Annotated in this window: 52 protein-coding genes, 4 tRNA genes and 2 pseudogenes (2 of these 58 running past the window's edge); 14 read left to right on the forward strand and 44 right to left on the reverse strand. The window is 69.3% G+C overall.

Features of this window, described 5'->3' with window-relative positions; translation table 11 throughout:
- From fusA to AC068Z_RS03720, 14 genes are all read right to left on the reverse strand, one after another.
- Positions 1-2,106, reverse strand: partial view of an elongation factor G gene (fusA, locus tag AC068Z_RS03655; protein ID WP_478551888.1) — the 5' portion only. Its footprint begins 21 nt before the window's first position; only the first 2,106 of its 2,127 coding nucleotides appear in the window; its start codon is at positions 2,104-2,106; its stop codon lies off the left edge, out of view.
- Positions 2,107-2,145: 39 nt separating this feature from the next.
- The gene (gene rpsG / locus AC068Z_RS03660; RefSeq protein ID WP_009330725.1) at positions 2,146-2,616 is read right to left on the reverse strand and encodes a 30S ribosomal protein S7; all 471 of its coding nucleotides are present in this window, start codon (positions 2,614-2,616) and stop codon (positions 2,146-2,148) included.
- A gap of 2 nt (positions 2,617-2,618) precedes the next feature.
- Positions 2,619-2,990 (reverse strand): 30S ribosomal protein S12, encoded by a 372-nt coding sequence (gene rpsL / locus AC068Z_RS03665; protein WP_003948652.1) that lies wholly within the window; start codon positions 2,988-2,990, stop codon positions 2,619-2,621.
- A gap of 349 nt (positions 2,991-3,339) precedes the next feature.
- Entirely contained in the window at positions 3,340-3,834 is a 495-nt protein-coding gene (locus AC068Z_RS03670) for a DUF1707 and DUF4190 domain-containing protein (RefSeq protein WP_478551890.1), read from the reverse strand.
- Between the two features lie 503 nt (positions 3,835-4,337).
- Entirely contained in the window at positions 4,338-8,237 is a 3,900-nt protein-coding gene (locus tag AC068Z_RS03675; protein ID WP_478551892.1) for a DNA-directed RNA polymerase subunit beta', read from the reverse strand.
- 93 nt (positions 8,238-8,330) lie between these two features.
- Positions 8,331-11,816 (reverse strand): DNA-directed RNA polymerase subunit beta, encoded by a 3,486-nt coding sequence (gene rpoB, locus AC068Z_RS03680; protein WP_478551894.1) that lies wholly within the window; start codon positions 11,814-11,816, stop codon positions 8,331-8,333.
- Between the two features lie 569 nt (positions 11,817-12,385).
- On the reverse strand, positions 12,386-12,772 hold the full coding sequence (gene rplL / locus AC068Z_RS03685; protein WP_451725285.1) for a 50S ribosomal protein L7/L12: 387 nt from the start codon (positions 12,770-12,772) through the stop codon (positions 12,386-12,388).
- Positions 12,773-12,879: 107 nt separating this feature from the next.
- Complete coding sequence (rplJ, locus tag AC068Z_RS03690; RefSeq protein WP_451725261.1) at positions 12,880-13,410, reverse strand: 50S ribosomal protein L10; 531 nt, start codon at positions 13,408-13,410, stop codon at positions 12,880-12,882.
- Positions 13,411-13,703: 293 nt separating this feature from the next.
- Complete coding sequence (locus tag AC068Z_RS03695) at positions 13,704-14,588, reverse strand: SCO4651 family lipoprotein (protein WP_478551896.1); 885 nt, start codon at positions 14,586-14,588, stop codon at positions 13,704-13,706.
- A gap of 221 nt (positions 14,589-14,809) precedes the next feature.
- Complete coding sequence (gene rplA, locus AC068Z_RS03700; protein WP_186281125.1) at positions 14,810-15,535, reverse strand: 50S ribosomal protein L1; 726 nt, start codon at positions 15,533-15,535, stop codon at positions 14,810-14,812.
- 75 nt (positions 15,536-15,610) lie between these two features.
- Positions 15,611-16,045: a 50S ribosomal protein L11 gene (rplK, locus tag AC068Z_RS03705; RefSeq protein WP_016645192.1), complete on the reverse strand. Its 435-nt coding sequence runs from the start codon at positions 16,043-16,045 to the stop codon at positions 15,611-15,613.
- A 168-nt stretch (positions 16,046-16,213) separates the two neighbouring features.
- On the reverse strand, positions 16,214-17,071 hold the full coding sequence (nusG, locus tag AC068Z_RS03710) for a transcription termination/antitermination protein NusG (protein ID WP_478551898.1): 858 nt from the start codon (positions 17,069-17,071) through the stop codon (positions 16,214-16,216).
- Positions 17,072-17,152: 81 nt separating this feature from the next.
- Positions 17,153-17,437: a preprotein translocase subunit SecE gene (secE, locus tag AC068Z_RS03715; RefSeq protein ID WP_478551900.1), complete on the reverse strand. Its 285-nt coding sequence runs from the start codon at positions 17,435-17,437 to the stop codon at positions 17,153-17,155.
- A gap of 108 nt (positions 17,438-17,545) precedes the next feature.
- Positions 17,546-17,618 (reverse strand) — tRNA-Trp (locus AC068Z_RS03720).
- 249 nt (positions 17,619-17,867) lie between these two features.
- Here AC068Z_RS03720 and AC068Z_RS03725 point away from each other — a divergent pair.
- Positions 17,868-19,091, forward strand: a complete 1,224-nt coding sequence (locus AC068Z_RS03725) for a pyridoxal phosphate-dependent aminotransferase (RefSeq protein ID WP_478551901.1) — start codon at positions 17,868-17,870, stop codon at positions 19,089-19,091.
- A gap of 120 nt (positions 19,092-19,211) precedes the next feature.
- Positions 19,212-20,252 (forward strand): adenosine deaminase, encoded by a 1,041-nt coding sequence (locus AC068Z_RS03730; RefSeq protein ID WP_478551903.1) that lies wholly within the window; start codon positions 19,212-19,214, stop codon positions 20,250-20,252.
- Here AC068Z_RS03730 and AC068Z_RS03735 read toward each other — a convergent pair.
- From AC068Z_RS03735 to AC068Z_RS03780, 10 genes are all read right to left on the reverse strand, one after another.
- Entirely contained in the window at positions 20,197-20,904 is a 708-nt protein-coding gene (locus AC068Z_RS03735) for a hypothetical protein (protein WP_478551905.1), read from the reverse strand. The genes AC068Z_RS03730 and AC068Z_RS03735 overlap by 56 nt on opposite strands.
- Positions 20,905-20,978: 74 nt before the next feature.
- On the reverse strand, positions 20,979-22,034 hold the full coding sequence (locus tag AC068Z_RS03740; RefSeq protein WP_478551907.1) for a UDP-N-acetylmuramate dehydrogenase: 1,056 nt from the start codon (positions 22,032-22,034) through the stop codon (positions 20,979-20,981).
- A 69-nt stretch (positions 22,035-22,103) separates the two neighbouring features.
- Positions 22,104-22,484 (reverse strand): DUF3291 domain-containing protein, encoded by a 381-nt coding sequence (locus tag AC068Z_RS03745; RefSeq protein ID WP_478551909.1) that lies wholly within the window; start codon positions 22,482-22,484, stop codon positions 22,104-22,106.
- 41 nt (positions 22,485-22,525) lie between these two features.
- Positions 22,526-23,962 (reverse strand): DHA2 family efflux MFS transporter permease subunit, encoded by a 1,437-nt coding sequence (locus AC068Z_RS03750; RefSeq protein ID WP_478551911.1) that lies wholly within the window; start codon positions 23,960-23,962, stop codon positions 22,526-22,528.
- Positions 23,963-24,063: 101 nt separating this feature from the next.
- Positions 24,064-24,633 (reverse strand): TetR/AcrR family transcriptional regulator, encoded by a 570-nt coding sequence (locus AC068Z_RS03755; RefSeq protein ID WP_478551913.1) that lies wholly within the window; start codon positions 24,631-24,633, stop codon positions 24,064-24,066.
- A gap of 328 nt (positions 24,634-24,961) precedes the next feature.
- A complete protein-coding gene (locus tag AC068Z_RS03760) occupies positions 24,962-25,390 on the reverse strand; it encodes a MaoC family dehydratase (protein ID WP_478551914.1) in 429 nt (142 codons plus the stop codon).
- Positions 25,391-25,398: 8 nt separating this feature from the next.
- Complete coding sequence (locus AC068Z_RS03765; protein WP_478551916.1) at positions 25,399-25,851, reverse strand: FAS1-like dehydratase domain-containing protein; 453 nt, start codon at positions 25,849-25,851, stop codon at positions 25,399-25,401.
- A gap of 167 nt (positions 25,852-26,018) precedes the next feature.
- Complete coding sequence (gene rpmG, locus AC068Z_RS03770; protein ID WP_003948671.1) at positions 26,019-26,183, reverse strand: 50S ribosomal protein L33; 165 nt, start codon at positions 26,181-26,183, stop codon at positions 26,019-26,021.
- Positions 26,184-26,271: 88 nt separating this feature from the next.
- Positions 26,272-26,344: transfer RNA gene (locus tag AC068Z_RS03775), tRNA-Met, on the reverse strand.
- A gap of 46 nt (positions 26,345-26,390) precedes the next feature.
- Positions 26,391-26,463, reverse strand: a tRNA-Thr gene (locus tag AC068Z_RS03780).
- 303 nt (positions 26,464-26,766) lie between these two features.
- Here AC068Z_RS03780 and AC068Z_RS03785 point away from each other — a divergent pair.
- Positions 26,767-28,035 carry an amidohydrolase family protein gene (locus AC068Z_RS03785; protein ID WP_478551918.1) on the forward strand — a complete coding sequence of 423 codons (1,269 nt, stop codon included), beginning with the start codon at positions 26,767-26,769 and terminating at the stop codon, positions 28,033-28,035.
- A 270-nt stretch (positions 28,036-28,305) separates the two neighbouring features.
- The gene (locus AC068Z_RS03790; protein WP_478551920.1) at positions 28,306-28,962 is read left to right on the forward strand and encodes an SDR family oxidoreductase; all 657 of its coding nucleotides are present in this window, start codon (positions 28,306-28,308) and stop codon (positions 28,960-28,962) included.
- Between the two features lie 9 nt (positions 28,963-28,971).
- Here the strand turns inward: AC068Z_RS03790 and AC068Z_RS03795 are convergent, their stop codons facing one another.
- Entirely contained in the window at positions 28,972-29,184 is a 213-nt protein-coding gene (locus AC068Z_RS03795; RefSeq protein WP_478551922.1) for a hypothetical protein, read from the reverse strand.
- A 103-nt stretch (positions 29,185-29,287) separates the two neighbouring features.
- Positions 29,288-29,369, reverse strand: a tRNA-Tyr gene (locus AC068Z_RS03800).
- 226 nt (positions 29,370-29,595) lie between these two features.
- Between AC068Z_RS03800 and AC068Z_RS03805 the strand changes: the two genes are divergently transcribed.
- Positions 29,596-30,084: a YajQ family cyclic di-GMP-binding protein gene (locus AC068Z_RS03805; protein ID WP_478551924.1), complete on the forward strand. Its 489-nt coding sequence runs from the start codon at positions 29,596-29,598 to the stop codon at positions 30,082-30,084.
- 94 nt (positions 30,085-30,178) lie between these two features.
- On the opposite strand, the gene AC068Z_RS03810 is transcribed toward AC068Z_RS03805, so the two are convergent.
- Positions 30,179-30,445 carry a GlsB/YeaQ/YmgE family stress response membrane protein gene (locus AC068Z_RS03810; protein ID WP_478551926.1) on the reverse strand — a complete coding sequence of 89 codons (267 nt, stop codon included), beginning with the start codon at positions 30,443-30,445 and terminating at the stop codon, positions 30,179-30,181.
- Between the two features lie 197 nt (positions 30,446-30,642).
- Between AC068Z_RS03810 and AC068Z_RS03815 the strand changes: the two genes are divergently transcribed.
- Positions 30,643-31,887 (forward strand): APC family permease, encoded by a 1,245-nt coding sequence (locus AC068Z_RS03815; RefSeq protein WP_478551927.1) that lies wholly within the window; start codon positions 30,643-30,645, stop codon positions 31,885-31,887.
- 31 nt (positions 31,888-31,918) lie between these two features.
- Here AC068Z_RS03815 and AC068Z_RS03820 read toward each other — a convergent pair whose 3' ends face one another.
- The 13 genes and pseudogenes from AC068Z_RS03820 to AC068Z_RS03880 form a co-directional block, all read right to left on the reverse strand.
- Positions 31,919-32,479: an SMI1/KNR4 family protein gene (locus AC068Z_RS03820; RefSeq protein ID WP_478551929.1), complete on the reverse strand. Its 561-nt coding sequence runs from the start codon at positions 32,477-32,479 to the stop codon at positions 31,919-31,921.
- Positions 32,480-32,603: 124 nt separating this feature from the next.
- Entirely contained in the window at positions 32,604-33,002 is a 399-nt protein-coding gene (locus AC068Z_RS03825) for a YccF domain-containing protein (protein ID WP_478551930.1), read from the reverse strand.
- The gene (htpX, locus tag AC068Z_RS03830; protein WP_478551932.1) at positions 32,999-33,862 is read right to left on the reverse strand and encodes a zinc metalloprotease HtpX; all 864 of its coding nucleotides are present in this window, start codon (positions 33,860-33,862) and stop codon (positions 32,999-33,001) included. The genes AC068Z_RS03825 and htpX overlap by 4 nt, the downstream gene beginning before the upstream one ends.
- A 198-nt stretch (positions 33,863-34,060) precedes the next feature.
- A complete protein-coding gene (locus tag AC068Z_RS03835) occupies positions 34,061-35,584 on the reverse strand; it encodes an NADH-quinone oxidoreductase subunit N (RefSeq protein WP_478551934.1) in 1,524 nt (507 codons plus the stop codon).
- Positions 35,581-37,155, reverse strand: coding sequence for a complex I subunit 4 family protein (locus AC068Z_RS03840; RefSeq protein WP_478551936.1), 1,575 nt, complete (start codon positions 37,153-37,155; stop codon positions 35,581-35,583). Before AC068Z_RS03840 ends, AC068Z_RS03835 begins: the two co-directional genes overlap by 4 nt.
- A 6-nt stretch (positions 37,156-37,161) precedes the next feature.
- The gene (locus AC068Z_RS03845) at positions 37,162-39,156 is read right to left on the reverse strand and encodes an NADH-quinone oxidoreductase subunit 5 family protein (RefSeq protein WP_478551937.1); all 1,995 of its coding nucleotides are present in this window, start codon (positions 39,154-39,156) and stop codon (positions 37,162-37,164) included.
- Complete coding sequence (gene nuoK, locus AC068Z_RS03850; RefSeq protein WP_478551939.1) at positions 39,153-39,533, reverse strand: NADH-quinone oxidoreductase subunit NuoK; 381 nt, start codon at positions 39,531-39,533, stop codon at positions 39,153-39,155. Before nuoK ends, AC068Z_RS03845 begins: the two co-directional genes overlap by 4 nt.
- Complete coding sequence (locus tag AC068Z_RS03855; RefSeq protein ID WP_478551941.1) at positions 39,533-40,177, reverse strand: NADH-quinone oxidoreductase subunit J family protein; 645 nt, start codon at positions 40,175-40,177, stop codon at positions 39,533-39,535. Before AC068Z_RS03855 ends, nuoK begins: the two co-directional genes overlap by 1 nt.
- Positions 40,174-40,725 (reverse strand): NuoI/complex I 23 kDa subunit family protein, encoded by a 552-nt coding sequence (locus AC068Z_RS03860; RefSeq protein ID WP_478551943.1) that lies wholly within the window; start codon positions 40,723-40,725, stop codon positions 40,174-40,176. The genes AC068Z_RS03855 and AC068Z_RS03860 overlap by 4 nt, the downstream gene beginning before the upstream one ends.
- Positions 40,725-41,693 carry a complex I subunit 1/NuoH family protein gene (locus tag AC068Z_RS03865; RefSeq protein WP_315886121.1) on the reverse strand — a complete coding sequence of 323 codons (969 nt, stop codon included), beginning with the start codon at positions 41,691-41,693 and terminating at the stop codon, positions 40,725-40,727. Before AC068Z_RS03865 ends, AC068Z_RS03860 begins: the two co-directional genes overlap by 1 nt.
- On the reverse strand, positions 41,690-43,096 hold the full coding sequence (locus tag AC068Z_RS03870) for an NADH-quinone oxidoreductase subunit C (protein WP_478551946.1): 1,407 nt from the start codon (positions 43,094-43,096) through the stop codon (positions 41,690-41,692). The genes AC068Z_RS03865 and AC068Z_RS03870 overlap by 4 nt, the downstream gene beginning before the upstream one ends.
- Positions 43,097-43,431: 335 nt before the next feature.
- Positions 43,432-44,031 (reverse strand): annotated as a pseudogene (locus AC068Z_RS03875) (NADH-quinone oxidoreductase subunit B); the annotation flags it as partial.
- Complete coding sequence (locus tag AC068Z_RS03880; protein ID WP_451725209.1) at positions 44,022-44,441, reverse strand: NADH-quinone oxidoreductase subunit A; 420 nt, start codon at positions 44,439-44,441, stop codon at positions 44,022-44,024. The pseudogene AC068Z_RS03875 and the gene AC068Z_RS03880, both read right to left, overlap by 10 nt.
- A gap of 227 nt (positions 44,442-44,668) precedes the next feature.
- On the opposite strand from AC068Z_RS03880, the gene AC068Z_RS03885 reads away from it, so the two are divergent.
- The 5 genes from AC068Z_RS03885 to AC068Z_RS03905 all read left to right on the forward strand — a co-directional run bounded on the left by AC068Z_RS03885 (position 44,669) and on the right by AC068Z_RS03905 (position 51,525).
- Complete coding sequence (locus AC068Z_RS03885; RefSeq protein WP_478551949.1) at positions 44,669-45,907, forward strand: sensor histidine kinase; 1,239 nt, start codon at positions 44,669-44,671, stop codon at positions 45,905-45,907.
- Between the two features lie 112 nt (positions 45,908-46,019).
- Complete coding sequence (locus tag AC068Z_RS03890; RefSeq protein ID WP_478551950.1) at positions 46,020-47,348, forward strand: sensor histidine kinase; 1,329 nt, start codon at positions 46,020-46,022, stop codon at positions 47,346-47,348.
- A gap of 238 nt (positions 47,349-47,586) precedes the next feature.
- Positions 47,587-48,246, forward strand: a complete 660-nt coding sequence (locus AC068Z_RS03895; RefSeq protein WP_478552286.1) for a LuxR C-terminal-related transcriptional regulator — start codon at positions 47,587-47,589, stop codon at positions 48,244-48,246.
- Between the two features lie 278 nt (positions 48,247-48,524).
- Positions 48,525-50,453 carry a 2-oxoacid:acceptor oxidoreductase subunit alpha gene (locus tag AC068Z_RS03900; protein WP_478551952.1) on the forward strand — a complete coding sequence of 643 codons (1,929 nt, stop codon included), beginning with the start codon at positions 48,525-48,527 and terminating at the stop codon, positions 50,451-50,453.
- Positions 50,446-51,525 (forward strand): 2-oxoacid:ferredoxin oxidoreductase subunit beta, encoded by a 1,080-nt coding sequence (locus AC068Z_RS03905; RefSeq protein ID WP_478551954.1) that lies wholly within the window; start codon positions 50,446-50,448, stop codon positions 51,523-51,525. Before AC068Z_RS03900 ends, AC068Z_RS03905 begins: the two co-directional genes overlap by 8 nt.
- A 92-nt stretch (positions 51,526-51,617) precedes the next feature.
- On the opposite strand, the gene AC068Z_RS03910 is transcribed toward AC068Z_RS03905, so the two are convergent.
- The 3 genes from AC068Z_RS03910 to AC068Z_RS03920 all read right to left on the reverse strand — a co-directional run bounded on the left by AC068Z_RS03910 (position 51,618) and on the right by AC068Z_RS03920 (position 53,176).
- Positions 51,618-51,875, reverse strand: coding sequence for a hypothetical protein (locus AC068Z_RS03910; protein ID WP_478551956.1), 258 nt, complete (start codon positions 51,873-51,875; stop codon positions 51,618-51,620).
- Positions 51,876-51,917: 42 nt separating this feature from the next.
- Complete coding sequence (locus AC068Z_RS03915; protein ID WP_478551958.1) at positions 51,918-52,397, reverse strand: DUF6082 family protein; 480 nt, start codon at positions 52,395-52,397, stop codon at positions 51,918-51,920.
- A gap of 371 nt (positions 52,398-52,768) precedes the next feature.
- Positions 52,769-53,176: a winged helix-turn-helix transcriptional regulator gene (locus AC068Z_RS03920; RefSeq protein WP_478551960.1), complete on the reverse strand. Its 408-nt coding sequence runs from the start codon at positions 53,174-53,176 to the stop codon at positions 52,769-52,771.
- 90 nt (positions 53,177-53,266) lie between these two features.
- Between AC068Z_RS03920 and AC068Z_RS03925 the strand changes: the two genes are divergently transcribed.
- On the forward strand, positions 53,267-54,121 hold the full coding sequence (locus AC068Z_RS03925; RefSeq protein ID WP_478551962.1) for an SDR family oxidoreductase: 855 nt from the start codon (positions 53,267-53,269) through the stop codon (positions 54,119-54,121).
- 166 nt (positions 54,122-54,287) lie between these two features.
- A complete protein-coding gene (gene rarD / locus AC068Z_RS03930; RefSeq protein WP_478552288.1) occupies positions 54,288-55,238 on the forward strand; it encodes an EamA family transporter RarD in 951 nt (316 codons plus the stop codon).
- 80 nt (positions 55,239-55,318) lie between these two features.
- On the opposite strand, the pseudogene AC068Z_RS03935 reads toward rarD, so the two are convergent.
- Positions 55,319-56,473 (reverse strand): annotated as a pseudogene (locus AC068Z_RS03935) (MFS transporter); the annotation flags it as partial.
- 111 nt (positions 56,474-56,584) lie between these two features.
- On the opposite strand from AC068Z_RS03935, the gene AC068Z_RS03940 reads away from it, so the two are divergent.
- A protein-coding gene (locus AC068Z_RS03940; protein WP_478551964.1) for a winged helix-turn-helix transcriptional regulator crosses the window boundary here: on the forward strand, positions 56,585-56,887 show its 5' portion. The gene runs 135 nt beyond the window's last position; the window shows 303 of its 438 coding nt (coding positions 1-303); it begins with the start codon at positions 56,585-56,587; the stop codon falls past the right edge of the window.

A 56,887-nucleotide genomic window follows, 5' to 3' on the forward strand; every position in this document is an offset into this window, starting at 1 on the left:
GATGATCTCCTCGGCGACGTTCCGCGGAACCTCGGCGTAGGAGTCGAACTGCATGGAGTAGCTGGCCCGGCCGGACGTCTTGCTGCGCAGGTCGCCGACGTAACCGAACATCTCCGAGAGGGGCACGAGGCCCTTCACGACGCGGGCACCGGCCCGCTCCTCCATGGCCTGGATCTGGCCACGGCGGGAGTTGATGTCGCCGATGACCTCACCCATGTAGTCCTCGGGCGTGGTGACCTCAACGGCCATCATCGGCTCGAGCAGCACAGGGCTGGCCTTGCGCGCGGCCTCCTTGAAGGCCTGCGAACCGGCGATCTTGAACGCGAGCTCGGAGGAGTCGACCTCGTGGTAGGCACCGTCGAGAAGCGTGACGCGGACGCCCGTCATCTCGTACCCGGCGAGGATGCCGAACTGCATGGCCTCCTGCGCACCGGCGTCGACCGAAGGGATGTACTCCTTCGGGATACGGCCACCGGTCACCTTGTTCACGAACTCGTAGGAGGCGTCGCCGCCCTCGATCGGCTCGATCGCGATCTGCACCTTGGCGAACTGGCCGGTACCACCAGTCTGCTTCTTGTGCGTGTAGTCGACGCGCTCGACGGCCTTGCGGATCGTCTCACGGTAGGCGACCTGCGGCTTGCCGACGTTTGCCTCGACCTTGAACTCACGGCGCATACGGTCGACCAGCACCTCGAGGTGCAGCTCGCCCATACCACCGATGATGGTCTGGCCCGTCTCCTCGTCCGAGTGGACCTGGAACGACGGGTCCTCCTCGGCCAGGCGCTGGATCGCGACGCCCAGCTTCTCCTGGTCGCCCTTCGACTTGGGCTCGATGGCGACCTGGATGACCGGCGCCGGGAAGTCCATGGACTCCAGGATCACCGGGTTCTTGTCGTCGGACAGCGTCTCACCGGTGGTGGTCTGCTTCAGGCCCATCACGGCGATGATGTCGCCGGCGCCCACCGACTCGATCTCCTCACGCTTGTTCGCGTGCATGCGGTAGATCTTGCCGATGCGCTCCTTCTTGCCCTTGACGGAGTTCAGCACGGCGGTGCCGGACTCCAGGCGGCCCGAGTAGACCCGGACGAAGGTGAGCTTGCCGAGGTGCGGGTCGCTCATGATCTTGAACGCCAGCGCGGACAGCGGCTCGTCGTCGGACGGCTTGCGCTTGACGACCAGCTCGGGGTCCTTCACGTCGTGGCCCTCGATGGCCTCGACGTCGAGCGGGGTCGGCAGGTAGCGCACGACCGCGTCGAGCAGGGGCTGAACGCCCTTGTTCTTGAACGCGGTGCCACAGAACACCGGGGTGACCGTGGTGTCCGAGGACTTGCCGGACGCGATGGTGATACGACGGATCGCGGCGTACAGCTGCTCCTCGGAGGGCTCCTGGCCCTCCAGGTACAGCTCCATGATCTCTTCGTCGTTCTCGGCGACGGCCTCGATGAGCTTGCCGCGGTACTCCTCGGCAGCCTCGGTGTGCGTGGCCGGGATGTCGACGACGTCGTACATCTCGCCCTTGGCGGCCTCGGCGGACCAGACCAGGGCCTTCATCGTCACGAGGTCGACGACGCCCTTGAAGTCGGCCTCGGCGCCGATCGGGAGCTGCATGACGAGCGGCTGGGCGCCCAGGCGGTCCGAGATCATGTCCACGCAGCGGTGGAACTCGGCGCCGGTGCGGTCCAGCTTGTTGACGAAGCAGATGCGGGGCACGCCGTAACGGTCGGCCTGACGCCACACCGTCTCCGACTGCGGCTCCACACCGGCAACGCCGTCGAACACCGTCACGGCGCCGTCGAGGACGCGGAGCGAACGCTCCACCTCGACGGTGAAGTCGACGTGACCCGGGGTGTCGATGATGTTGATGGTGTGGTCGACGCCCTCGAGCGGCCAGTGACAGGTGGTGGCAGCAGAGGTGATCGTGATGCCACGCTCCTGCTCCTGCTCCATCCAGTCCATGGTGGCAGCGCCGTCGTGGACCTCACCGATCTTGTAGGACACACCGGTGTAGAACAGGATCCGCTCGGTGGTGGTCGTCTTGCCCGCGTCGATGTGGGCCATGATCCCGATGTTGCGGACCCTGGCCAGGTCAAGCGAAGTGGTAGCCATAAGGCTTCAGTCTTCTCTCGGTCTCGATGTGGACTGCGACTACCAGCGGTAGTGCGCGAAGGCCTTGTTGGACTCGGCCATCTTGTGCGTGTCCTCGCGCTTCTTGACGGCCGCACCGAGGCCGTTCGAAGCGTCGAGAAGCTCGTTGAGCAGACGCTCGGTCATGGTCTTCTCGCGACGGGCGCGGGAGTAACCGACCAGCCAGCGCAGCGCCAGGGTGTTGGCGCGGCCGGGCTTGACCTCGACCGGCACCTGGTAGGTGGCGCCACCGACACGGCGGGACTTGACCTCGAGGGTCGGCTTGATGTTCTCGAGAGCGCGCTTCAGCGTGATGACCGGGTCGTTGCCGGTCTTGTCACGCAGGCCCTCCATGGCGCCGTAGACGATGCGCTCGGCGGTGGAGCGCTTGCCGTTCAGCAGCACCTTGTTGATGAGCGACGTCACCAGAGGAGAACCGTAGACCGGGTCGATGATGACCGGGCGCTTCGGGGCGGGGCCCTTACGAGGCATTTCTACTTCTCCTTCTTGGCGCCGTAGCGGGAACGGGCCTGCTTGCGGTTCTTGACACCCTGGGTGTCGAGGGAGCCACGGATGATCTTGTAGCGAACACCCGGCAGGTCCTTCACACGGCCGCCGCGCACGAGCACGATGGAGTGCTCCTGCAGGTTGTGTCCCTCACCCGGAATGTAAGCGGTGACCTCGATCCCGCTGGTCAGACGCACACGCGCGACCTTACGCAGGGCCGAGTTCGGCTTCTTCGGGGTGGTCGTGAACACACGCGTGCAGACGCCACGACGCTGAGGGGAACCCTCGAGTGCGGGCGTCTTGTTCTTCTCGACCTTGTCCTGCCGGCCCTTACGGACCAGCTGCTGGATCGTAGGCACTACTTCTCCGGTTTCTGTGTGCCGAATGGTGAAGCTAACCTGGAACGTCGCCGACCCACGCGGTCGGGTGTGTCGAATCCGGCGGACTCCCGCCGTGAGGCGAAAAGAGCACAGATTACGGTGGCCGCTCACAGCTCGCTATGCGGTTGAAGGCACGCACGAGAGCCAGGGCACACCCCAGGCACAAGGTCTGAGCGTACCTACCTCATTCGCTGCGGTCAAAACAAATGAGGCCCGCTCACGTCCCCGCACGGCCCATGTCAAGACCGCCCGCCGGGATCGATCTTCGAATCCACGAAATCGATCTTCGAGAACCACGATCCGGACACCCGCTGTGTCGTCTTCGAATTTACGACCCCGACACCGCGGCGGCCACCAGAACCAGCGTCAGTACGACGGCCCAGCCGGCCGTGGACAGCCACCCGAGCACCAGACCGGTCAGCGCGAGCCCGTCGCCGGACTCCCCGGTCCGCTGTATCTCGGAACGGGCCGAGTGCCCCAGCACGACCGCCGGTATGCCGGTGAGCCCGAAACTGACCAGACACAGCAGCCCGCAGACGGCGGACCCGACCGCCTTGCCGTTCGTCCGGGGCGGCGCCGCGGCGACGAAGGGCACCGGGTGCCGCGCCACGGGGCCGTTGGGCAGGTCGGCCACCAGCAGCCCCAACTCCCCCACCGTCCGGGCCGCGTACGCCCGGGCCACCCGCTTCTCGAACTCCGGCTGCTCCAGCCGCCCTTCCCCGAACCCCGCCCGCAGCACATCCACGGCCCGCTCCCGCTCGGCGTGCGAGGCGAGCATCGAAGGGGCACCGCCCTGCCAGGACGGCCACACCGGATACGACATCGGAACACCTTCCCCGTACCGGTCGGAGTCCCTCCATGATGCGCCGATCCGGCATTCCCGGCACAGGGGTCGGACCCGGAGAAAACCCGGATACGTCCCCCCAGGGGACCGGCTCCACGTGCGGGCGCGGAGCCGGGCCAGCAGACTGAGGATCATGTCCGCGCCGCCACCAGCAGCGCCGCCGCGCACACCGACCGCGACCTCCGTGCAGAAGGCGGCGTAGCGCCGTCCTCGCGCCCCTGTGCCCGCTGCTGGGCGGCGTGCTGATCGCGCTCCCGGCACTCGGGCGGCTCGGGCTCGCGCCGACCGGGGTGGCCTTCGTGATCGTCGGGTTCCCGACCTTCGTCACGGGCGTGGAGATCCCCTTCCCGCCGGGCCGGGCACGTCGGTTCCCGCCCGTCGTCATGGTGGCCGTAGGGGCCACGCCACTCGAACAGCCACCCCGAACACGCCGAAGGGCGGCCACCCTTGCGGGTGACCGCCCTTCAACTCAAGCGACTCGCTTACTGGTTGTACGGACCGTAGTCGTAGTCCTCCAGCGGAACGGCCTGGCCGGAGCCCGTGCCGAACGGCGAGTAGTCGATGTCGTCGTAGCCGACGGCCGAGTACATCGCGGCCTTGGCCTCCTCGGTCGGCTCGACCCGGATGTTGCGGTAGCGGGACAGACCCGTACCGGCCGGGATGAGCTTACCGATGATGACGTTCTCCTTGAGACCGATGAGCGAGTCGGACTTGGCGTTGATCGCCGCGTCCGTGAGGACTCGCGTCGTCTCCTGGAAGGACGCCGCCGACAGCCAGGACTCCGTGGCCAGCGAGGCCTTGGTGATACCCATGAGCTGCGGACGACCGGAGGCCGGGTGACCGCCCTCCTGCACCACACGACGGTTCTCGGTCTCGAACTTCGACCGCTCGACCAGCTCGCCGGGCAGCAGCTCGGCGTCGCCGGACTCGATGATCGTCACACGGCGGAGCATCTGCCGGATGATGATCTCGATGTGCTTGTCGTGGATCGACACACCCTGCGAGTTGTAGACCTTCTGGACCTCGCCGACCAGGTGGACCTGGACGGCACGCTGACCCAGGATGCGCAGCACGTCGTGCGGGTTGGTGGCACCCACGGTGAGCTGCTGGCCCACCTCGACGTGCTCGCCCTCGCGGACCAGGACCTTGGCACGCTTGGAGATCGGGAACGCCGTCTCGTCGCTGCCGTCGTCCGGGGTGACGACGAGCTTCTTGGTCTTCTCGGTCTCCTCGATCCGGACGCGGCCGGAGGCCTCGGAGATCGGGGCGACACCCTTCGGGGTACGGGCCTCGAAGAGCTCGACGACACGGGGCAGACCCTGGGTGATGTCGTCACCGGCCACACCACCGGTGTGGAAGGTACGCATCGTCAGCTGGGTACCGGGCTCACCGATGGACTGGGCGGCGATGATGCCGACCGCCTCACCGATGTCGACCAGCTTGCCGGTGGCCAGCGAGCGGCCGTAGCACATGGCGCAGGTGCCGACGGCGGACTCACAGGTCAGGACCGAGCGGGTCTTGACCGTCTCGATGCCCGCGGCGACCAGCTGGTCGATGAGGACGTCACCGAGGTCGACGCCCGCCGGGGCGAGCACCTTGCCGTCGACGACGATGTCCTCGGCGAGGCAGCGCGCGTACACGCTGGTCTCGGCGTTGTCCGCCTTGCGCAGGACGCCGTCGGCGCCGCGCTCGGCGATGGCCAGCTTGAGGCCGCGCTCGGTGCCGCAGTCCTCCTCGCGGATGATGACGTCCTGCGAGACGTCCACCAGACGACGGGTCAGGTAACCCGAGTCAGCGGTACGCAGGGCGGTGTCCGCCAGACCCTTACGGGCACCGTGCGTGGAGATGAAGTACTCCAGCACGGACAGGCCCTCACGGAAGGACGCCTTGATCGGACGCGGGATGGTCTCGTTCTTCGCGTTCGACACCAGACCACGCATACCGGCGATCTGCCGCATCTGCATCATGTTTCCTCGGGCACCCGAGTCAACCATCATGAAGATGGGGTTCGTCTTGGGGAAGTTCTCGTTCATCGCCTCGGCGACCTCGTTGGTCGCCTTGGTCCAGATCGCGATGAGCTCCTGAGTGCGCTCTTCCTTGGTGATCAGACCGCGCTCGTACTGCTTCTGGACCTTCTCGTCCTGCGCCTCGTAGCCGCGGACGATCTCCTTCTTCGCCTCGGGAACGACGACGTCGGAGATGGCCACGGTGACACCGGAACGGGTCGCCCAGAAGAAGCCCGCCGCCTTCAGGTTGTCGAGCGTCGCCGCCACGATGACCTTGGGGTAGCGCTCGGCCAGGTCGTTGACGATCTCGGAGAGCTGCTTCTTGCCCACCGAGTAGTCGACGAACGGGTAGTCCTCGGGCAGCAGCTCGTTGAAGAGCGCGCGGCCCAGGGTCGTACGGAGGCGGAAGGTGTCACCCTGCTGCCACTCGGGCTCGCCCTCCTCCTGCGCCGGCGGGGTCCAGCCGCGCGGCGGGATGGTGCCCACCGGGAAGCGGATGTCGATCGCCGACTGCAGCGCGAGCTCACCGGCGTCGAACGCCATGATCGCCTCGGCCGTGGAGCCGAAGGACCGGCCCTCGCCCTTGGTGTCGCGCAGCTCGCCGTCGGTGGTGAGGAAGAACAGACCGAGGACCATGTCCTGGGTCGGCATCGTCACCGGACGACCGTCGGCGGGCTTGAGGATGTTGTTCGAGGACAGCATCAGGATGCGGGCCTCGGCCTGCGCCTCCGCGGACAGCGGCAGGTGCACGGCCATCTGGTCACCGTCGAAGTCCGCGTTGAACGCGGTGCAGACGAGCGGGTGGATCTGGATGGCCTTGCCCTCGACCAGCTGCGGCTCGAAGGCCTGGATGCCGAGGCGGTGCAGGGTGGGAGCACGGTTCAGCAGCACCGGGTGCTCGGCGATGACCTCTTCGAGGACGTCGTACACGACCGTGCGGCCGCGCTCCACCATGCGCTTGGCGCTCTTGATGTTCTGCGCGTGGTTCAGGTCGACCAGGCGCTTCATCACGAACGGCTTGAAGAGCTCCAGCGCCATGGCCTTGGGCAGACCGCACTGGTGCAGCTTCAGCTGCGGGCCGACGACGATGACGGAACGCGCCGAGTAGTCGACTCGCTTGCCGAGCAGGTTCTGACGGAATCGACCCTGCTTACCCTTCAGCATGTCGCTGAGGGACTTCAGCGGGCGGTTACCGGGACCGGTGACCGGGCGACCACGACGACCGTTGTCGAAGAGGGCGTCGACGGCCTCCTGGAGCATGCGCTTCTCGTTGTTCACGATGATCTCGGGCGCACCGAGGTCGAGAAGGCGCTTCAGACGGTTGTTCCGGTTGATCACACGGCGGTACAGGTCGTTCAGGTCGGAGGTCGCGAAGCGGCCACCGTCCAGCTGCACCATCGGGCGGAGGTCCGGCGGGATGACCGGGACGCAGTCGAGGACCATGCCCTTGGGGCTGTTGGAGGTCTGCAGGAAGGCAGACACGACCTTCAGCCGCTTCAGCGCACGGGTCTTCTTCTGGCCCTTGCCGGTACGGATGATCTCGCGGAGCTTCTCGGCCTCCTCGTCGAGGTCGAAGGACTCCAGGCGCTTCTGCAGCGCTGCGGCACCCATCGAACCGTCGAAGTACGTGCCGAAGCGGTCCCGCAGCTCGCGGTAGAGCAGCTCGTCGCCCTCGAGGTCCTGGACCTTGAGGTTCTTGAACCGGGTCCACACCTCGTCGAGACGGTCGATCTCGCGCTGCGCACGGTCGCGCAGCTGCTTCATCTCACGCTCGGCGCCCTCGCGCACCTTGCGGCGCACGTCGGCCTTGGCGCCCTCGGCCTCCAGCTCGGCCAGGTCCGACTCGAGCTTCTTGGCGCGGGCCTCCAGGTCGGCGTCCCGGCGGTTCTCGACCTGCTGACGCTCCACCGAGACGTGCGCCTCCAGGGAGGGCAGGTCACGGGTACGGCGCTCCTCGTCGACGTACGTGATCATGTACGCCGCGAAGTAGATGACCTTCTCCAGGTCCTTCGGGGCGAGGTCGAGCAGGTAGCCCAGCCGCGACGGAACGCCCTTGAAGTACCAGATGTGGGTGACGGGAGCGGCCAGCTCGATGTGGCCCATCCGCTCACGACGCACCTTGGCGCGGGTCACCTCGACGCCGCAGCGCTCACAGATGATGCCCTTGAAGCGGACGCGCTTGTACTTGCCGCAGTAGCACTCCCAGTCCCGGGTCGGACCGAAGATCTTCTCGCAGAAGAGTCCGTCCTTTTCGGGCTTGAGGGTGCGGTAGTTGATGGTCTCGGGCTTCTTGACCTCGCCGTGGCTCCACTGACGGATGTCGTCAGCGGTGGCCAGACCGATCCGGAGCTCGTCGAAGAAGTTGACGTCGAGCACTATGCGTCAATCCCTCTCAGGGTTGTAAGTCTTTGGTCTGATACGGGGGTCCTGGGGCCGGCCGGGCTCTTCACGAGCCCGGCCGAACTCCCGTCAGACCTCTTCGACGCTGCTCGGCTCGCGCCGGGACAGGTCGATGCCGAGCTCCTCCGCGGCGCGGAAGACATCCTCGTCGGTGTCACGCATCTCGATGGACATACCGTCGCTGGACAGCACCTCCACGTTCAGGCACAGGGACTGCATCTCCTTGATGAGCACCTTGAAGGACTCGGGGATGCCGGGCTCGGGGATGTTCTCGCCCTTGACGATGGCCTCGTAGACCTTCACGCGGCCGGTGACGTCGTCGGACTTGATGGTCAGCAGCTCCTGGAGGGCGTACGCGGCGCCGTAGGCCTCGAGGGCCCACACCTCCATCTCGCCGAACCGCTGGCCACCGAACTGAGCCTTACCACCCAGCGGCTGCTGGGTGATCATCGAGTACGGGCCGGTCGACCGGGCGTGCAGCTTGTCGTCGACCAGGTGGTGCAGCTTCAGGATGTACATGTAGCCGACCGAGATCGGGTCCGGGAACGGCTCACCGCTACGGCCGTCGAACAGCCGCGCCTTGCCGGACGGGAGCACCATGCGCTCGCCGTCGCGGTTCGGGATGGTGTGCTGCAGCAGACCCGCGAGCTCGTCCTCACGCGCACCGTCGAAGACCGGGGTGGCGACGTTGGTGCCGGGAGCGACACTGTCGGCGCCGATCACCTGGAGGCGCTGCGCCCACTCGTCGGCGAGACCGGAGACGTCCCAGCCGCGGCTGGCGAGCCAGCCGAGGTGGATCTCCAGAACCTGTCCCGGGTTCATTCGGGACGGCACACCGAGCGGGTTGAGGATGATGTCGACCGGGGTCCCGTCCTCGAGGAACGGCATGTCCTCGATGGGCAGGATCTTGGAGATGACACCCTTGTTGCCGTGCCGGCCGGCGAGCTTGTCACCGTCGGTGATCTTGCGCTTCTGCGCGACGTAGACGCGCACCAGCTGGTTCACACCGGGGGGAAGCTCGTCGCCCTCCTCGCGGTCGAAGACGCGGACGCCGATGACCTTGCCGGTCTCGCCGTGCGGCACCTTCAGCGAGGTGTCACGGACCTCACGGGCCTTCTCACCGAAGATCGCGCGGAGCAGGCGCTCCTCCGGCGTCAGCTCGGTCTCACCCTTGGGCGTGACCTTGCCGACGAGGATGTCACCGGCGATGACCTCGGCACCGATGCGGATGATGCCGCGCTCGTCGAGGTCGGCGAGGACCTCCTCGGAGACGTTCGGGATGTCCCGGGTGATCTCCTCGGGGCCGAGCTTGGTGTCACGGGCGTCGACCTCGTGCTCCTCGATGTGGATCGAGGAGAGGACGTCGTCCTGCACGAGGCGCTGCGACAGGATGATCGCGTCCTCGTAGTTGTGACCCTCCCACGGCATGAACGCGACCAGCAGGTTCTTGCCGAGCGCCATCTCGCCGTTCTGGGTGGCCGGACCGTCGGCGAGGACCTGGCCCTCGATGATCCGGTCGCCCTCGTTGACGATGACCTTCTGGTTGACCGAGGTGCCCTGGTTGGAGCGGGCGAACTTGGCCAGGCGGTACGTGATGTACGTGCCGTCGTCGTTGGCGGTGGTGATGTAGTCCGCGGAGACCTCCTGGACCACACCCGCCTTCTCCGCCTTGACCACGTCGCCGGCGTCGACGGCGGAGCGGTACTCCATGCCGGTGCCGACGAGCGGGGACTCGGACTTAATCAGCGGCACGGCCTGACGCATCATGTTCGCGCCCATGAGGGCACGGTTGGCGTCGTCGTGCTCGAGGAAGGGGATCATGGCGGTCGCGACCGACACCATCTGGCGCGGCGAGACGTCCATGTAGTCGACGTCCTCGGGGCTGACGTAGTCGACCTCGCCGCCACGGCGGCGAACGAGGACACGGGCCTCGGAGAAGCGCATGTCGTCACCGAGCGTGGCGTTGGCCTGCGCGATGACGAACCGGTCCTCCTCGTCGGCGGTCAGGTAGTCCACCTCGTCGGTGACCTGGCCGTCGACGACCTTGCGGTACGGGGTCTCGACGAAACCGAACGCGTTGACCCGGCCGTAGGAGGCCAGCGAACCGATCAGACCGATGTTCGGGCCTTCGGGCGTCTCGATCGGGCACATACGGCCGTAGTGAGACGGGTGCACGTCACGGACCTCGAAGCCGGCCCGCTCACGGGACAGACCACCCGGACCAAGAGCCGACAGACGGCGCTTGTGGGTGAGACCCGACAGCGGGTTGTTCTGGTCCATGAACTGCGACAGCTGGCTGGTGCCGAAGAACTCCTTGATGGAGGCGACGACCGGCCGGATGTTGATCAGGGTCTGCGGCGTGATCGCCTCGACGTCCTGGGTCGTCATGCGCTCGCGGACGACACGCTCCATACGCGCCAGACCCGTACGGACCTGGTTCTGGATGAGCTCGCCGACGCTGCGCAGACGACGGTTGCCGAAGTGGTCGATGTCGTCGGTCTCGACGACGATCGTCTGACCGCTGTCGGCGACCGTCTCGGTCTCACCCGCGTGCAGCTTGACCAGGTACTTGATCGTCGAGATGACGTCCTCGACGGTCAGGATGCCCGCGTCCAGCGGAGCGTCCGCCCCCAGCTTCTTGTTGACCTTGTAGCGGCCGACCTTGGCGAGGTCGTAGCGCTTGGGGTTGAAGTACAGGTTCTCCAGCAGCGTCTGCGCGGCCTCACGGGTCGGCGGCTCGCCCGGACGCAGCTTGCGGTAGATGTCGAGCAGCGCGTCGTCCTGGCCCTGGGTGTGGTCCTTCTCCAGGGTGGCGCGCATCGACTCGTACTCGCCGAACTCCTCGAGGATCTGCTCGGTCGTCCAACCGAGAGCCTTGAGCAGAACGGTCACGGACTGCTTGCGCTTGCGGTCGATACGCACACCGACCATGTCGCGCTTGTCGATCTCCATCTCCAGCCAGGCACCCCGGGACGGGATGATCTTGGCCGAGAAGATGTCCTTGTCGGACGTCTTGTCGATGGAGGAGTCGAAGTAGACACCGGGCGAGCGGACCAGCTGCGACACCACGACACGCTCGGTGCCGTTGATGACGAAGGTGCCCTTGTTCGTCATGAGCGGGAAGTCGCCCATGAAGACCGTCTGGGACTTGATCTCGCCGGTCTCGTTGTTGGTGAACTCAGCCGTCACGAAGAGCGGGGCGGCGTACGTGAAGTCGCGCTCCTTGCACTCGTCGATGCTGTTCTTCGGCGGCTCGAAACGGTGGTCGCGGAACGTCAGCGACATCGACCCGGAGAAGTCCTCGATCGGGGAGATCTCCTCGAAGATCTCCTCCAGACCGGACTTGGTGGGGACGTCCTGACCGGACTCCAGAGCCGCCTCGACCCGACTCTGCCAGGCGGTGTTCCCGAGCAGCCAGTCAAAGCTCTCGGTCTGCAGCGCGAGCAGGTTGGGAACCTCGAGGGGCTCCTTGATCTTTGCAAAGGAGATGCGCAGCGGGGCGGTGCTGGCGCCGTTGTTCGTATTCGCGGTCGAGGCAGTGCGCGAGGCGGCCAAGAGGGGGTCCTTCCGAGGGCTCGGACTCACTACGCGCGTACCGGCCCCTCTCCCACACACAGGGACACAAATCCCAGGTCAGGGATGGTCTGGTCGTCTGTGCTCGGGCGAGGGCATGCCCCTGGTGACGGGCAGGGGACAGCTAACAGGCAGCGCAAAGGGTCAGTGTAGCCACTTGGCACACTGATGTCCAGTGCGGGTTTTTTTCAACCCTCTTAGCGACCCTCGTCGTCCTCAACGCCCTCGGCATGCCCGCCCTCGATGCACGTTGATACTGCCCTCTTCGTCGTCGATCCATGCCTCGGATTCGGACCGTTGTGACGACGCGTCCTGAGAATTGCGCGCTGCGTGCGGTTCGTCAAGGCCCCCCTTGGCAGAACCGGGGCGGCCGGAGACACGACGAAGATCACCATACCCCTCGTGACCTGTGGTGCAAGGCAACCGCGGCCCTGCCCCCGGGAACGCCGAAGAGCGACCACCCAGATGGATGATCGCTCTTCGGTGCGCTCGCGTTACAGCCCTACGGGGCCGCAATCAGCTCGCTCGGGTCCGCAGCGGACCGTGAGGTCTTACTTGACCTCGACGGAGGCGCCGGCGCCCTTGAGGGACTCGGCGGCCTTCTCGGCGGCGTCCTTGGCGACCTTCTCGAGGACGGGCTTCGGGGCGCCGTCCACCAGGTCCTTGGCCTCCTTCAGGCCGAGGGAGGTCAGCTCACGCACGACCTTGATGACCTGGATCTTCTTGTCGCCGGCACCGGTGAGGATGACGTCGAACTCGTCCTTCTCCTCCTCGGCGGCGGCGGCCGGGGCACCCGGGGCACCGGCGGCGGCAACGGCGACCGGGGCGGCAGCGGTGACGTCGAACTTCTCCTCGAACGCCGAGACGAACTCGGCGAGCTGGATGAGGGTCATGTTCTCGAACTCGGCGAGCAGTTCTTCCTGGGTGAGAGCCATGATGGCTTTCCTTCCACTAATTCGGCTGGTGCCGGATGTACATGACTGGCGGGCGTACGTTCGGCCCGCTACGACCACCGCGTCAGGCGGCGGTCATGATGCGAGCCGAATTACTCGGCACCGCCCTGCTCGGCCTGCTTGGCGCGAAGCGCGTCCACGGTGCGGACGAGCTTCGACGGGAGCGCCTGGAAGAGCGCGGCAGCCTGGGACTGCTTGCCCTTCATGGCACCCGCCAGCTTGGCGAGCAGAACCTCGCGGGACTCGAGGTCCGCAAGCTTCTTGATCTCATCGGCGGACAGCGCCTTACCGTCAAGGACACCGCCCTTGATGATGAGGTTCGGGTTGTCCTTGGCGAAGTCACGAAGACCCTTCGCCGACTCCACCGGGTCTCCGGTGACGAAGGCGACGGCCGTCGGACCAGCGAAGAGCTGGTCGTCCAGCGTGATCCCGGCCTCGTTGGCCGCAATCTTGGTCAGCGTGTTCTTCACCACGGCGTACTGGGCGTTCTCACCGAGCGAACGACGCAGCGTCTTGAGCTGCGCCACGGTGAGACCGCGGTACTCGGTCAGCACGGCGGCGTTGGAGCTGCGGAACTTGTCCGTCAGCTCGGCAACCGCGGCAGCCTTGTCGGGCCTCGCCATAGAGCCTCGGCCTCCTTCCGGGTGATTCGGACCGCGCGGACCCGAAGGAGGACTGGGGAAAACGAAACGCCCCGGCGCAGGCGCACGGGGCGTAGCTCAACCGGATGGATTCCGCGAAGAACGGAACCGGACCAGGAGCACTTCCACAGTCACCTGCGCGGGTCGTCCGCAGTTCAGCGGATCCTTCGGCCACCGGACCCTCTTCCGAGAGCACGGCAACGACCAGCGGTCTTTGGCTTCTGCAAGAGAGTACGTGACCGGATCGCCCCGGGGCAAATCCGGTCCTACGACGCTCAGCTCTCGCCGAGTTCCGCCATCATCTCCGCCAGGTCGACGGTGTCCTTGGCGGGCGGGGCCTTGACCGTCACCGGCTTGTTGATGTCGAGGAAGGTGATGGTGATGTCGAGCGGGCCCTTGTCGGCATCGCCGCGCATCCGGAACTGCTTGGTGTGGTCCTCGCCGTCGACCCACATGTCCATCGTGAGCTTGTCGACGCCCATCTCCTCGTACTGCTGGACGCTCTTCTCGCGCTTCTCGCGCGTCTTCTTGTCCTCGTCCTCGAAGGAGGCGCGCAGCTCGTCGAGGGTCATGGTGCCCTGGTAGTGGGTCGTCTCGACGCCCTCGACCTTCTCCGTGCCGACCTTCTCGACGTCCTCGGCGCCGGTCAGGAAGGTGGACTCGGCCGCGGGGTTCTGCTCGGCCTGGCCGGCGCCGCCGGCGGAGCTCCCGCCGAGCGCGTCGTCGCCCATCGCGGACAGGTCGAACTTCATCCAGCTCTTGCCGTCCATCTCCTTGGCCATCTCGGGGTTTCCGCCCATGTACATGGCCTTGTCGACGAGCCGGATCTCCATGGTGCCGTCCGCGCCCTCGTCGAGGGCCGTCATCTTCATGGACATCGCGATCTCGGGCTCCATCCGCATGGAGGCCTCGGCCTTGACCCGGCCGGTCTCCGGGACCTTGCCCGTCATGCGGTAGCGCAGGGACGTGATGTCGTCCGAGTTCTTCGCCGCGGCCGCCACGGCCGCCGCGGGCGTCATCTTCGGCGAGTCGTCCCCGCCCGCCCCCTTGGTCTCGGAGTCGCCCCCGGAACAGCTCACCGCGCCCGCGGCGAGGGCCACGGCGGCGAGCCCCGCGCCGATCGTCCGAGTGCGCGCGGAACGTCGTACAGAAAGCCCCATCGATTCCCCCCAAGGAACACATGGCCGATACACAAACAGAGTGGCGAGCCTAGCTGATCGAGGCGAACCGGTCGCGGCAATTCCGTGCGGCCCGGCGGCAGTTCGCTGGGGACAGCGCCACTTCCGTGGGACCCAGCGCCGGCTCTCGCGGGGCAAAAGGAAACGGGCCCCGCACCTCGAAGGTGCGGGGCCCGTTCGCCGACTTCAGCGAGCCGTCAGGCTCAGACCGCGGCCGGGTCCTCCTCGACGAGGAGGTTGCGGGTGCGGTTCGGGTCGAGCTGGATGCCGGGGCCCATCGTGGTGCTGATGGCGGCCTTCTTGATGTAGCGACCCTTGGCGGCGGACGGCTTCAGACGGAGGATCTCCTCCAGGGCCGCGCCGTAGTTCTCCACCAGCTTGGTGTCGTCGAACGACGTCTTGCCGATGATGAAGTGCAGGTTCGAGTGCTTGTCGACGCGGAACTCGATCTTGCCGCCCTTGATGTCGTTGACAGCCTTGGCGACGTCCGGCGTCACGGTGCCGGTCTTCGGGTTCGGCATCAGACCACGCGGACCGAGCACGCGGCCGAGGCGGCCGACCTTGCCCATGAGGTCCGGGGTGGCGACGACGGCGTCGAAGTCCAGACGGCCCTTCGACACCTCGTCGATGAGCTCGTCGGCGCCGACGATGTCGGCGCCCGCGGCACGAGCGGCCTCGGCACGGTCACCGGTCGCGAAGACCAGGACCCGGGCGGTCTTACCGGTGCCGTGCGGGAGGTTCACGGTGCCACGGACCATCTGGTCGGCCTTGCGCGGGTCGACACCCAGACGGAAGGCGACCTCGACGGTGCCGTCGAACTTGGTCGTGGAGGTCTCCTTGGCGAGACGGACGGCCTCGAGCGGGGCGTAGAGCTTCTCCCGGTCGATCTTGGCGTCCGCAGCGCGGAGAGACTTGCTGCGCTTGCTCACTACTGCTCCTGGGGTTCTCTTAGGAGTCGTGGTCCGGGCCGAGCAGGCCCCGCCACTACTGCAGGGGGTTGGGGATCAGCCCTCGACCGTGATGCCCATGGAACGGGCGGTGCCGGCGATGATCTTGGACGCGGCGTCCAGGTCATTGGCGTTGAGGTCGGGCATCTTGGTGGTGGCGATCTCGCGGACCTGCGCCTCGGTGATCTTGGCGACCTTGGTCTTGTGCGGCTCGCCGGAGCCCTTCTCGACACCAGCGGCCTTGAGGATCATCTTCGCGGCCGGCGGGGTCTTGGTGATGAAGGTGAAGGAACGGTCCTCGTAGACCGTGATCTCCACCGGGATGACCCAACCGCGCTGCGACTCGGTCGCGGCGTTGTAGGCCTTGCAGAACTCCATGATGTTCACGCCGTGCTGACCCAGCGCGGGGCCGACCGGCGGAGCCGGGTTGGCGGCACCGGCCTGGATCTGGAGCTTGATGAGCCCCGTGACCTTCTTCTTCTTGGGAGGCATAGCTCTCCGGGTCCTTTCAATCGGGTCCATGCCCGCGCGACGGGACCAACCGAACGCAGGCATACCGCACAACGATAACGGGTATAGATGCGCGGCCAAAAACCGAGCAGGTCAGGCGACCGCACGAGCGATCGCCTGACCTGATCGGAAGCTCTTCCGGGAAGAACCTCAGTTCTTCTGGATCTGGTCGAACGACAGCTCGACCGGGGTCTCGCGACCGAAGATCTCCACCAGACCCTTGACCTTCTTGGAGTCGGGGTTGATCTCGTTGATCGTGGCCTGGAGCGTGGCGAACGGACCGTCGGTGACGGTGACAGAGTCGCCGACCTCGAAGTCCAGCACCTGGACCTCGACCTTGCGCTGCGGCGCCGGCTTGCCCTCGGCCTCGGCTGCCTCACGGGCGGCCTTCTCCTCGGCCTCCGGGGCGAGCATCTTGACGATCTCGTCCAGGGTCAGCGGGTACGGGTCGTAGGCGTTGCCCACGAAGCCGGTGACGCCGGGGGTGTTGCGGACGACGCCCCAGGACTCGTTCGTCAGGTCCATGCGCACCAGGACGTAGCCGGGAAGCTTGTTCTGGCGGATCGTCTTGCGGTCGCCGTTCTTGATCTGGACGACCTCTTCCTGCGGCACCTCGGCCTGGAAGATGTAGTCCTCGACGTTCAGCGAGACGGCGCGCTGCTCCAGGTTGGTCTTCACCCGGTTCTCGTAGCCGGCGTACGTGTGGATGACGTACCACTCGCCGGGCAGGGTGCGCAGCTCCTCGCGCAGTGCGGCGACGGGGTCGACCGGCTCGGCGGGCTCTTCCTCGGCCTCTTCGGCGTCGGCGTCCTCGACTTCAGCCTCTTCGGCTTCGGCGTCCTCGGCCTCGTCCTCGACGTGCAGGGCGGCTTCCTCGGCGGGCTCGCCGGCCTCTTCGTCGGCAGCCTCGACCTCGTCCCGGTCCTCGTCCGCGCCCTCGACGATGTCGAGCTCGTCTTCGACAGTCTCGTCGGGCTCGATGGCGTCGTTCAGGTTCTGGTCAGACACGGTGGCTGCTTCTTCCTGGATACATAGGGGTGGAACATGCGAAAAGGGGCGCCGGTAACCGCGGCGCCCTTCGCTCTTGGCTCAGCCGAAGACGTACTTGGCGGCGTGGTCGAGCCCATAGTCAATCACGGTCACCAGGCCGATCATGATGACCACGAACACGATCACCACGGTGGTGTACGTCGTCAGCTGGCTGCGCGACGGCCAGACGACCTTGCGAAGTTCGGCGACGATCTGCCGGTAGAAGAGGGCAAGACGCTTCAGCGGACCCTTCTTGGCGCGCTTACCGCCCTTGCGGGTCTTCTTGGAGTCCGGCGCCTCGTCCTCGGCATCAGGCATGTCGATGGAGCCCACGGCGTCCGTCACTCGTCCTCACCTGATTCCGGGTCGTGGCCGTGCCGCGCCCGGTCTGAGCCGCACGGCGGTGCATTGCTGTACGTACACGCGCACACATCCTGGCGAAGGTGTGTGTAGCAGGGCCGGAGGGACTTGAACCCCCAACCGCTGGTTTTGGAGACCAGTGCTCTACCAATTGAGCTACGACCCTTTGTGTGTTCCCCAACGTACCGCATCCGGACGGGTGCTCGGTGTGCACCGTACGAGTGCGGGCTGCTGAAGGCCAACGAGGTGAGAGTGTACGTGGTCTCGGGCCCCTCGTCGAACAGAAAGTGCCCGTAGGAGCCTTGGAGATGAAAGATCGCCCAGCTCGAGGGGTGGATCCGGACGGTTGTTCAGCCGTTGTTCAGTCTGTGAAACCCGCGTGCCGGGGGAGTTTCCGGTCTGAAACGATGGACCCATGAGCGCTGCAACCCCTCCCACCGAGCGCCGGGTCTCCGCCCGAGTCGGCGCGATCTCCGAGTCCGCCACCCTCGCCGTGGACGCCAAGGCCAAGGCCCTCAAGGCCGCCGGGCGTCCGGTGATCGGCTTCGGCGCCGGTGAGCCCGACTTCCCGACCCCGGACTACATCGTCGAGGCCGCCATCGAGGCGTGCAAGAACCCGAAGTACCACCGCTACACGCCGGCCGGCGGTCTGCCCGAGCTGAAGGCCGCGATCGCCGCGAAGACGCTGCGCGACTCCGGCTACGAGCCCGACGTCTCGCAGATCCTCGTCACCAACGGCGGCAAGCAGGCGATCTACGAGGCCTTCGCCGCGATCCTCGACCCGGGCGACGAGGTCATCGTCCCGGCGCCGTACTGGACGACGTACCCGGAGTCGATCCGCCTCGCCGGCGGCGTCCCGGTCGAGGTCGTCGCCGACGAGACGACCGGCTACCGGGTCTCCGTCGAGCAGTTGGAGGCGGCGCGCACGGAGAAGACGAAGGTCGTCCTCTTCGTCTCCCCCTCGAACCCGACCGGCGCGGTCTACAGCGAGCAGGACACCGAGGCCATCGGCCGCTGGGCCGTGGAGCACGGCCTGTGGGTGATGACGGACGAGATCTACGAGCACCTGGTCTACGGCGACGCCTCCGCGGTCTCCCTGCCGGGGCTGCTGCCCGAGCTGCGCGACAAGTGCGTCGTGGTCAACGGCGTGGCGAAGACGTACGCCATGACGGGCTGGCGGGTCGGCTGGATCATCGGCCCGAAGGACGTGGTGAAGGCCGCGACCAACCTCCAGTCGCACGCGACGTCGAACGTCTCGAACGTGGCGCAGGTGGCCGCCCTCGCCGCCGTCTCCGGCGACCTGGACGCCGTCGCGACGATGCGCGAGGCCTTCGACCGGCGCCGCAAGACGATCGTGCGGATGCTCAACGAGATCGACGGCGTGGTCTGCCCCGAGCCCGAGGGCGCCTTCTACGCGTACCCGTCGGTGAAGGCCGTGCTCGGCAAGGAGATCCGCGGCAAGCGCCCGCAGAGCAGCGTGGAGCTGGCCGAGCTGATCCTGGAGGAGGCCGAGGTCGCGGTCGTCCCGGGCGAGGCCTTCGGCACCCCGGGCTATCTGCGGCTGTCGTACGCGCTCGGTGACGAGGACCTCGTCGAGGGCGTCTCGCGCATCCAGAAGCTGCTGGCGGAGGCCAAGTAGCCAGGAAGCCGTCCGAGGGCGCCCACGAGCATGCGTGGGCGCCCTGTTTCTTTGTGCGAGCAAGACCACGAACGGGGAAAGCGGTACCGGCACGGCGGTTGCGTACGGCAGGATCCTGGGATGGAGCGTGTACGTGATCTCTCTGAGCTGCCGAAGGCCCATCTCCACCTGCACTTCACCGGGTCGATGCGGTCCGGCACCGTCCTGGAACTGGCCGACAAGCACGGCGTGCGCCTGCCCGAGGCGCTCACGGAAGCCCTGACGAGCGGCGAGCCGCCGAGACTGCGGGCGACGGACGAGCGGGGCTGGTTCCGCTTCCAGCGGCTGTACGACGCGGCCCGCTCGTGCCTCAGGGAGCCCGAGGACATCCAGCGCCTGGTGCGCGAGGCCGCCGAGGAGGATGTGAAGGACGGCTCGGGCTGGCTGGAGATCCAGGTGGACCCGACGTCGTACGCGCCCCGGCTGGGCGGGCTCATCCCGGCTCTGGAGATCATCCTGGACGCGGTGGAGACGACCTCGCGCGAGACCGGTCTCGGCATGCGGGTCCTGGTCGCCGCGAACCGGATGAAGCACCCGCTGGACGCCCGCACGCTGGCCCGGCTCGCGGTGCGGTACGCGGACCGGGGCGTGGTCGGCTTCGGGCTCTCCAACGACGAGCGGCGGGGCATGGCCCGGGACTTCGACCGCGCCTTCCACATCGCGCGGGACGGCGGACTGCTGTCGGCCCCTCACGGGGGCGAGCTGACCGGTCCCGCGTCGGTCCGTGACTGCCTGGACGACCTGCACGCGAACCGGATCGGCCACGGGGTGCGTGCGGCGGAGGACCCGCGGCTGCTGAAGCGCCTTGCCGACCGGGGCGTGACGTGCGAGGTGTGCCCGGCGTCCAACGTGGCCCTGGGCGTCTACGAGAAACCGGCGGACGTCCCGCTGCGCAAGCTGTTCGAGGCCGGTGTCCCGCTGGCCCTGGGCGCCGACGACCCGCTGCTCTTCGGCTCCCGTCTCGCGGCCCAGTACGAGATCGCCCGCACCCACCACGCCTTCACGGACGCCGAACTGGCGGAACTGGCCCGGCAGTCGGTACGGGCGTCCGCGGCGCCGGACGAGGTCAGGGCGCGGCTGCTGTCCGGCGTGGACGAATGGCTGACCGCCCCGGTGGCCTGAAATGGGCGTACGGCGGATAGGGCTTGAAGCAGATCAGCACCTCGACGGGGTGCCCGCCGCCGGGCGGCTGGACCAGCGTCGGAAGCTGCGCCATCAGCGCCATGTGTCCCTCGGCGACCCGCTTCTGGTGCGGTCCCCGGCCGGCCGCGTGGGCGAACGAGGTGGCCGTCTCGGCGAACACGTCCCGGCTGCCGAAGAGGAAGAACGTCCGCGCGTGGGTGGCGTGCCGCAGCTCGTCCCGGCAGTCCGCCCGTTCCCCCCGGGCGCGCCGGTTCGCCGCGTCCCGCGCTGTGCGCGCCTCGTCGGTGCGGACGGTCGACGGGGTGCCCGCGCGTAGCCTGCCGCGGATACCGGGCCACTGGCTGGGGCGCAGGCCCAGCGAGTGATGGGCCAGCACGAGGTCGACCCGTTCGCCCCAGCCCTCGTCGGAGGGGACCGAGTCGCGCAGCGGGACGTGGACGATCGTGTGCCGCGAACAGGCCGCGAAGGAGAACAGTCCGGCCAGCCGGTTCAGGCCGTCGTGGTCACCGAGCAGCAGTCCGATGGGCTCGGGAGCCGTCAGCGAGGTGTGGCGCAGCGGCGTCCGCGGCTGGACCACACGGTGTTCGTACGGCCCGGTCCGGGGCCGGTACTCGGTCAGCCTCAGTCGCACAGGGGTTCCCTCATGCGCTCAGGGTTGCGTCCGGCCGCCGTCCCGCGCAACGGAGATTCCGCACGTGCCGGGCCCTACAGGCTGACGCCGACCGTCACCGGCTCGTTGACCAGCGTCACCCCGAACGCCTCGCGGACCCCGGCGACGACCTCGCGGGCCAGCGCCAGCAGGTCCTCCGTGGTCGCCGCGCCCCGGTTGGTGAGCGCGAGGGTGTGCTTGGTGGAGATCCGCGCGGGGCCGTCGCCGTAGCCCTTGGTGAAGCCCGCCTTGTCGATGAGCCAGGCGGCCGAGGTCTTGGTGCGGCCCTCCCCCGCCGGGTAGGCGGGCGGCTCCACGCCGTCGCCGAGCCGTTCCCGCACGCGCGCGTGGAAGGCCGCGAACTGCTCGTCGGTGAGGATCGGGTTGGTGAAGAACGATCCGGCGGACCAGGTGTCGTGGTCCTCGGGGTCGAGGACCATCCCCTTGCCCGCGCGGAGCTTCAGCACGGTCTCCCGCGCGGCGGCCAGCGGCACCCGGTCGCCGGCCTCTACGCCGAGGGCGCGGGCGGTCTCGGCGTACTTGATCGGCCCCGACAGCCCGTCCGCGTCCTCCAGCTCGAAACGCACCCGCAGGACGACGTAGCGCTCGGGGTCGGCCTTGAAGCGGCTGTGGCGGTAGGAGAAGTCGCACTCGGCGGCGGTGAGGGTGACGGTCTCGCCCTCGCGACGGTCGTAGGCGATCACCTCGGTGATCGTGGAGGAGACCTCCTGGCCGTACGCCCCGACGTTCTGGATCGGGGTCGCGCCCGCCGAGCCGGGGATGCCGGCCAGGCATTCGATCCCGGCGAGCCCGGCCTCGACGGTACGGGCGACGGCGTCCGTCCAGACCTCGCCGGCGGCCAGTTCCAGGCGGGTGCCGACGAGCTCGAAGCCCTTCGTGGCGAGGACGAGCGCGGTGCCGTCGAAGCCCTTGTCTCCGATGACCAGGTTCGATCCGCCGCCGATGAGCAGCAGGGGGGTGCCGGCGGCGTCGGCCTCCCGGACGGCGGCGATCACCTCGGCGTCGGTGGTGGCGGTGACCAGCCGGGTGGCCGGTCCGCCCAGCCGGAAGGTGGTCAGCGGGGCGAGCGGGGCGTCGTGGAGTTCCTGCACGCGCTCAAGAGTACGAGAACGGCCCCGCCGGTCCGGGCGGGGCCGTTGTGTCGTACGACATCCAGGCGCTCAGGTCAGTCGGCGGAAGGCCTCCGCCCAGTCGACCGGGAGTTCCTCGCTCTTCGCCGTCCAGGTGACGAACTTCGCGTCCCGCATCAGGGGGGCCAGGCCCCGGGAGGTCGGGGCGTGGGTGCCGGAACGGGCGAAGGTCTTGAGGGCCTCGGGCGACTCCCAGGCGGACAGGGTCCAGAAGGTCCGCCGCAGGGGCTGCGCCTTGAGGGCGACCCCGTAGGCGCCCGGCGCCCGGCTGACCTGCCGCCACACGCCCGGGGTGCGGGCGAAGAACTTCAGGGCGCCCCACAGGCTGCGGGTCTCGAACTTGGAGGCGAAGACGTGCACCTCGGTGCCGTGCGGAGGGGTGTTCGGAACGGTCCAGGGAAGCGTGGGCATGACATCCTCCTCAGCGTCCTGCGATGGGTCGGCCGGTGTGGTCAGCGTCCTGCGGTTTCGAGCACGCGCGCGTGCGTCTCGGGGCTCTCCGTAGGCTCGGCCGCCCGTCGGCCCGGGATGCACAGGGCCGCGACTCCGGCCACGGCCACCAGCGCGGCGCCGGTCACCAGGGCGGGCTTCAGCCCGTCGACGAAGGTCTGTCCGGTCTCGTAGCCGCCCTGGGCCGCGAAGATCGACGACATGATCGCGATGCCGAGCGCGCCGCCGACCTCGCGCAGGGCGTTGTTGGCACCGGAGGCGATGCCCTGCTCCGAGGCCCGGACGCTGGACATGACCAGGGCGGAGGCCGGTGCGAAGAACAGGGCCATGCCGACGCCGCTGATGACCAGGCCGGGCAGCTGGACGCCGTAGGAGGCGTCCGCGGTGATGACCGAGGCCAGGTAGCCGAGGCCCGCGGCCTGGAGGAAGAGGCCGGTGGCGACGACCGGGCGGCCGCCGATCCGGTCGGAGAGGATCCCGGCGATCGGCGCGACCAGCATCGGCATACCGGTCCACGGCAGCATCCGCAGGCCCGCCTCGGTGGGCGAGTAACCGAGCACGCCCTGCATGTACTGGCTGAGCAGGAAGATCGAGCCGAACATGCCGAGGAACATCAGCATGCTGGCGGCGTTGATCCCGGAGAACGCGCGGGAGCGGAACAGCCGCATCGGAAGCATGGGGTTCTTGGCGCGGGCGCTGTAGAGGACGAACCCGACGAGCAGCGCGCCACCGGCGAACAGGCCGGTCAGGACCAGGGGGGCGGTCCAGCCGTCGGCCGGGCCGCGGACCAGGCCGTAGACGATGCCGAAGAGGCCGCCGCTGGCGAGGAGGGTGCCGGAGAGGTCGAGCCGGGTGCTGGTGCCGAAGGACTCGGCGAGGCGGACGCGGGCGAGCGGGAGCAGGATCAGGCCCAGCGGAACGTTCAGCCAGAAGATCCACTGCCAGGAGATGTGTTCGGTGAGGCTGCCGCCGATGAGCGGTCCGGAGGCCACGGCGAGGCCGTTGACCGCGCCCCAGATCCCGAACGCCATCCCGCGCTTGGCGGCGGGCACGGCGGCCGTCAGCAGGGTCAGCGTCAGCGGCATCATGATCGCCGCGCCCACGCCCTGCACCGCGCGGGCGGCGATCAGGGAGTCGATGCCGGGCGCCATGGCCGCGGCGGCGGACGCGCCGGTGAAGATCGTGATCCCGACGAGGAAGAGCCGGCGGCGGCCGAAACGGTCGCCGAGCGCCGCGCCGAACATCAGCAGGACGGCGAAGGTGAGCGTGTAGGCGCTGACCGTCCACTCCAGGTCGTGCAGCCCCCCGCCCAGGTCCTCCCGGATGGAGGGCAGCGCGGTGGTGACGACGAGGTTGTCGAGGGCCGCCATGAATCCGGCGACGCTGGTGATGACGAGGGCCCAGACGGGTCCTCCGCGAGGTGCGGTCTGCTGTGACATCTCTCCCCCAGAGGGTGATCACACGGTTTGGTTAGTTATTGATGACTAAGTTTCAAGGTCATGAAGAGGCGCCGATGCGCCTCTCGGCGGTGTCGGCTTGCTCAGTGTTCGAGCCGCCCCTTGGCGCGGGCGGAGGGATAGAGCCCCTCCCACACCCGGTGCTCGGGCGGGAACCCCATGGCCACCAGGCAGTTGACGAGCATGCCGTACGCCATGAAGGTCGTCGTCTCGTTGACGTCGGCCCCCAGCGGCAGATGGACGCTGTCCCACAGCTCCATCCAGCCGTCGCGCACGGCGGCGCCGAACTCGTGGTCACCCTCCTCCTCGGCGGCGGCCACGGCGACGTACATCTGCATCTGCAGCAGCAGCCGCTCGGGGTGCTCGGCGATGACCTTGGTGTACGCGTTCGCCATGGCGTGCAGGGCCTCTTCGCCCTCCAGTCCGGCGGAGGCCTCCTGGAAGGTACGGATGGTGTCCTCGACACAGCGCCGCGCCGCGGCCTGGAAGATCGCCTTCTTGCCCGGGAAGAGGCGGAAGAGATACGGCTGCGAGACCCCGACCCGCTTGGCGATCGCCTCGGTCGACGTGCCGTGGTAGCCGCCGCGGGCGAACTCGGCGGTCGCCGCGCGGATGACGCTCTCGCGCCGCTCTTCTGCGCTCATCCTGACCATGCGACTAAGTTAGTACTCAATCACTAACTTGGTCAAGGGGTCGTCGTCGGATAGGGCGGCCCTCGGCCTCTCCGGGAGACGCCGAACGAGGTGGCGACGGCTTTCTGCGTCCGTATGCACCGGGCCATTCCGCCTGCGGGGTCCGGCGGCTGGGGGCAGCGGTGAGCGGCTGGACCAGCGGTAAGTGGGCTGGACCAGCGGCGAGAGGCTAGACCAGCGGTAAGTGGGCTGGACCAGCGGCGAGAGGCTAGACCAGCGGTAAGGGGCGCCTCGCCACCATGGAGTACGCCCCTTACATCGGCTTACGTCGCCACACGCGCGCGTGCCCTCACGCCAGGCGTACGACCGCCCGCGACATCCCGAGCACCTTCTGACCGGCACTGGTCGCCGTCAGGTCCACCCGGACCGTGTTGTCGTCGAGCTTGGCCGCCACCTTGCCGCTGACCTCGATGGTGGCGCCCTCGTCGTCGTTCGGGACGACGACGGGCTTGGTGAAGCGGACGCCGTACTCGACGACCGCGCCCGGGTCGCCGGCCCAGTCGGTCACGACACGGATCGCCTCGGCCATGGTGAACATGCCGTGCGCGATGACGTCCGGCAGGCCCACCTCCTTGGCGAACTTCTCGTTCCAGTGGATCGGGTTGAAGTCGCCCGAGGCGCCCGCGTACTGCACGAGCGTGGCACGGGTCACGGGGAACGTCCGCGTGGGCAGCTCGGTGCCGACCTCGACGTCGCCGTACGAAATCTTCGCCGTCATGGGGTTGTTCACGCCTCCTCGGCCGCGCGGGAAACCAGCTTCGTCCAGGCGGTCACGACATGCTCCCCCGCCTCGTCGTGGACCTCACCGCGGATGTCCAGGATGTCGTTGCCCGCGAGGGACTTGATCGCCTCGATGGTCGAGGTGACCGACAGCCGGTCGCCGGCGCGCACCGGACGGGTGTAGGCGAACTTCTGGTCGCCGTGTACCACGCGGCTGTAGTCGAGGCCGAGCTGGGGGTCGGCGATGACCTGTCCGGCCGCCTTGAAGGTGATCGCGAAGACGAAGGTCGGCGGGGCGATCACATCGGCGTGGCCGAGCGCCTTGGCCGCCTCCGCGTCCGTGTACGCCGGGTTGGCGTCTCCCACCGCCTCCGCGAACTCACGGATCTTCTCGCGGCCGACCTCGTAGGGGTCGGTGGGCGGATAGGTCCGCCCGACGAAGGACTGGTCGAGCGCCATGGGCTCGGCACCTCCTGGTGTCTGCTGTGGTTTCCCGGAGCCGTGGGTTTCCTGGGGCCGGCCTTGGTCTCCCAGGGTCGGCCCGAGGGGTTACCGCCCGGTTCCGGCCGACGAAACGACGCGAGGCCGCCCCCTGTGACGGGGACGGCCTCGCGTACGAGCCTGATTTATCGCGTCTCGCGGTGCGCGGTGTGCGCGTTGCAACGCGGGCAGTGCTTCTTCATCTCAAGACGGTCCGGGTTGTTACGCCGGTTCTTCTTGGTGATGTAGTTCCGCTCCTTGCACTCCACGCAGGCCAGCGTGATCTTCGGGCGGACGTCGGTGGCAGCCACGTGAGTGCTCCTTGACGAACGGATAGGACATTTAACGCAAGAAAGAGTAGCCGATCGAAGGACCGACCCCGCAATCGGCTACTGTCAGTAGCGGTGACCGGACTTGAACCGGTGACACAGCGATTATGAGCCGCTTGCTCTACCGACTGAGCTACACCGCTGTGATGCGATCGATTCCCGCCTCGCGACGGGAATCTCACACACCAGAGCCCCAAAACGGAATCGAACCGTTGACCTTCTCCTTACCATGGAGACGCTCTGCCGACTGAGCTATTGGGGCGAGCGATGAAGACATTACACGGTCCGCCGCCGTTCACCCAAATCCGTTTCGCGGCCCTTGCGGCGCCCGGATCCGGCGGGCTTCCCCGCCGCCTCACAGGTCACCTCCGCGGCCTCTCCGCGGCCCCTCCACGCGGCTCCCGCACGGCGGACCACACCGGTACGACTATTGCGCTCCTCCCGGCCGCGAGCTGATCACCGCCCTAGGCTCGACTCACTCTGCGTGATCTTGCGTCCCCGCGCGGTTCCGCGCGGTCGTTCGCGGTCCTTAGCGCAGTTCCGAGCACCGAGCACCTGGAGCGCGATGCCCGACAGCCAGCCCCAGCCGCCCCACTCGTCCTCCTCCCACGAGTCGTCGGTGTCGTCCGATCCGGCCGCGCTGCTGTTGTGCGGGGCCCGCCTCACCGACGGCCGCACCGTGGACGTCCGGCTGGGCGGCGGGCGCATCGAGGCGGTGGGCACGGCAGGGAGCCTGGCGGCGGGCGGCACGCGCGCGTGCGGCGCGCGCGTGGACCTCACCGGCTATCTCCTCCTCCCGGCCCCCGCCGAGCCGCACGCCCACGCGGACACCGCGCTCTCGGCCGACGCCGGCGGCCCTGTCTCGTACGACCCCCAGGACGTCCAGCGCCGGGCGACGGAGGCAGCCCTGCTCCAGCTCGGCCACGGGGCGACCGCGCTGAGGGCACACGTACGCGTGGGCGACGTCCAGGGCCTCGGCGCCCTCGCCGCCGTACTGCGCGCCCGGCGCTCCCTGCGCGGGCTCACCGAGCTGACCGCGGTGGCGACGCCCCGGCTGCTGACCGGCGTGGCCGGCGCGGACGGTCTGGCGATACTGCGGGACGCGCTGAAGATGGGCGCCTCGGTGGTGGGCGGCTGCCCCGACCTGGACCCCGATCCCACCGGGTACGTGGAGGCGGTCCTGGAACTGGCCTCCGAGCACGGCTGCCCCGTCGACCTGCACACCGACGCCGACGACCCGGCTCGGCTGTCCCGGCTCGCGACGATGGCGGGCGGGCTGCGCCCCGGCGTGACGCTCGGCCCGTGCGGCGGACTCGGCCGCCTGCCGGCCGACGCGGCGGCCCGGGCGGCGGCGGACCAACTCGCCGCGGCCGGCGTGACGGTGGTGTGCCTGCCACAGGGCGGCTGCGGGGGCGTGGACCGCCGAGGCACGGCGCCGGTACGACTGCTGCGCGCGGCCGGAGTCCGGGTGGCGGCCGGGAGCGGGGCACTGCGGGACGTGTCCAACCCGGTGGGACGCGGCGACCCGTTGGAGGCGGCGTACTTGCTGGCCTCCCGGTACGGGCTGAGCCCCGACGCCGCCTACGACACGGTGAGTTCGGCGGCGCGGACGGTTCTCGGCCTGCCCGAGGTCCGCGTCGAGGCGGGCTTCCCCGCCGACCTGCTGGCCGTGCGCGGGGAACGGCTGGCGGGGGCGCTGTCGTTGGCGTACAGCCGGATCGTGGTGCACCGGGGGCGCGTGGTGGCCCGGACGAGCGCGGTACGGGAGTACTGCAACTCCGCTGCGGCCGTGGAGTTGGGGCTGCCTCGGCAGGGGCGGGGGGAGGTTTCTTGAGGGGGGTTGAGTGAGTGGCTGGCTGGAATCAGGCCGCGCCGGGTCCGGTGGAGGGACGCGCGCGGGGGTGGAGTGATTCGCGCCGGGCTTGAGCAACTGGTGCCGGGAGGGACGGGGCACGTGCGGTCAGGTGCGTGCCGTGCCGTGCGGGGTGCGGGACCGCGTCTCGGAGTGCACCCGCCGGGCCCGCCGCAGGGGCGCACGCGACCGGATCGGGGACCGTGGGAACTCGTGCGGCGGATGCGGCCGTCCGGGCGTACGGTCGAAGACATGCGCATTGTCATCGCTGGTGGTCATGGTCAGATCGCGCTGCGGCTGGAGCGGCTGCTCTCCGCGCGCGGGGACGAGGTCGCGGGCATCATCCGCCGCGCCGAACAGGGCGACGATCTGCGGGAGGCGGGCGCCGAACCGGTGCTGCTGAACCTGGAGTCGGCGACGGTGGAAGACGTCGCGGCGCATCTTCAGGGCGCGGACGCGGCGGTCTTCGCGGCGGGCGCGGGTCCGGGCAGCGGGGCGGCCCGCAAGGAGACGGTGGACAAGGACGCGGCGATCCTGTTCGCGGACGCGGCGGTGCGGGCGGGCGTGCGCCGGTATGTGGTCGTGTCGTCGATGGGCGCGAACCACAAGCACGAGGGCAGTGAGATCTTCGACGTCTATCTGCGGGCGAAGGGCGAGGCGGACGAGCACCTCCGCGGCCTGGACGCCCTGGACTGGACGATCCTGCGCCCCGGCATGCTGACGGACGACGCCGGCACCGGCCTGGTCCGCCTGGAGGCCCACACGGGCCGCGGCCCGATCCCCCGCGACGACGTGGCCGCCGTACTGGCGGAACTGATCGACACACCGGCGACGGCCGGCCTGACCCTGGAACTGATCAGCGGCTCGGCCCCGGTGACGGTGGCGGTGAAGTCGGTGGCGGGCAACTGAGCCGACGCGTCAGAACAGCGGCAACTGACCGGGAAACTCGGCCACGACATACCCGTCCAACGAGGGCTGCGCGGCCCCGAGTTCAGCCGTCCGGCGCGACCCGGGACACGACACCAGTTCCCCGCTCCCCCGAGCACCGGGCGGATCGTGCCGCGCGAACCGCCCGGCCACCACGGCGATCTCACGACGACACTCGGGGCAGTTCCTGCGGCGGGTGGTCATGCCCTCAGTGTGCCCGCCCCCTCTGACATCCCCGAGGTCACCGCACACGAAGAGACCCCCTGCGGACTGTGTCTCCACAGTCCGCAGGGGGTCTTCCCCAAAGTGGCGGCGCCAGGATTCGAACCTGGGAAGGCTGAGCCGGCAGATTTACAGTCTGCTCCCTTTGGCCGCTCGGGCACACCGCCGGGGTTTGCTGCCATTCGAACGACCTTTCGGCCGCGCTCCCTGGCAACGACGTAAACAATACCCGATGCGGAGGGGTGCTTCGCCACCTGATTGTTCGCGGCCCCGGGGACCGGGGATGGCTAGGCTTATCCGGATGCGGCCCGGGACCTTTGCCGGGCTCGGCGGTCGCCCCCACGTACGCCGACACGCACCAGACACGCACCCCGATACAAGGAGCCACAGGACATGGCCGACTCCAGTTTCGACATCGTCTCGAAGGTCGAGCGGCAGGAGGTCGACAACGCCCTCAACCAGGCCGCCAAGGAGATCTCGCAGCGCTACGACTTCAAGGGCGTGGGCGCCTCGATCTCGTGGTCCGGCGAGAAGATCCTCATGGAGGCGAACTCCGAGGACCGGGTGAACGCTGTCCTCGACGTCTTCCAGTCCAAGCTGATCAAGCGCGGCATCTCGCTGAAGGCGCTGGACGCGGGCGAGCCGCAGCTCTCCGGCAAGGAGTACAAGATCTTCGCGTCGATCGAGGAGGGCATCTCCCAGGAGAACGCCAAGAAGGTCGCGAAGATCATCCGTGACGAGGGCCCCAAGGGCGTGAAGGCCCAGGTGCAGGGCGACGAGCTCCGCGTCAGCTCCAAGAGCCGCGACGACCTCCAGGCCGTCATCGCCCTCCTGAAGGGCAAGGAGTTCGACTTCGCGCTGCAGTTCGTCAATTACCGCTGACCAGCGTGGGCGGAAGCGCGGCACCCCCGAGAAAGGGCGGGCACCTGGCTGGTGTCCGCCCTTCCCGCCTGCTGGCTGCGGTCCGGGGACGCGGTCAGTCGCGTGAGTTGCCGAACAGGATGCGGTAGGCGACCAGGAGGACCAGCGAGCCGCCTATCGCGGCCGCCCAGGTGGCGCCGTCGTAGAAGTCCTTGCTGATGGGGTGGTCCAGCCAACGGGCCGAGATCCAGCCGCCGATGAAGGCGCCCGTGATGCCGATGACGGTCGTACCGATGAAGCCGCCCGGGTCACGGCCCGGCAGCAGGAACTTGGCGATGGCCCCGGCCAGCAGTCCCAGGATGATCCAGCTGATGATGCCCATGCCGTGAACCTGCCCTCCCGTGCTGTGCTCGCACTGTCCGGACACTGTGATCTTCGTCCGGTTCGGACGGTGCTCGTTCGTCGTGCACCGGCCGCGCTCGCGCCCGTTCCCGCGTTCGCGCTCTTGTTCGCCGTCTGTTGACGACCAGGACGTCGGCACCGCACCCGGCGGTTGCGGCGATCAGTAGGGTTCTGGCCATGACACAGTCCGCCGCCGGGCTACGGCGCACCCTCGGTGTGGGCGACGCCGTGGTCATCGGGCTCGGCTCGATGATCGGGGCCGGGATCTTCGCCGCCCTCGCACCCGCGGCCCGCGCCGCCGGTTCCGGGCTGCTGATCGGCCTCGCCGTCGCCGCCGTGGTCGCCTACTGCAACGCCACGTCCTCGGCCCGGCTGGCCGCCCTGTACCCGGCCTCCGGTGGTACCTACGTGTACGGCCGCGAGCGGCTCGGGGAGTTCTGGGGCTACCTCGCGGGCTGGGCGTTCGTGATCGGGAAGACGGCCTCCTGTGCGGCGATGGCGCTCACCGTGGGCGCGTACGTCTGGCCGGACCAGGCGCACGCCGTGGCGGTCGCGGCCGTCGTGGCGCTGACCGCGGTGAACTACGGCGGCGTCCAGAAGTCCGCCTGGCTGACGCGGGTGATCGTGGCGGTGGTGCTGGCGGTCCTCGCTTCCGTCGTGGTCGTGTGCCTGACCTCCGGTGACGCCGATGCCGGGCGGCTGGACATCGGTGCCTCCGGCGGCCTGGACGGGGTACTTCAGGCGGCCGGTCTGCTGTTCTTCGCGTTCGCCGGGTACGCGCGTATCGCGACCCTCGGCGAGGAGGTACGGGATCCGGCGCGCACGATCCCCCGCGCGATCCCGATCGCCCTCGGTATCGCGCTGGTGGTGTACGCGTGCGTGGCGGTGGCGGTCCTGTCCGTGCTGGGCGCCGACGGTCTGGGGAACGCCGAGGCGCCACTGGCCGACGCGGTCCGGGCGGCCGGCGTGCCTGGTCTGGTGCCGGTCGTCCGGATCGGCGCCGCCGTGGCCGCGCTGGGCTCGCTGCTCGCCCTGATCCTGGGCGTCTCGCGGACGACGCTCGCGATGGCGCGGGACCGGCATCTGCCGGGCGCGCTGGCGGCCGTGCACCCGCGTTTCCAGGTACCGCACCGGGCGGAGCTCGCCGTGGGCGTTGTGGTGGCAGTGCTGGCCGCGACCGTGGATGTGCGCGGCGCCATCGGTTTCTCCTCCTTCGGTGTGCTGGCGTACTACGCGGTGGCGAACGCCTCGGCCTGGACGCTCGGTTCGAGCCTGTCGGCGCGCGCGGTTCCGGCGGTGGGCCTCCTCGGGTGCCTGGTGCTGGCGTTCGCGCTGCCATGGGTCTCGGTGATCGTGGGCGCGGGGGTGCTGGCGGTGGGGGTCGCGGCGTACGGCGTACGGCGGTGGCGGGCGGCTCGGTAGCCAGTACGGCGGCCCGGACCGTCCCCGGGGCTCAGGAAGCCCGCTCCGTGCGTATGCGGAAGTCGGTCCAGGGGGCCATGTCCATGTCGTCGTTCGTCTCCTCGTACCAGCCCGTGCCCTCCACCCAGGTGCGCAGCCAGTGGTCGAGGCTGGGCGCGTCCACGTACCAGGCCTGGTCGCTGATGTCGGCGTTCGGCTCGAAGAGCAGGACGGGGGCCTCGGGGGCGAGGCAGTCCACGCACGCGTACATCGCGCAGCCCCAGTGGGATATCGGCAGGACGCCCTCGGGCCAGGGCCAATCGGGGTCCTTGCGGCCGCTCTCACGGTTGGCCAGGTACTGCACGACGGCGGCGGGCTCTCCGGACGGAGGGCTGTCGAGCAGGGGCAACAGGCCGTACTCCGGACCGAATCCGCCATCGCCGATGCGCAGGTACAGCTCGCTGAGCAGGGGCGGCAGGGGGAACCCCAGGGCGGCCTCGGCGCGGGCCGGGGCAGCCTCGTCCACAGGCGCGGGGAGGGAAGTCCAGCCCCACGGGAGGGCGTTGCGAGACTTTTCCGCCACCCGTGCCAGCAACTGCTCGATCTCGGTCATGCGTTCATGATGCAAGCCGCCACTGACAATCGAGCCGGCCTGTGGACAACCGTCGGGTTGTGGAAAACCTCCGCGGCCAGACCCCGCGACGGCTACCAGACCGTCGAGCTACCAACCCGTCGAGCTACCAGCCCGTCGAGGTGAACGACTGGTCCGTGCGCACGATTTCGCGCCCCAGCGGCAGCAGCGACACCGGGATCAGCTTGAAGTTGGCGATGCCGAGCGGGATGCCGATGATCGTGACGCACAGGACGAGCCCGGTGGCGATATGGCCGAGGGCCAGCCACCAGCCCGCCAGGACCAGCCAGAGGACGTTGCCGACACAGGAGGGGGCTCCCGCGTCACGGCGCTCGACCGTGGTGTATCCGAAGGGCCACAGGGCGTAGACGCCGATGCGGAAGGCGGCGACCCCGAACGGGATGCCGATGATGGTGATGCAGAGCAGCACGCCCGCGACCAGGTAGGCGAGGAACAGCCAGAAGCCGCTGAGGACGAGCCAGATGACGTTCAGGATTGTCTTCACTGGTGGGGACCTGCCATCTTCTCGAGCCGCGCGATCCGCTCGGCCATCGGCGGGTGTGTGGAGAACATCTTGGAAAGCCCCTGTCCCGGACGGAAGGGGTTCGCGATCATCATGTGGCTCGCCGTCTCGATGCGGGGCTCAGGGGGCAGCGGAAGCTGCTTGGTGCCGGTCTCCAGCTTGCGCAGGGCGCTGGCGAGGGCCAGCGGGTCACCGGTGAGCTGGGCGCCGGAGGCGTCCGCCTCGTACTCCCTGGAGCGGCTGATGGCGAGCTGGATGAGGCTGGCGGCGAGCGGGCCCAGGATCATGATCAGCAGCATGCCGAGAATGCCGGGACCGTCGTCGTCGTCCGAGCGGCCGATCGGGATCAGCCAGGCGAAGTTGACCAGGAACATGATCACGGAGGCGAGGGCGCCGGCGACCGACGAGATCAATATGTCCCTGTTGTAGACATGACTGAGCTCGTGGCCGATGACGCCTCGCAGCTCGCGCTCGTCCAGCAGGCGCAGGATGCCCTCGGTGCAGCACACCGCGGCGTTGCGCGGGTTGCGGCCGGTCGCGAAGGCGTTCGGGGCCTCCGTCGGCGAGATGTACAGGCGTGGCATGGGCTGGCGGGCCTGGGTGGAGAGCTCGCGGACCATGCGGTACAGCGCCGGGGCCTCGAATTCGCTGACCGGGCGGGCGCGCATGGCACGGAGGGCGAGTTTGTCGCTGTTCCAGTACGCGTACGCGTTCGTCCCCAGCGCGATCACGAGGGCGACGATGAGCCCCGTCCGGCCGAAGAAGCTGCCGATGACGATGATGAGCGCGGACAGTCCCCCGAGGAGTACTGCGGTCCTGAGCCCGTTGTGCCGGCGGTGCACGGTACGCCCTCCAAGTCGTGCGGCAGGGGAACCCTTTGCTGGTCGATTTCCTGTGCCACTGGTGTCGTGGTGACACGTCCAGTGGACCCTCCCGTACTGGTCAACGCCAGGCGAGGGTCTGGGGTTCCCTGGTGCGCGCGGCCCCGCGCGTGGGCCGTACGAGTGAAGCGGCCGACGCCTCGGGAGGACGCCGTCGCCTCAGAAGAGACCGGTGTCGGCGAAGCGCAGGACCAGCTGGGGGGCTCCGGACAGGGCGACGCCGAGGACGGCGGTGACGGCGATGGCCGCGGTGACGGGGGCGGGGCCGATGTGCCGGACGGGCTCGCCCTCGGGGGCGCGGAACAGCAGGGCCGTCCACTGGAGGTAGTAGAAGAGCGCGATCACGACGTTGACGGCCATGACCACGGCCAGCCAGCCCAGGCCCGCGTCGACGGCCGCCGAGAAGACGGTGACCTTCGCGAACAGCCCGATGATGCCCGGCGGCAGTCCGGCGAGGCAGAGCAGGAAGAAGGCGAGGACCAGGGCGGAGAGGGGGTTCTTCGCGTACAGGCCCCGGTAGTCGCTGAGACGGTTCAGGGAGTGCGTACGGCCCACCAGAGCGGCCACGGCGAACGCGCCGAGGTTCACGGCGCCGTACATGAGGGCGTACGCGAGCGTGGAGCCGATGGAGCGCTCGGCGTCGTCGGAGTACGCGGCGGCGGCGATCGGTACGAGGAGGTAGCCGGCCTGGCCGACCGAGGACCAGGCGAGCAGGCGTACGGCGCTGTACGCGCGCGTGGCCTGCTGGCGCAGGGCGCCGACATTGCCGACGGTCATGGTGAGGGCGGCCAGCGCGGCGAGGGCGGGGCCCCAGACGTCGGCGTACGACGGCAGGGCGATGACCGTGACCAGGATCAGGCCGGAGAAGCCGACGGCCTTGCCGACGACCGACAGGTACGCGGCCACGGGAAGCGGGGCTCCCACGTAGGTGTCGGGAACCCAGAAGTGGAACGGGACGGCGGCCGTCTTGAAGGCGAATCCGACGAGGGTGAGGACGACGCCGGTCTGGGCGAGGGTGGCGAACTGGCCGTCGACGTTCTGGATCCGGTCGGCGATCTGGGTGAGGTAGAGGGTGCCGGTGGAGGCGTAGACGAAGCTGATGCCCATCAGGCTGACCGCGGTCGCGGTGACCGAGGACAGGAAGAACTTCAGGGCGGCCTCGGAGGACTTGCGGTCGCCGTGCCTCAGGCCGACGAGGGCGAAGGCGGGCAGGGATGCGACCTCCAGGGCGACGATGAGCGTCGCGAGGTCGCGGGAGGCGGGCAGGAGGGCGGCGCCTGCGGCGGAGGAGAGCAGCAGGAACCAGAACTCCCCTTCGGGGAGCCTCTTGTTGTCGTCCTTGAGGGCGGTGACCGACAGCAGGGCGGCCAGGAGGGCGCCGCCGAGGACGAGGAGCTGAAGGACGAGTGTGAAGCGGTCGGCGGTGTAGCTGCAGGTGTCGGGGGCGCCGGTCAGGCAGAAGGTGGACCGGTCGCCGTCCAGGAGCGGCAGCAGCATGGCCGTCGAGGCGGCGAGGCCCGCGACCGCCGTCCAGCCGAGCAGCGCCTTCCTGTCCTCCCCGACGAAGAGGTCGGCGACGAGGACCACGAGTCCGACGACCGCCGCGATGGTGGGCGGCGCGATGGCGAGCCAGTCGACGTCCTGGACGACGGACGCGGCCAGCGGCTGGGCCAGGGAGCTCATCGGGTGCCTCCTGCGAGAAGCTGCTGCACGGCCGGGTCGGTCAGGCCGAGGAGGGTTTTCGGCCAGAGTCCGGCGACGACGGTGAGGGCGACGAGCGGGGTCCACGCCGCGAATTCGTACGTCTGTACGTCGGCGAGCTTCGGGGCCTGCTGCGGTACGGCGCCCATGCAGACCCGGCGGACCACGATCAGCAGGTAGGCGGCGGTGAGCAGGGTGCCGAACGCGCCGATCGTCATGAAGGTGAGGAACGCCGGGCGGCTCAGCTCCTCTGCTGGTTCGAACGCGCCGAACAGAGCGAGCATCTCGCCCCAGAACCCGGCGAGGCCGGGCAGCCCGAGCGAAGCGACCGCGGCGAAGGCGAGCAGGCCGCCGAGGCGCGGGGCCTTGCCGTAGAGAGCGGCGCCGGTCTGCTCGGCCAGGGCGTCGAGGTCGGTCGTGCCCGTGCGGTCCTTCAGGGCGCCGACCAGGAAGAAGAGCAGACCGGTGATGAGGCCGTGGGCGATGTTGGCGAACAGGGCGCCGTTCACGCCGGTCGGGGTCATCGTCGCGATGCCGAGCAGGACGAAGCCCATGTGGCCGACGGAGGAGTAGGCGATGAGGCGCTTGAGATCGCCCTTCGCGCCCTGCTTGGCGAGGGCCAGACAGGCCAGGGATCCGTAGATGATCCCGACCACGGCGAAGGCCGCGAGATACGGCGCGAAGTCGGCGAAACCGTCGGGGGCGATCGGGAGCAGAATCCGGACGAACCCGTACGTCCCCATCTTCAGCATGACACCGGCCAGCAGCACCGAGCCGACGGTCGGGGCGGCGGTGTGGGCGTCGGGCAGCCAGCTGTGCAACGGCCACATCGGGGTCTTGACCGCGAGCCCAATTCCGATCGCCAGAACGGCGATGACCTGCACGGATGCGCTGAGCGACCGGCCGTTGTCAGTGGCGAGTGCCACCATGTCGAATGTGTCCGCCTTGATCCCGATCAGGAGCAGGCCGAGCAGCATGACGACCGAACCGAGCAGCGTGTAGAGGATGAACTTCCAGGCGGCCTGGGTCCGCCCCTCGCCGCCCCAGCGGGCGATGAGGAAGTACATCGGGATCAGGACCATCTCGAAGGCGAGGAAGAAGAGCAGCAGGTCGAGGACGGCGAAGGTGGCGAGGGTGCCGGACTCCAGGACGAGCAGCAGGGCGACGAACGCCTTCGGCGTCGGGCCCGCGGGCATCTTGAAGTACGAGTAGAGCGCGCACAGGAAGGTCAGCAGCGCGGTCAGGACCAGAAGGGGGAGGGAGATGCCGTCGATGCCGAGATGGATGCGCACATCGAGCGCGGGAATCCAGCTGATGTCGGTCGTGGCCTGCATCTTCGACGGATGGTCGTGGTCGAAGCCGAGCGCGAGGACGATCGCGGCGACCAGGATCACGCCGGTGACCGTCACACCGTGCCGCAGCACGGCCTGCTCGGGTGACTTCCCCTTCAGTCCGGGCGGGGCCGGCAGGAGAGCGGCGGCCGCGCCGAGGAGCGGGCCGACGACGACCAACGCCAGAAGGAACTGCATCACGGACTCGTTGATATCGATCACGCCTGCTCACGCTCCCGTGGCGACGAGGACGGCGGCGACCGCCAGGACGACGGTTCCGGCGAGCAGCGCGCTCACATAGGTCTGCACATTGCCGGTCTGGGCACGCCGTACGGCGATGCCGAGCCAGCGGGGCAGCGCGCCCGCGCCCCGTACGTAGGTGTCGACGACCTCACGGTCGAGGAACCGGACGAGACTCGCGCCGGCCTGGACCGGGCGGACGAAGAGGGCCGAGTACACGGCGTCCAGGTGGAAGCCGACGGCCGCGTGGCGGTGCAGCGGGCCGAGCAGCAGGCGGCCGGGGTCCGCCGGGTCGGGCGCCGAGGCCACGTCTCCGTACGCGGGCGCGTGACTCGCGATGGCCTCGGCCTCGACCAGTCCGGCGTCGCCCTCGGGGTGGGCCGCGACCGCACCCAGCGGGACGCGGGCCGCGAGGGCGGTGGTGTGGCGCCAGGCGGCGTAGGTGACGATGCCGCCGACCAGGGCCACTCCGGTGCCGAGGACCGAGGTGGTCAGGGTCGGGGCGAGGTCGTGGCCGTCGAACCAGTCGGGCAGCGTGCCGTAGGCGAACCCGCCGAAGGCGAGCGAGGGTACGGCCAGCACCCACAGCACCACGGTCATGGTGAGGGGCTGCCGTCCGTGGTCCGGGGCCTCGGCTCCGCGCCCGCGGAAGGTCAGCAGCCACAGGCGGGTCGCGTAGGCCGCGGTGAGCATGGCCGTCAGCAGGGCGGCGACCAGGACGATCCAGCCCGCTGCGCCGGGGGCGTGCTCGGTGTGGCCGGTGGAGACGTGCTCGGCGGCGCCGAGGACGGACTCCTTGGAGAAGAAGCCGCTGAAGGGCGGGATCGCGGCGAGCGCGAGGAGCGCCACGCTCATCGTCCAGTAGGCGTCGGGGACGCGGGCGCGCAGGTCCTTCATCCGGGACATGGCGGCCAGCGAGTTGGTGCCGACGGCGTGGATGATCACGCCGGCCGCGAGGAACAGCAGCGCCTTGAAGGCGCCGTGGGACATGAGGTGGAAGACGGCGGCCCCGCGGTCGGCGACGGCGAGAGCGCCGGTCATGTAACCGAGCTGGCCGATCGTCGAATAGGCGAGGACCCGCTTGATGTCGTCCTGGGCGAGGGCGGCGAGGCCGGAGCCGAGCATCGTGACCGCGGCCATGACGGCGAGGACGACCATCGCGGCCTGGGAGGCCTCGAAGACCGGGAGGAGACGGGCGACGAAGTACACACCGGCGGCGACCATCGTCGCGGCGTGGATCAGCGCGGAGACGGGGGTCGGGCCCGCCATCGCGTCGGGGAGCCAGGTGTGCAGCGGGAACTGCGCCGACTTTCCGGCCACGCCCGCGAGGAGCAGCAGGGCGATCAGCGTGGGGTGGTCGAGGCCGCCGCTCGCGACGGTGCCGAGGATCTTCGTGATGCTGAAGGACCCGGCGTCGGTGGCCAGGGCGAACAGACCGATCAGGAAGGGGACGTCACCGAGCTTGGTCACCAGGAAGGCCTTGAGGGAGGCGGCGCGGGCCTCCGGGGTCTCCCAGTAGTGGCCGACCAGGAAGTACGAGCAGATGCCCATGACTTCCCAGCCGACCAGCAGCACCATCAGGTCGCCGGAGTAGACGACGAGCAGCATCGCGGAGGTGAACAGGGAGACGAGCGCGGCGTAGGACGGATAGCGCGGGTCGTCGCGCAGATAGCCCGTGGAGTAGATCTGCACACAGGAGGCGACAAGGCCGACGACGACGGCCACCAGCGCGGCGAATCCGTCGATGTGCAGGGCGAGTTCGATGGGGACCGAGCCGGTGGGGGTGAGCTCGGTGGCGGCGTTCACGGCCTGGTCGCCGCCTTGGTCGACGGCGACCAGCACGGCGAGGACCAGGGAGGTGAGCGTCGGCAGGACGGCCAGCGGGGGGACGTAACCGGGTGCCGTGCGGCCCAGGAGCAGCCCGGCGGCGGCGCCCAGGAAGGGAAGGAGGGGGACGAGGACGGCGAGGGTGGTCGTGGTCACGCGGTGGCCTCAGCCTTCTCCTCGACGGGTGCCCGGACGTCCGGGGCATCGCTCTCGTGGCCCTCGGCGGTGTCGCGGAGCTTGTCGATGTCCGAGGTGCCGCGGTTGCGGTGGACGGCGAGGACGATCGCCAGACCGATGCCGATCTCGGCGGCGGCGATGGCGATGGTGAACAGGGTCAGGGCCTGGCCGGAGTGCAGGGTCTCCTCGGCGGCCCGGCTGAGCCAGACGTCGAAGGCGACCAGGTTGAGGTTGACGGCGTTGAGCATCAGCTCGACGGACATCAGGACCAGGATCGCGTTGCGGCGGGCGAGGACGCCGTACAGGCCCGTGCAGAACAGGAGGGCGGCGAGCACTGCGGGATAGGCGAGGTGCATCAGCGGGCGCCTTCCTGATCGGCCTTGACGGCTCCCCCGCCGTCCGTCCCGGCGGCTCCGCCACCGGTCGGGGTGGCGGTCCCCCCGCCGGGCGCGGGCGTGGCGTCGGCCTTCGCCTTGCGGGAAAGGACGATCGCGCCGACCAGGGCGGCGAGGAGGAGGACGGAGAGGGCCTCGAAGGGGAGGACCCAGTTCTGGAAGAGGGCCTTGCCGGTGACGTCGGTGGAGCCGGCCGGGGCGCCGTCGAGGTCGATCCAGGTGGTGCGGAAGGCGTCGACGACCACCCAGATCAGGGCGGCCGCGGCGGCGACGGCCACCGCCAGGGCCACCCAGCGGTTCCCGGAGTCGGCGTCCGGGGAGCGGCCGATCGGAGCCCGGGTGAGCATCAGGCCGAACAGGAGGAGGACGACGACGGAACCGACGTAGATGAGGACCTGCACCCAGGCGATGAATTCGGCGGTGAGCAGGAGGTACTCGACGGCGATTCCGCCGAGGGCGACCACCAGCCACAGGGCGGCGTGCACCAGCTGACGGGTGGTGACGGTGATCAGGGCCGCGCCGAAGGTGACCAGGCCGACGAGGAGGAAGGTGATCTCCACGCCGGTCGGGGAGAGGAAGCCATGGCTGTCCGCGGCGAACGTCACGACTCTCCCTCCTCGGGCTCGGCCTGGGCGGCGGCGAGCTTCTCGGCCGTCTTGCGGGCCGCGGCGAGCTCCTTGGGCTCCTCCGCGGCGGGGTCGAGGGCGGGCGGCTCCGGGACCGTCCACATCCACTCGCGGAGCTTGTCGCGCTCGTGGGTGAGTTCCCGGATGTCGGTCTCGGCGTACTCGAACTCCGGGGACCAGAACAGGGCGTCGAAGGGACAGACCTCGATGCAGATACCGCAGTACATGCACAGGGAGAAGTCGATGGCGAAGCGGTCGAGGACGTTGCGGCTGCGCTCACGGCCGCCGGGGGCCGCCGCCGGGACCGTCTCCTTGTGGGAGTCGATGTAGATGCACCAGTCGGGGCACTCACGGGCGCACAGCATGCAGACCGTGCAGTTCTCCTCGAACAGGCCGATCACACCGCGGGTGCGGGGCGGGAGATGGGGCTGGGCGTCCGGGTACTGCGCGGTGACGGACTTCCTCGTCATCGTGCGGAGGGTGACGGCCAGGCCCTTGGCGAGGCCGGAGCCGGGGATGGGGGCCATTACTCGATCACCACCTTGACGATGCCGGTGAGGGCGATCTGGGCGAGGGCGAGGGGGACGAGGAGCGTCCAGGAGAGCTTCTGGAGCTGGTCCTCGCGCAGCCGGGGATAGGTCACGCGCAGCCAGATGACGACGAAGGCGAGCAGGGCGGTCTTCAGCAGCGTCCAGACCCAGCCGAGCCCGTCGGCACCCCAGGGGCCGTGCCAGCCACCCAGGAAGAGGACGGTGGTCAGGCCGCACAGGACGACGATTCCGGCGTACTCGGCGAGGAGGAAGAGTGCGAAACGCAGACCCGTGTACTCGGTGTACGCGCCGAAGATGATCTCCGAGTCGGCGACCGGCATGTCGAAGGGCGGGCGCTGCAGCTCGGCGAGCCCGGCCACGAAGAAGACGATGGCGCCGACGATCTGCCAGGGCAGCCACCACCACTCGAAGGCGTCGAGGATGCCGGGCAGGGAGACCGTGCCCGCCGCCATCGCCACGGAGGCGGCGGCGAGGAGCATCGGGAGTTCGTAGGCGAGGAGCTGGGCGGCGGTGCGCAGGCCGCCGAGCAGGGAGAACTTGTTGGCGGAGGCCCAGCCGGCCATGAGCGCGCCGAGGACGCCGACGCCCATGACGGCCAGGACGAAGAAGACACCCGCGTCGATGACCTCACCGACCGCACCCTCACCGGGGCCGATCGGGATGGCGAGGAGCACGAGGAGGTACGGGAGCAAGGCCACGGCGGGGGCGAGCTGGAAGATACGGCGGTCCGCGCCGGCCGGGACCACGTCCTCCTTCTGCGCGAACTTCACACCGTCGGCGACGAGCTGGGCCCAGCCGTGGAAGCCGCCCGCGTACATGGGGCCGAGGCGGCCCTGCATGTGGGCCATCACCTTGTGCTCGGTCTGACCGATCAGCAAGGGGAAGGTGAGGAAGACGACGAAGACGACGAGGAGTCGCAGGGTGACGTCAAGCGCGTCGTTCACTGCGGGCCTCCTGGGGGGTTCGGACGACGGTGCTCGGCGGGGTCTTCGTCGGGCTCTTCGTTCGGGGCTTCGGCGGGGGCGGACGTGTCCGAGGGGGACTCTGCGGGGGCTACGGCCGTGTCGTGGGTGGAGTCCTCAGGGGTTACGGCCGTGTCCGCGGGCGGGGCTTCGGCGGGCGCGGCTTCGGTGGGTGCGGCTTCGGCGGGCGCGGCTTCGGCGGGCGCGGCTTCGGCGGGCGCGGGAGGCTCCGGCGTCTGCTCCTGCTTTTGCTCGGGCTTCTGCTCTTGCTCGGGCTTCAGCTCTTGCCGGGACTCCTGCTCTTGCCGAAGCTCCCGCGTCGGCTCCTTCGAAGTCGGTTCCTCGAAGGCCGGGCGGGCGTGGTGCCAAGGGGCATCCGTGCTGCGGGGAGTCTTGGGTGCCGTGGGCGGGGTGCCCTCGGAGGGCGTCGGCTCGGTGCGCTGGGAGGCCGAGCCCTCGCTCACGCTGCGGGAGCGGCGTGGGGCAGCACCGGCGCCGGTACCGGTCCCGGTTCCAGAACTGCTCGCGGCCGCCGTACCCGCCTGCTGGCTGGCGGAGCCCTCACTCGCACTGCGCGCGCGGCGGGGCGGAGTCGTCGCGGGGGCGCCTTCTGCCGGAGCCGCCGCCGGAGCGCCTTCCGCCGAAGGCGTCGTCGCGCCTGCAGCCCCGGCTGCCGGCGCCGCCGCCTGGCTCGCCGAGCCTTCCGAAGCGGACCGGGCACGGCGTGCGGGGCGTTCCCCCGCCACCGCGGCACGGGCCGGACGCTCCCCCGCCGCTCGGCCCGCACCTCGCGCCGGACGGGCCGGGGCAGCGGGAAGCTGGCCCTTGAGCGGGCCCCACTCGTTGGGGTCGGGGACGCCGGGCGGAAGCATCTGGCGGCGCTTGGGACCGCCGTGGTCGGACTCGCCCGGTTCCTTCGCGCCCGGCCACGCCTTGGCGACGCGGGCGGCCAGGACGAAGTCCTTGCGCAGGGGGTGGCCCTCGAAGGTCTCCGGGAGGAGGAGGTGGTCCAGCGCCGGGTGGCCTTCGAAGGAGACGCCGAACATCTCGTGGGTCTCGCGTTCGTGCCAGCCCGCGCCCGCGTAGACCGTGACCGCGGACTCCAGCACCGGAGCCTCGTGCGGAACCGTGGTGCGCAGCAGCAGGCGTCGCACCGGTGCCAGGGCGGCCACGTGGGCGGCCACGCGGAAGCCCGTGCCGGGTTCGTCGACCGCGCTCAGCCAGTCGAAGTAGGTACAGCCCAACTCGTCGCGTGCCGTGCGCAGCGCTGAGGTCCAGGAGGCCGGCGGGACGTCGACGGTGAGGACCTCGTAGGACTCCTCGCCGGTGGCCTCGGAGCCGAAGAGCTCCTCAACGGGTGCGGGCAGCCAGCCGACCGTGCTCATCGCTCCTCCCTCGGTTCGGAAGCCGAGCTGGAATCCGCCGCCGAACGGGAACTCCCGCCCGCGGCCGATCCGTTCACGGAAGGAGAGCCCGACGAAGAACCAGAATCCGGCGCGGAACCCGAACCCGACGCGGAACCCGACCCGGACTCCGATCCCGACGCGGACTGCGAACCCGACCCGGCGGAACCCGATCCAGATTCCCCCGCCGACCGGGAACTCGAAGCCCCAGCCGATCCGTTGAGCGAATCAGAAGCCACCACCGGACCCGAACCAGAACCCGAGGATTCAGAGGAACCCGAACCAGATCCACCCACCGCCCCGTTCGCCGCAGCAGCCGACCCCGGCCCGGACCCGACGTCCGGCCTCTTGACCAACCCACTCTGCAAAGCCGCGGCAGAAGGACGGGCCACCCCGTACCGCTCCCCCAACGACTCCCGGGCGATCTTCTCCTGGAGTTTCAGGATTCCCTGGAGCAGCGCCTCCGGGCGGGGCGGACAGCCCGGTACGTAGACGTCCACCGGGATGATCTGGTCGACACCCTTGGTCACCGAGTACGAGTCCCAGTAGGGACCGCCGCAGTTCGAGCACGCCCCGAACGAGATGACGTACTTCGGCTCGGGCATCTGCTCGTACAGCCGCTTCACCGCGGGCGCCATCTTGTCGGTGACCGTGCCGGAGACGACCATCAGGTCGGCCTGGCGCGGGCCCGGCGCGAAGGGGATCACACCGAGGCGGATGAAGTCGTGGCGGGCCATGGACGCCGCGATGAACTCGATCGCGCAGCAGGCGAGGCCGAAGTTGAAGACCCAGAGCGAGTAGCGGCGGCCCCAGTTCAGGACCACCTTCATCGGCTCGGGCGCGAGGCGTGCGAGCGCGCCCAGCCGCTTCGGCTCGGGCAGCAGCACGGGCTCGGAAGGGGAGGGAGTCACGTCCATTCCAGGACGCCCTTCTTGTAGGCGTACAGCAGACCGACGGCCAGGAAGCCGAGGAAGATGAACATCTCGACGAGGGTGGTGGCACCGTAGCCGGGGGCGGCGAAGACCGTCGCCCAGGGGAACAGGAAGATCGAGTCCACTGCGAAGATCACGTAAAGGAAGGCATAGACGTAGTACCGGACCTGGGTGTGCGCCCAGCCCTCGCCGACGGGGTCGACGCCGCACTCGTACGTCAGAAGTTTCTCGGGCGTCGGGACCACGGGCCGCAGCAGGCGCCCGGCCCCGAAGGCGACCGCGACGAACAGCACGCCGACCACGGCGAGCAGTCCGACGACCGAGTAGGACTGGAAGTAATCCGCCGAGACGACGACACCCTTGTCCGCCGCGACGACGACGGTCGTTTCCGGCACGTCCGTCCCTCGCTCCCTGACCTCAGTGAACACAGCCGTTCGACATGAAATTCGACATCTAGTTCGACGATACAGATCGACGATCTATACGCACGGGAGTCTAGGCCCTGCTAAAGCGAGCGTAAGCAGCCTGTCATGGCTTGTGGGGCGCAGGTGGGGTTTTCCCCAGGGGAGCGCGGCGGTCCGCCTCATGGCGCGAGCGGCGCTCGACCGGCACGCTAGCCCATATGACCGAACGCCATCCGTCCCCCCAGCGCGCCCCGAGGGCCGACCGAGTCGGCCGAGCCGACCGCAGCGACCGGAGCGACACGAATCAGCCGCTGCCGCCGGCACGGTTCGCCTACGACCGGCACACCTGGAAGGAGATCGCGCACCTTCTGGCGAACCTTCCGATGTCGTTGTTCGGCTTCGTCTACGTCGTGACGATGCTGTTCGTGGGGGCCGGGCTGACGGTCACCGTGGTCGGGTTCCCGCTCCTGGCGGCCGGGCTGATGGGCGCCCGGCAGCTGGGCAAGCTGGAGCGGAAGCGGGCGCGGGCGCTGCTCGGGGTGCGGGTGGACGAGCCGAGCCCGTTGCGGCTGCGCGGCGGGCGGAACGGCTTCTTCGCGCAGCTGTGGCAGCTGCTGAAGGACCCGGTCGGCTGGCGGACGGTGCTCTACGACTTCATCCGGCTGCCGTGGGGCATCCTCACCTTCACCATCACGCTGACCTCGCTGTTCGTGCTGTGGCCGGTGCTGCCGTTCATCGCGCGGGGCCTGGCCAACGCGGACCGGGCCATGGTGCGCGCGCTGCTGTCGCCCTCGGACGAGCTGGAACGTCGCATCGCCGAACTGGAGTCCGACCGGGGGGTGGTCGTCGACACGGCCGCCGCCGATCTGCGGCGGATCGAGCGGGATCTGCACGACGGAGCGCAGGCGCGGCTGGTGAATCTCGCGATGGGGCTCGGCCTGGCGAAGGAGAAGCTCCTGGAGGATCCCGACTACGCCGCCGCGATGGTCGAGGAGGCGCACGGCGAGGTGAAGCTCGCGCTTCAGGAGCTGCGGGATCTGGCTCGCGGGATCCACCCGGCCGTGCTGACCGACCGGGGGCTCGACGCGGCGCTGTCGTCGGTCGCCTCGCGGTGCACGGTGCCGGTGAAGGTGACGGTGGACCTGGGTTCGCGGCCGGCCGCGGCCATCGAGGGGATCGCCTACTTCACGGTCTCGGAGCTGCTGCAGAACATCAGCAAGCACAGCGGGGCTCGGTCGGCGTCGGTCGAGGTGTGGCGGGCGGCGGACCGGCTGCTGCTGCAGGTGTGGGACGACGGGCGCGGGGGCGCGCGGCTCGACGGCGGTACCGGGATGCGGGGGCTGGCCGACCGGCTCGGCGCCGTGGACGGGCTGTTCGTGATCGACTCGCCGCAGGGCGGCCCCACCACGGTGACGGCGGAACTGCCGTGGCGCGACCGGGTCCCGGAGCAGGGGTAGGGAAAACCCCCCGTTCAAGACGCCGACGGACTCCATGGCTCGCGGACCTGCGGCGGAGGAGGGTGGAGGTACAGCACACACCCAGAGGCACGAGCAGAAACGGACGACGCCGATGGCCATGGAGTACGGGCAGGGATACGGACTCGACGTCCCGGACAAGCACCGGCTGCCGGCCGGGCTGCGGGCACCGTTCGAGGCGCGGCACTGGCGGGAGCTGGGCTATGTCCTGCTGAGCCTGCCGATCAGCGTCCTGTTCTTCACCTACGCGATCACCATGGTGTCGCTCGGCTTCGGACTGCTGGTCACCTTCCTCGGCATCCCGGTGCTGGCGGCCGGCCTGGCCGGCTGCCGCGGCTTCGGGGCGATGGAGCGGGCCCGCGCGCGGGGGCTGCTGGACCTCGAGGTCGCGGAGCCGGAGCCGTTGCGGATGCGCAGGCAGGGGTTCCTGGCCTGGATGGGTGCCGTCCTGAAGAGCGGCACCTCCTGGCGCTCGCTGCTGTACGCGGTGCTCCAGCTGCCGTGGGCGACCTTCTCCTTCGTCGTCGCGGTGAACTTCTGGGCCCTCGGCTGGAGCCTGCTGACCTACCCGCTGTGGTTCTGGCTCTTCCCGCTGTACGGCGGCCAGGGCGGCATCCAGCTCTACGGCGACGAGACGCACCAGGTCTACCTCGACAACCCGTTCGAGATCACCGTGACCGCGCTGGTGGGGCTGCTCTTCACGCTGGCGACGCCGTGGATCGTGCGGGCGCTGACGATGGTGGACCGGCTGATGGTGCACGGGCTGCTCGGCCCTTCGCGGCTGGCCACGCGCGTGGTGGAGCTGGAGTCGGACCGCGGCGTCGTGGTCGACACGGCCGCCGCCGATCTGCGCCGCATCGAGCGCGATCTGCACGACGGCGCGCAGGCCCGGCTGGTGGCGCTGGCCATGGACCTGGGCCTGGCGAAGGAGAAGCTGGCGGAGGATCCGCAGGCCGCGGCGCGCATGGTGGACGAGGCCCACGGCGAGGTGAAGACGGCCCTGCAGGAGCTGCGTGACCTGGCCCGCGGGATCCACCCGGCCGTACTGACCGACCGCGGCCTGGACGCCGCGCTCTCCTCGGTCGCCTCGCGCTGCACGGTCCCGGTCGAGGTCCAGGTCGACCTCACCGAGCGGCCGGTCCCGGCGATCGAGGGCATCGCCTACTTCACCGTCTCGGAGCTGCTGCAGAACATCAGCAAGCACGCGCGGGCCACCTGGGCGGGCGTGGACGTCTGGCGGGTGGAGAACCGGCTGATGCTCCAGGTCGTCGACAACGGCGTCGGCGGCGCCGACACCACCGCCGGGTCGGGCCTGGCCGGGCTCGCCGAACGGCTGGACGCCGTGGACGGGATCCTGGTCGTGGACTCGCCGGTGGGCGGCCCGACGCGGATCACCGCGGAGCTTCCCTGGCGGGCCGTGTAGGAACTGACGCGACCGCCTTTCAGGTCCGCCTCCGTCTGCCGGAGGCGGACCTCGCACGTGCGGCGCGGCCGGAAACCGCCCCTCCCCGACCGCGCACCGCCCCACGGCAGGCCAGGTTGTCCACAGGCCCGGTGAGGACCGGCCGATCGCGCGATACTGAGGAGCCGTGGGACCAGGCCGGAAGACAGCCGGCCGGACGCAACACAGGCTCGGGGGGCCGGACGTCGTGGAGGACAGGGTGCGGGTGGTCATCGCCGAGGATTCAGTGCTGCTCAGGGAGGGCCTGACCCGGTTGCTGACCGACCGCGGGCACGAGGTCGTCGCCGGCGTCGGCGACGGAGAAGCACTGATCAAGACCATCACGGAGCTCGACGCGCAGGGCACGCTGCCGGACGTCGTGGTCGCGGACGTACGCATGCCGCCGACCCATACCGACGAGGGCGTCCGGGCCGCCGTACAGCTGCGCAAGGCGCACCCGGGACTCGGTGTGCTGGTGTTGTCACAGTATGTGGAGGAGCGCTACGCCACCGAACTGCTGGCCGGTTCCAGTCGCGGGGTCGGGTACCTGCTGAAGGACCGGGTGGCGGAGGTGCGGGAGTTCGTGGACGCGGTGGTGCGGGTGGCCGAGGGGGGCACGGCCCTGGACCCGGAGGTGGTCGCGCAGCTGCTCGGGCGCAGCCGTAAGCAGGACGTGCTCGCGGGGCTCACCCCGCGGGAGCGGGAGGTCCTGGGGCTGATGGCCGAGGGGCGGACCAACTCCGCCATCGCCCGGCAGCTCGTGGTGAGCGACGGAGCCGTGGAGAAGCACGTCAGCAACATCTTCCTGAAGCTGGGACTGTCCCCGAGTGACGGGGATCACCGGCGCGTTCTCGCGGTCCTGACCTACCTGAACTCCTGACGAACTGACACTGTGTCAGCCAAGCCCGGCGCGTCGGCGCCGGGCTGAGGAAACGCAGAGGGGGGACCCAGAACCACACAGCGAGCGGGGAGCGTCTTCAGAGGAAGCGCCGGGGGGCGGGAAAATCATGACAAGTCAGGGTGGCGAAGCGTCTCAAAACCGTGTCCATCATGCGATTGGCCCGGGGAAGGCGACCTTTGCGGACGTAGGGTTGATCCTGTGGGAGGGCCTGCGGGAAGGCCGCTCCCCGACAGTCGCCTCGAAGGAGGTCCAGTTCAGTGACCAGCCAGGTCAGTAGCCCAGCGGAGCAGGCCGACGAAGCACTAGTGGGAGAGCAGCGCAAACCGGCGACGGCGAAAGACGTGCGCCGGCTGGACCGGGTGATCATCCGGTTCGCGGGGGACTCGGGTGACGGTATGCAGCTCACGGGTGACCGATTCACCTCGGAAACGGCGTCCTTCGGCAACGACCTGTCGACGCTGCCGAACTTCCCTGCCGAGATCCGCGCCCCCGCCGGGACCCTCCCCGGTGTCTCCTCCTTCCAGCTGCACTTCGCCGACCACGACATCCTGACGCCGGGCGACGCGCCGAACGTGCTGGTCGCGATGAACCCGGCGGCGCTGAAGGCGAACGTGCAGGACCTGCCGCGCGGCGCGGAGATCATCGTCAACACGGACGAGTTCACCAAACGGGCCATGCAGAAAGTGGGCTACGACTCCTCGCCGCTGGAGGACGGCTCACTGGACGGCTACCACCTGCATCCGGTCCCGCTGACGACACTGACAGTGGAAGCCCTCAAAGAGTTCGATCTGTCCCGCAAAGAGGCCGAGCGCAGCAAGAACATGTTCGCGCTCGGCCTCTTGTCGTGGATGTACCACCGGCCGACGGAGGGCACGGAGAAGTTCCTGACATCGAAGTTCGCGAAGAAGCCGCAGATCGCGGCGGCGAACATCGCGGCCTTCCGAGCGGGCTGGAACTTCGGTGAGACGACGGAGGACTTCGCGGTCTCCTACGAGGTCGCACCGGCCGCCAAGGCCTTCCCCGTCGGCACCTACCGGAACATCTCCGGGAACCTGGCCCTGTCGTACGGCCTGGTGGCGGCGGGCAGGCAGGCGGATCTGCCGCTGTTCCTGGGCTCCTACCCCATCACGCCGGCCTCCGACATCCTGCACGAGCTGAGCAAGCACAAGAACTTCGGTGTGCGGACCTTCCAGGCGGAGGACGAGATCGCCGGGATCGGGGCGGCACTCGGGGCTGCGTTCGGCGGTTCGCTCGCGGTGACGACGACCTCGGGTCCGGGTGTGGCGCTGAAGTCGGAGACCATCGGTCTCGCCGTCTCGCTGGAGCTGCCGCTGCTGGTGGTGGACATCCAGCGCGGCGGGCCCTCGACCGGTCTGCCGACCAAGACCGAGCAGGCGGACCTGCTGCAGGCGATGTTCGGCAGGAACGGCGAGGCGCCGGTGCCGGTCATCGCGCCGAAGACACCGGCCGACTGCTTCGACGCGGCGCTGGAGGCGGCGCGGATCGCGCTGACGTACCGCACTCCGGTGTTCCTGCTCTCCGACGGCTACCTGGCCAACGGCAGCGAGCCCTGGCGGATTCCGGACCTGGACGAACTCCCGGATCTGCGGGTGCAGTTCGCGCAGGGCCCGAACCACACGCTGGAGGACGGCTCCGAGGTCTTCTGGCCGTACAAGCGCGATCCGCAGACCCTCGCGCGGCCGTGGGCCGTGCCCGGCACCCCCGGTCTCGAGCACCGCATCGGCGGGATCGAGAAGGAGGACGGCACCGGCAACATCTCCTACGCCCCCGCCAACCACGACTTCATGGTCCGCACCCGGCAGGCGAAGATCGACGGTATCGACGTGCCGGAGCTGGAGGTCGACGATCCGGACGGTGCCACGACGCTGGTCCTGGGCTGGGGCTCGACCTACGGGCCGATCACCGCGGCCGTACGCCGGCTCCGCACCGCCGGGCACCAGATCGCGCAGGCGCATCTGCGGCACCTCAACCCCTTCCCGAAGAACCTCGGTGACGTCCTCAAGCGGTACGACCGTGTCGTCGTCCCCGAGATGAACCTCGGTCAGCTCGCCACGCTGATCCGGGCGAAGTACCTGGTGGACGCCCACTCGTACAACCAGGTCAACGGCATGCCGTTCAAGGCCGAACAGCTCGCCACGGCTCTCAAGGAGGCCATCGATGGCTGAGACGTCCAGGGAAGGCGCGGGCACGATCGAGGCGCTCTCGCTCGTTCCCAAGGCCGAGGCCAGGCAGTCCATGAAGGACTTCAAGTCCGATCAGGAGGTGCGCTGGTGCCCCGGGTGCGGTGACTACGCGATCCTGGCCGCGGTGCAGGGCTTCATGCCCGAGCTGGGGCTGGCGCGGGAGAACATCGTGTTCGTCTCTGGCATCGGCTGTTCCTCGCGGTTCCCGTACTACATGAACACGTACGGAATGCACTCCATCCACGGCCGCGCCCCCGCGATCGCCACGGGCCTGGCCTCCAGCAGGCGCGACCTGTCCGTCTGGGTGGTGACCGGCGACGGCGACGCGCTGTCGATCGGCGGCAACCACCTCATCCACGCCCTGCGCCGCAATGTGAACCTCAAGATCCTGCTGTTCAACAACCGGATCTACGGCCTGACGAAGGGGCAGTACAGCCCGACGAGCGAGGTCGGGAAGGTCACCAAGTCGACGCCGATGGGTTCGCTGGACGCGCCCTTCAACCCGGTGTCGCTGGCGATCGGCGCGGAGGCGTCCTTCGTGGCGCGGACGGTGGACTCCGACCGCAAGCACCTGACGGAGGTGCTGCGCCAGGCGGCCGCCCACCCCGGAACCGCGCTCGTGGAGATCTACCAGAACTGCAACATCTTCAACGACGGCGCCTTCGAGGTGTTGAAGGACAAGCAGCAGGCGGAGGAGGCGGTGATCCGGCTGGAGCACGGGCAGCCGATCCGCTTCGGCGCGGACGGGACGCGGGGCGTGGTCCGCGACCGGGCGACGGGAGACCTGACCGTCGTCGCGGTGACCCCGGAGAACGAGGCCGAGATCCTCGTCCACGACGCCCACGCGGCCTCCCCCACCACGGCCTTCGCCCTCTCCCGCCTGGCCGACCCCGACACGCTCCACCACACCCCGATCGGCGTCTTCCGCAGCGTCGAACGCCCGGTCTACGACACCCAGATGTCCGACCAACTGGACACCGCGATCGAACAGCACGGCAAGGGCGACCTGGCAGCACTGCTGGCGGGCGGCGACACCTGGACGGTCGTCGGCTGACGTCGACACAGTCAACTGACGGCGACACGGTCAACTGACGGCGACACGGTCAAAGAGGGCCCGGACTCCGCACTGCGTCCGGGCCTTCCGTGTCATGCGTCCGGGATGTCCCGCTTGGCTCTCAGGAGAGTGTCACGGGTGATGACGACAATGCGCTCGTAGTCGGCCCGGGCGGCGTCGTCGGGGAGGAGGGCGTCCAGTTCCTCGGTCCGATCCGTACCGATGACGGCGAAGCTTCCGTCGCTCAGTTCGAAGAGGTCCGGGCACGTCTCGAAGGTCGTACTCCCTCGCTCGCGCGGCGAGTCACCGAGACGGCGGACGATGCTGAGGTCAGGAAGATCGCTATGCACCGGCAAACGGTATTGCCTCAAGTCGCATAAATTCAAACGAAGTTAGGCCTCTGGAGTGAACGACTCAGGTGCTCCCACCACCCACCACTCCTCAGGATCGTCGCGAAGCCCCTCCACGATCACGTCCACGGCCCTGCCGACGCCCGCCTCCAGCGATTCACGGGGCAGGCTCCGCCGGTGCTCCCGGGTCATCTCCCAGTAGGCGTCGAAGACGGGATTACGGCACAAAACCCGTAAGGCGCCGATCAGTTCATCCCACTCCATGGCGCCCACCTGATGGTGCAGCACGTTGGCGCTGTACTGGGCATTCACGAAGATCATCTGTCGGCGTTCGTGCTCCGAGAGGCCCGACAGCGTGCTCACGGCCTCCGCGAGCGCCGGGTCCGCTATCGCACGCTCCATCTGCGCCGCCATGATCCGGTGCAGTTGGATCTGGTTCGCATGCCGGATCTCCTGGGCGAGGAGGGTGAGTTGACGGAGCAGGCCCTCCGCCAACTCCTCCTGGCGCCGGCGGCGGGACACGCGCCGAAAGCGGGAGCGTGTCCAGCCGGGCCTGGCCCCCACTGCTGAATCGTTCCCTCTAGCGTCCGGATTCTGTGCGGCCAAAGCGAACCCCCGAGTCAGGCGTCCGGGCGTCGGCCGGCGATCTCATGGGTGGCACGAGGACCGACGCGCGAGGTGGGCACGACAACGCCCGCCCCCAGCATGCCCGGCAGTTCAAGTCGGCACAGGAGGCGGAAAAGGGGCACATGGAAGCACGTACCGCTCATGTCGGCCATGGCCCTGACATGCATGTGCCCGGCAAGCGCCTCCGCCATACGTTCCGGCAAGCGCTCCGCCACACGTTCCGGCACGCACTCCGCCATACGTCAGGCGACCGCCAAGCGCCGACTTCACCCCAGCTCAGCAGCCCTCTTCCGGGCGTCGTACGCCTCCCGCGCCCGCTCCACCCGGCTCATTCGCTCGGCCGTCCACTCCGCGAGGCCGCGGACCTGCTCGGCCGCCTCGCGGCCGAGGTCGGTGAGGGAGTAGTCGACGCGGGGTGGGATCACCGGCTTGGCGTCCCTGAGGACCATGCCGTCGCGCTCCAGGGTCTGGAGCGTCTGGGTGAGCATCTTCTCGCTCACCGGGCGGACGTCGCTGATCGCTCGGCGGAGTTCGCTGAAGCGGTAGGGGCGGTCCAACAGCCTGATCAGGACAAGCACGCCCCAGCGGCTCGTCACGTGCTCCAGGACCAGGCGGTACGGGCACATCGTCTCGCCGTCCGGCTGCCATTCCCGACCGGTCACACTTACTGCCATGCCAGTACCTTACTTCAAAGTGGGTACTTTCCAATAGTTAGCGCTGCTCCTAGGGTCGATTCCACCATCACCCCACGAGGAGTCACAAGAATGAGCATCGTCGTCACCGGAGCCACCGGACACCTGGGCCGCCATGTCGTGCGGCAGCTGCTGGAGAAGGTGCCGGCCGAGCAGATCACCGCCGTCGTCCGCACCCCCGAGAAGGCCGCCGACCTCGCCGAGCGCGGCGTGCGGATCGCGGTCGCCGACTACAACGCCCCCGAGACCTTCGACGGGCTGTTCGCCGCCGGCGACAAGGTGCTGCTGGTCTCCGGCAACGAGTTCGACAAGGGCAGGGTCGCCCAGCACCGCGTCGTCATCGAGGCCGCGAAGGCCGCCGGTGTCGCCCTGCTCGCCTACACCAGCGCGCCCGGCAGCCTCACCGCCGCCCTGGCCGACGACCACCGCGGCACCGAGGAGGCGCTGGTCGCCTCGGGCCTGCCGTACACGCTGCTGCGCAACGGCTGGTACCACGAGAACTACACCGAGAACCTCGCCCCGGTGCTGGAGCACGGCGCGGTCGTGGCCGCCGCCGGTGAGGGGCGGGTCTCCTCGGCCTCGCGCGCGGACTACGCGGCCGCCGCCGTCGCCGTTCTGACCGGTGAGGGCCACGAGAACCGGACGTACGAGCTGGGGGGCGACGAGGCGTGGAGCTTCGCCGAGTACGCGGCCGAGCTCAGCCGGCAGACCGGCAGGGAGATCGGCTACCACGCGGTCGACAGTGAGGCCATGAAGGGGATCCTCGGCGGCACCGGTATGCCCGCGCCGTTCGTCGACATCCTCGTCGGCGTCGACGCCTCCATAGCCAAGGGCGAGCTGGTCGTCTCCTCCGGCGATCTGTCCCGGCTGGCCGGGCGGCCGGCCACGCCGTTCGCCGAGGCCATCGCCGCCGGGCTCAAGGGCTGAGACACACCTCCGGGCTGTCATGACCGTATGGCGATACGGACATGACAGCCCAGGGTGTTCGGCGCTACCTTCTTCCAGGCGAGGACGACCAGGAGGAGGGCCCGTGAGCAAGAAGCCGAGGGGCGAGCGGCACATAGGACTGCTGAACGGCTTCGCGGCTTACGGGATGTGGGGGTTGTTCCCCCTGTTCTTCCCGCTGCTGAAGCCCGCGAGCCCCTTCGAGGTGCTGGCCCACCGGATGGTGTGGTCCCTCGCCGCGGTCGCCGTGGCCCTTCTGGTCGTACGGCGCTGGCGGTGGATCGGCGAACTGGTGCGCCAGCCGCGCCGGCTCGCACTCATCGCGGTCGCCTCGGCCGTCATCGCCGTCAACTGGGGCGTCTACATCTGGGCCGTGAACAACGACCGGGTCGTCGAGGCCTCGCTCGGGTACTTCATCAATCCCCTGGTCACCATCGCGATGGGCGTACTGCTGCTCAAGGAGCGGCTGCGGCCCGTGCAGTGGGCGGCGGTCGGGATCGGCTTCTCCGCGGTGCTCGTCCTCACCATCGGCTACGGCCGCCCGCCGTGGATCTCGCTGATCCTCGCCTTCTCCTTCGCCACATACGGCCTGGTGAAGAAGAAGGTGGGCCTCGGCGGCCTGGAGTCGCTGGCCGCGGAGACCGCGATCCAGTTCCTGCCCGCCGTGGCCTTCCTGCTGTGGCTGACGGCCCAGGGCGACTCCACCTTCACCACCGAGGGCCCGGGGCACGCGGCGCTCCTGGCCACCACCGGCCTCGTCACCGCGCTGCCGCTGGTCTGCTTCGGCGCGGCGGCCATCCGCGTGCCGCTGTCCACGCTCGGGCTGCTGCAGTACCTGGCGCCCGTCTTCCAGTTCCTGCTCGGCGTCCTCTACTTCGGCGAGGCCATGCCCGCCGAGCGCTGGGCCGGGTTCGCGCTGGTCTGGCTGGCGCTGACGCTGCTGACGGCCGACGCCTGGCGCTCCGCGCGCCGGAACGCCCGGGCGCTGAGGGCCGAGACGATCAGCCCCAGCACCACCATCGCGACCGGCACCACCAGCGCCGTACGGAACGCGGACAGGGTGTCCTCGGGGCCGGATCCGGTGGACGCGAGGCCGTAGACGGCCGTGACCGCCGAGATCCCGATCGCCGAGCCGAACTGGGTCGCGGTGGTCAGCAGCCCGCTGGCCAGGCCCTGCTCCTCCTCGGCGACCCCGTCCGTCGCCGCGATCGTCAGCGGCCCGTAGGCCAGCGCGAAGGCCGTGCCCGAGATGAACAGCATCGGCAGCATGACCAGGTACGGCCAGTCCATGCCGACCGGCAGGAAGAGCGCGTAGGCGACGACGGCGAGCGCGAAGCCGCCGACGATCACGCGGGCGTTGCCGTACCGCTCCACGAGCTTCGGGGTGAGGGTCGGGGCCAGGACCATGTCGCAGCCCATGATCACCAGGGCCAGCGCCGTCTGCAGTGAGGACCAGCCGCGCAGTTCCTGGAGATAGAGGGTCACCACGAACTGGAAGCCGAAGAAGGCGCCGACGAACAGCAGCGCCCCGAGGTCGGCGCGGACGACGGACCCGACACGGAGGATGCCGAGCCGGACCAGCGGATCGGCGGTCCGGCGCTCGACGGCCGCGAAGGCGGCGGCCAGCAGCACCGCCGCGAGGCCCGCGGCGGCCGTGAGCGGCCAGTCGTCCAGACCGTGTTCCAGGCGTACGACCGTGTAGGCGGCCAGCAGCATCGCGCCGGCGGCGGTGATCGCGCCGGGCAGGTCGAAGCCGCGTCCGCGCTCGCGCGGGCCGTCCTGCCGGGGGACGAGCCGGACGGCCGCCACCAGCAGCGCCGCGGTCAGCAGCACCGGTGCGAAGAAGACCCACCGCCAGCCGATCTCGGTGAGCAGTCCGCCGGCCACCAGGCCGAAGGAGAATCCGCCGGCTGCCGTACCGGCGAAGATCAGCAGGGCCTTGTTGCGCCGCGGCCCCTCCTCGTAGGACGTGGTGATCAGGGACAGCGCGGCCGGGGTCATGAAGGCGGCGGCGACGCCGGTGACGAAGCGGGCGAGGATCAGCATCCAGCCCTCGGTGGCGAAACCGCCGAGTCCGGAGAAGCCCAGGAAGACGGTGAGCCAGAGCAGGAACATCCGGCGCCGGCCCAGCAGGTCGGCGGCCCGGCCGCCGAGCAGGGTGAAACCGGCGTAGCCGAGGACGTAAGCGCTCATGACCCAGGCCGCGGAGCCGGTGGACAGGCCCAGATCGGCGCGGATCGAGGGGATCGCGACGGCCATCATGGCGACGTCGATGCCCTCCAGGAAGATCGTTCCGCAGAGGACCAACAGCAGCGCCCAGGCGCGGGTGCCCATGACCACACTCCATGTGTAGGGGTTGGTTGCGCGAATGTTCAGGGGCGGTTACGCGAATGAGGGTCGGTTCCCTCTTGTAACCGACCCCAGCCTGCGGCAGCGTCGGCAGACATGGAAGAAGGCACTTCAAAGTCACCGAGTAACTGCGCGAGCACCGTGGACTACGGCGACGCCGACCCCTTCCAGTGGGACACCCGGGAAGACTGCCAGGTACGGCAGATCCTGGACCGGGTGGCCGACAAGTGGTCGTTGCTCGTCATCGCGCTGCTGGAGAACCGGCGGCTCCGCTTCACCGAGCTGCGGCGGGAGATCGACGGGGTCAGCCAGCGCATGCTGACCGTGACCCTGCGGCAGCTGGAGCGGGACGGCCTGGTGAAGCGGACCGTGCATCCGGTCGTACCGCCACGGGTGGAG

This window comes from Streptomyces sp. NPDC043726, from assembly GCF_056436565.1.

What these genes read in the sequence shown, in the direction of transcription:
- rplJ (WP_451725261.1), bottom strand. Translation starts at nt 13,410, where the DNA reads ATGGCGAGGCCCGACAAGGCTGCCGCGGTTGCCGAGCTGACGGACAAG.
- AC068Z_RS03730 (WP_478551903.1), top strand. Translation starts at nt 19,212, where the DNA reads ATGGAGCGTGTACGTGATCTCTCTGAGCTGCCGAAGGCCCATCTCCAC.
- nuoK (WP_478551939.1), bottom strand. Translation starts at nt 39,533, where the DNA reads ATGCACCTCGCCTATCCCGCAGTGCTCGCCGCCCTCCTGTTCTGCACG.
- AC068Z_RS03750 (WP_478551911.1), bottom strand. Translation starts at nt 23,962, where the DNA reads ATGTCACAGCAGACCGCACCTCGCGGAGGACCCGTCTGGGCCCTCGTC.
- AC068Z_RS03755 (WP_478551913.1), bottom strand. Translation starts at nt 24,633, where the DNA reads ATGGTCAGGATGAGCGCAGAAGAGCGGCGCGAGAGCGTCATCCGCGCG.
- rplK (WP_016645192.1), bottom strand. Translation starts at nt 16,045, where the DNA reads ATGCCTCCCAAGAAGAAGAAGGTCACGGGGCTCATCAAGCTCCAGATC.
- AC068Z_RS03905 (WP_478551954.1), top strand. Translation starts at nt 50,446, where the DNA reads ATGGCTGAGACGTCCAGGGAAGGCGCGGGCACGATCGAGGCGCTCTCG.
- AC068Z_RS03890 (WP_478551950.1), top strand. Translation starts at nt 46,020, where the DNA reads ATGGCCATGGAGTACGGGCAGGGATACGGACTCGACGTCCCGGACAAG.
- AC068Z_RS03805 (WP_478551924.1), top strand. Translation starts at nt 29,596, where the DNA reads ATGGCCGACTCCAGTTTCGACATCGTCTCGAAGGTCGAGCGGCAGGAG.
- AC068Z_RS03870 (WP_478551946.1), bottom strand. Translation starts at nt 43,096, where the DNA reads ATGAGCACGGTCGGCTGGCTGCCCGCACCCGTTGAGGAGCTCTTCGGC.
- AC068Z_RS03860 (WP_478551943.1), bottom strand. Translation starts at nt 40,725, where the DNA reads ATGGCCCCCATCCCCGGCTCCGGCCTCGCCAAGGGCCTGGCCGTCACC.
- AC068Z_RS03925 (WP_478551962.1), top strand. Translation starts at nt 53,267, where the DNA reads ATGAGCATCGTCGTCACCGGAGCCACCGGACACCTGGGCCGCCATGTC.
- AC068Z_RS03920 (WP_478551960.1), bottom strand. Translation starts at nt 53,176, where the DNA reads ATGGCAGTAAGTGTGACCGGTCGGGAATGGCAGCCGGACGGCGAGACG.
- AC068Z_RS03885 (WP_478551949.1), top strand. Translation starts at nt 44,669, where the DNA reads ATGACCGAACGCCATCCGTCCCCCCAGCGCGCCCCGAGGGCCGACCGA.
- AC068Z_RS03790 (WP_478551920.1), top strand. Translation starts at nt 28,306, where the DNA reads ATGCGCATTGTCATCGCTGGTGGTCATGGTCAGATCGCGCTGCGGCTG.
- AC068Z_RS03815 (WP_478551927.1), top strand. Translation starts at nt 30,643, where the DNA reads ATGACACAGTCCGCCGCCGGGCTACGGCGCACCCTCGGTGTGGGCGAC.
- rarD (WP_478552288.1), top strand. Translation starts at nt 54,288, where the DNA reads ATGTGGGGGTTGTTCCCCCTGTTCTTCCCGCTGCTGAAGCCCGCGAGC.
- AC068Z_RS03795 (WP_478551922.1), bottom strand. Translation starts at nt 29,184, where the DNA reads ATGACCACCCGCCGCAGGAACTGCCCCGAGTGTCGTCGTGAGATCGCC.
- AC068Z_RS03670 (WP_478551890.1), bottom strand. Translation starts at nt 3,834, where the DNA reads ATGTCGTATCCGGTGTGGCCGTCCTGGCAGGGCGGTGCCCCTTCGATG.
- AC068Z_RS03835 (WP_478551934.1), bottom strand. Translation starts at nt 35,584, where the DNA reads ATGAGCTCCCTGGCCCAGCCGCTGGCCGCGTCCGTCGTCCAGGACGTC.
- AC068Z_RS03745 (WP_478551909.1), bottom strand. Translation starts at nt 22,484, where the DNA reads ATGCCCACGCTTCCCTGGACCGTTCCGAACACCCCTCCGCACGGCACC.
- AC068Z_RS03820 (WP_478551929.1), bottom strand. Translation starts at nt 32,479, where the DNA reads ATGACCGAGATCGAGCAGTTGCTGGCACGGGTGGCGGAAAAGTCTCGC.
- AC068Z_RS03810 (WP_478551926.1), bottom strand. Translation starts at nt 30,445, where the DNA reads ATGGGCATCATCAGCTGGATCATCCTGGGACTGCTGGCCGGGGCCATC.
- AC068Z_RS03725 (WP_478551901.1), top strand. Translation starts at nt 17,868, where the DNA reads ATGAGCGCTGCAACCCCTCCCACCGAGCGCCGGGTCTCCGCCCGAGTC.
- AC068Z_RS03695 (WP_478551896.1), bottom strand. Translation starts at nt 14,588, where the DNA reads ATGGGGCTTTCTGTACGACGTTCCGCGCGCACTCGGACGATCGGCGCG.
- AC068Z_RS03760 (WP_478551914.1), bottom strand. Translation starts at nt 25,390, where the DNA reads ATGACGGCGAAGATTTCGTACGGCGACGTCGAGGTCGGCACCGAGCTG.
- AC068Z_RS03785 (WP_478551918.1), top strand. Translation starts at nt 26,767, where the DNA reads ATGCCCGACAGCCAGCCCCAGCCGCCCCACTCGTCCTCCTCCCACGAG.
- rpsG (WP_009330725.1), bottom strand. Translation starts at nt 2,616, where the DNA reads ATGCCTCGTAAGGGCCCCGCCCCGAAGCGCCCGGTCATCATCGACCCG.
- AC068Z_RS03765 (WP_478551916.1), bottom strand. Translation starts at nt 25,851, where the DNA reads ATGGCGCTCGACCAGTCCTTCGTCGGGCGGACCTATCCGCCCACCGAC.